Genomic DNA, 56946 nt, shown 5'->3' with positions numbered 1-56946 from the left:
CTGCAACACTGGACTCGCCATCGTGCGGCTGGCAGTCTGTGCGGACACCTGGAGCCGAAGCATGTCCGATCCCCGTCTTGCCGACCTGTCATGTCGTCTGCCCGAGCTGCGCCTGCTCATGGCCGCGGGCGACCTCGAACACTACGGACGCGACTGGACCCGCCGCTGGACTCCCGCCCCCCTGGCGATTGCCCTGCCGGCCACGGTGGACGAGGTGCAGGCGATCGTGCGCTGGGCGAACGAGCATGCCGTGGCGGTGGTGCCTTCGGGCGGGCGCACCGGTCTTTCCGGTGGCGCGGTGGCGGCGAACGGGGAGCTGGTACTGAGCCTGGAACGGATGAACCGGGTGCTGGATTTCAACGCGGTCGATCGCACGCTGACCGTGCAGGGGGGCATGATCCTGCAGCAGGTGCAGGAGGCGGCGCGGGGGCACGGCCTGTTGTATCCGGTCGATTTCGCCGCCCGCGGGTCGTGTTCGATCGGCGGCAACATCGCCACCAACGCCGGTGGCATCCGGGTGATCCGGCATGGCAACACCCGCGAGTGGATCGCCGGGTTGAAGGTGGTGACCGGCGGCGGCGACCTGCTCGAACTCAACCGCGGCCTGGTCAAGAATTCCAGCGGCTACGATTTTCGCCAGCTGTTGATCGGTTCGGAAGGCACCCTGGGCATCGTGGTGGAGGCGACGCTGAAGCTGACCGATCCGCCGCCGCCGTCACAGGTGATGCTGCTGGCGCTGCCAGACATGGATGCACTGATGGAAGTGTTCGCGCTGTTCCGCGCGCAGCTGTCCCTGCAGGCGTTCGAGTTCTTCACCGACCAGGCGCTGCAGCACGTGCTGGCGCATGGCGCGCAGCGGGCGATCGATGGCGACCACCCGTATTACGTGGTCACCGAGTTTGATGCCGCCGACGAAACGCAGCGCGAAACGGCGCTGGCCGTGTTCGGGCAGGCGCTGGAGCAGGGCTGGGTCAGCGATGGCGTGATCGCCCAGAGCGAGGCCCAGGCGGCGGCGCTGTGGTGCCTGCGCGAGGGCATTACCGAAAGCCTGGCGCCGCGACGGCCGTACAAGAACGACGTGTCGGTGCGGATCAGCGCGGTACCGGGTTTCCTGTGCGAGATGCAGGCCCTGCTGGCGAACGAATACCCGGGCATCGAGGTGATCTGGTTCGGCCACATCGGCGACGGCAACCTGCACATCAACGTGCTGCGGCCACACGACGTGGACGAGCCGGCCTTTCTTGCCCGCTGCGAGAAAGTCACCCGGCTGCTGGCGAACACCCTGCATTGCCACGGCGGCAGCATCTCGGCCGAACACGGCATCGGCCTGGTCAAGCGGGCCTATCTGGAAAGCACCCGGAGTGCGGCGGAAATCGCCCTGATGCGTGGCGTGCGCAAGGTGTTCGACCCGCGGGGCATCCTCAATCCCGGCAAGCTGTTCACCGAGAGTGGGTGAGTTTTCAAGCTCTCACGGGCACCGGTTCAAAGGCCAAAACCGCGCCCATGCTAATCTCGACGGCTGTTCGTTGATCACGAGGAGCCCTCATGCCGTCGCCGCTGTTGCGTTCGCTGTATCCCGAAATCGAGCCGTTCGACAGCGGCATGCTGCGGGTGTCGTCGCTGCACACCTTGTACTACGAGCAGAGCGGCAACCCGAACGGCAAGCCGGTGGTGTTCCTGCATGGCGGCCCGGGCGGCGGCACGAATCCGAAATGCCGGCGCTTCTTCGATCCGGCGATCTACCGCATCGTGCTGTTCGACCAGCGCGGCTGCGGCAAGTCCGCGCCGCATGCCGAGCTCACCGACAACACCACCTGGGACCTGGTCGCCGACATCGAACGCGTGCGCGAGCACCTGGGCATCGATCGCTGGCAGGTGTTCGGCGGATCGTGGGGTTCGACTCTGGCGCTGGCCTACGCGCAGACGCATCCGGACAAGGTCACCGAACTGGTGCTGCGCGGCATCTTCATGCTGCGCCGTGCCGAGCTGGAATGGTTCTACCAGAAGGGCTGTGACGCGCTGTACCCGGACGCGTGGGAAACCTATCTCGCCGCGATACCCGAAGTCGAACGCGGCGACCTGATGAGCGCCTACCATCGCCGCCTGACCAGCGAGGACGCGAAAATCCGTACGGACGCGGCGCGTGCGTGGTCGGTATGGGAGGGCGCCACCAGCTTCCTGTGGCAGGACAAGTCGCACATCGAATCCAGTGCCGAGGACGAATTCGCACTGGCGTTCGCCCGCATCGAATGCCACTACTTCGTCAATGGCGGCTTCTTCGAGCACGACGACCAGCTGCTGCGCAATGTCGATCGCATCCGCAACATCCCGGCGGTGATCGTGCAGGGGCGCTACGACGTGGTCTGTCCGCTGCGCAGCGCCTGGGACCTGCACCGCGCCTGGCCGGAGGCCGAGCTGCACATCGTGCAGGACGCCGGCCACTCCGCCTTCGAGCCGGGCATCCTGCACGAACTGGTGGAGGCGACCGACCGCTTCGGCAGTCGGGCGGCATAGGCGCTCATCATGCCCTCTCTCCGTCGGGGAGAGGCAGGGTGAGGGGTTGGGTTGGCGAAAAGTTGATCGAAGTTCTCTTGGCAACCCAAAGCCGGCGGGCGGTGCCCGCCCCACCGGGCGGCCGGGTCAGTCGTTCGCTGGCAGCTGCTTGGTGCCGAAGATCTTGTCCCCGGCGTCGCCGAGGCCGGGCAGGATGTAGCCGTTCTCGTTGAGGCGCTGGTCGATCGAGGCGGTGTAGATCTCGATGTCGGGGTGGGCCGCGGTGATGCGGTTCAGGCCTTCCGGCGCGGCGACCAGGAACAGCCCCTTGATGCGCTTGCAGCCGGCGGCTTTCAGCATGTCGACTGTGGCGACCAGGGTGCCGGCGGTGGCCAGCATCGGGTCGACGATCAGCGCGATGCGCTCGTCCATGCGGCCGGTGAGTTTCTCGTAATAGGTGACCGGCTTCAGTGTCTGTTCGTCGCGTTGCAGGCCGACCACGCTGACTTTGGCCGCGGGGATCAGGTCGAGCACGCCCGGCAGCATGCCCAGGCCGGCGCGCAGGATCGGCACGATGGTGATCTTCCGGCCCTTGATCCGGTGAACCTTGATCGGCCCGGCCCAGCCCTCGATCTCTTCCTCGACGGTTTCCAGGTCCTTGGTGGCCTCATAGGTCAGCAAGGCGGCGACTTCGGAGGCCAGCTCGCGGAATTCCTTGGTGCTGATGCCGGCGCGGCGCATCAGGCCCAGCTTGTGCTGGATCAGCGGGTGGCGGACTTCGACGATCTTCATGGGCAAAGGCTTCAATGGCAGGCGCGTGGCGCAACAACCAGTGAGCTTAACGAAGCGCCGCTGCCCACGCACGCATGCTGCGTGGACAGCGGCGGGGCAGGCGTCAATGCGTGGAAGGGGCGGCGTCGCTCTTCAGGCAGCTGCTCATGAAGGTCTTGCGCTCGGCACCCTTGAGCGCCTTGGTCTTGGCGTCGGCGTTGCAGGTCTTCATCTTTTCCTGCTGGGCGGCCCTGGCCGACGGTGCTGCCGCCGCGCTGTGACCTTTCAGGCAGGAGCTCATGAATGCCTTGCGGTCGTCGCCCTTCTTGCCGGTGGCCTGCTTGTTGCAGTCCGCCATGCGCTGCTGTTGCGCGGTGCGCGGCTTGGCCGGCGCGGCGGTGGCCGCTTGCGGCGTGGCGGCGAAGGTCGCGCCGGCGAAGGCGAAGGCAGCACTGATTGCGAGCAGACGTAGTGACATCGACATCGTTGAGTCCTCCCTGGGTAACCGGCGGCTGCCGGCTCGGGCAGTCTAGGCAGGGAATCTCCTTCGCGTCTGCAGGCAAGATCTTGCGTGCATGAAGTATTCAGCTGAAGCGCCTTGTCGTGCCTGGCCGGCACCGGCGTGGGCGGATGGCTGCACCAGTCCGCAAAAAGACGAGGCCGCGCCGGACAAGCCGGCGCGGCCTCGAAGTCCACGGAAAGTACGCTCAGGCGGCTTCGGCCTTGGCCTTGCGCGGTCCTTCCAGCAGTGCCTTGCGCACGTGGGACACGATCAGGTCGATCTCCGCGCTGGTCACCTTGAAGTGCGGGGTGAAGCGCAGCGAGTTGGTGCCGCCGTGGATCACGCCGACGCCGTGCTCGCGCATGTATTCCTCGGTCGAGTCGGCGCCGTAGCACTTGTACTCGGGCGCCAGCTCGCAGGAGAACAGCAGGCCGGTGCCCTGCACCTTGGTGATCAGGCCGCCCAGCTCGTTCTTCAGCGCGTTGAGCTTGTCGACGAATTCCTTGCCGCGCTCGCGGATGTTGCTGCGCACCTCGTCGCTGAGCTCGCCCAGGGTAGCCAGCGCCACGTCCAGCGCGCGCGGGTTGGCGGTCATGGTGTTGCCGTAGATGCCCTTGCGGTACAGCGCGGCGGTGTGTTCGGTGACGGCCAGCACCGACAGCGGATACTGCCCGGCGTTGAGCGCCTTGGAGAAGGTTTCCATGTCCGGCGGCGGCAGGTCCTCGAAGCCGGGGTAGTCGACGAAGGACAGCACGCCATGGGCGCGCAGGCCGGCCTGGATCGAGTCGATCAGCAGCAGGCTGCCGTGGGCGGAGGTGAGCTCACGCGCTGCCTTGTAGAACTCGGCGGTCACCGCGCGGCCGGGATCGCCTTCGCCCATCACCGGCTCCAGGAACATCGCCTCGATGAACCAGCCGTGCTTGTCCGCGTCGGCGAAGGCAGCTTCAAGCTGGGCCACGTCGTACGGCGCCACCGTGATCACGCTGTCCTCGTGGCGGTAGCTGGCCAGGTTCTGCTGGTAGGCCTTGCGGCTGGAATCGGAGTACAGCGCCGGCTTTTCGGTGCGGCCGTGGAAGGCGCCCTTCACCGCCAGGCGCTTGATCGTGCGACCGGCATAACGACCGCCTTCGTCGGTCATCGCCTTGGCGTTGACGTCCGCGATGCGGCAGGCCAGGGTGACCGACTCGGAACCGGAGTTGAGGCACATGTAGCTGGTGTACGGGCTGCCGCCGCGGCTGCGGCCGAGTTCCTTGTCCAGCGCCCTGGTGAACTGCAACTGCGCCACGCTGGGCGACATCACGTTGGCCATTACCTGCGGGCGGCCCAGCGCGGCGAGGATCGCCGCGTCGTTGTGGCCGAAACCGAGCATGCCGTAACCGCCGTTGTCGTGCACCACGGCACCCTTCAGGGTGACGATCCACGGGCCACGCGCCGCGGCAGGCAGGTACGGGTTGATCGCGTCATCGGGATAGAAGTTGACGAAGCCCGCCTGCGCCTGGGCCAGCTGTTCGGCTTCGTCGAGCTTGAGGAAATCCGCCAGGTCGGCACGCAATTCATGATGGCGGGCGACCGCTTCGGCAATCGCCTGAACCAGCAGCGGATCGTTCGCCGCCATGCGTTCGATGCTGGCGTCGTCCAGGCCGGTGGTACGCGGCTTGCCGCCGAAATCGCGCAGTTCGCGCAGCTGGTTGATCACACCCATGATGAATCCTCCGTAGCTCCGCCAGGCGGCGCGCATGGCCGGATGGCAGATTGGTGAATGCGTGGCGAAAAACGCGAGCGTCTGCGTTTTTCCAATGACTTCAGTCGTTTGAGATCGCCGCACGGGGGCTTTCAGGGCGGCCTTATCCCTCACAGGATACCTTGGCCGCACAGCCGCCGTAACCCCCGGCGCCGGGTGACGGCTGTCATCCCGGATGGCTGACGAGGGCGACTGCCGCCAGCCGGCGGCGGCGCGCAGCATGCATGGCACTGGAGGATTTCCCATGCCGCATGCCGAAAAACCGATCGCCTGCCTCGCCGGCGCCGTCAAACGTTATGGCTCGCTCACCGCGCTGGACGGCGCCGAGCTGCAGGTGCACCCGGGCGAGCTGCTGGCCCTGCTTGGCCCCAATGGCGCCGGCAAGACCACCGCCATCGCCTTGCTGCTGGGCCTGATCCGCGCCGACGCCGGCAGCGTGCAACTGTTCGGCGGGGACCCGCAGGCGATCGAGCCGCGCCGACGCATCGGTGTGATGCTGCAGCACGCCGAGCTGCCGCCGACGCTGCGCGTGGGCGAGCTGCTGCGACTCACCGCCAGCTATTATCCGAACCCCCGCTCGCTGCAGGAATCGGCTGCACTGGCAGGCATCGGCGACCTGCTCAGGCGTCCTTACGCGAAACTTTCCGGCGGCCAGCAGCGGCGCGTGCAATTCGCGCTGGCGTTGTGCGGTCGGCCCGAGCTGCTGTTCCTGGACGAACCCACCGTGGGCATGGACATCGATGCGCGGCAGAAGCTGTGGGCGGCGATCCGGCAGCTGATCGATGAAGGCTGCGCGGTGCTGCTGACCACGCATTACCTGGAGGAAGCCGAGGCGCTGGCCGACCGGGTCTGCGTGATGTCACACGGCAAGGTCATCCACGAGGGCACGGTGGAAACGCTGCGGGCCCGGGTGGCGCAGAAGCGCATCCGTTGCCGCACCACGCTGCCGGCCGAGCTGATCCGCGACTGGCCCGGGATCGGTGAGGTCCGCCAGGAAAACGGACGCACCTGCATCGTCACCGTCGAAGCGGAGCCGCTGGTGCGGCGCCTGCTGGAAGCCGATCCGCAGCTGGGCGAACTGGAAGTGCAGCGCGCCGGCCTGGCCGAGGCGTTCACCGAACTGACCCGCGATGCCGACGAGGCATCGACCAATCCGCAGCGCGAGGCCGCCTGAGATGGACATCGTGATGACTGACGCACCTGTTTCGTTCCCCCCGACCATGTCGCGCCGCCGCGTGTTCGGCGCCTATCTGGAGGAGGCGCGCAGCGAATGCCTGCGCTACATGCGCAACCCGAGCTTCATGCTGCCGATCATGCTGTTCCCGGCGATGTTCTACCTGCTGTTCGGCGTGCTGATGGCGAGGTCCAATGGTGCCGATGCGGCTCGCTATCTGCTGGCCAGCTATGGCGTGTTCGGCGTGATGAGCCCTGGCCTGTTCGGCTTCGGCGTGTCGCTGGCACTGGAACGCGACAGCGGCCTGCTGACCTTCAAGCGTGCGCTGCCGATGCCGCCCGGTGCCTACCTGATCGGCAAGATGATCATGGCGATGGCGGCCGCCGCCGGGGTGATCATGTTGTTGCTGACGATGGCCCTCACCCTGGGTCACGTGACGCTGGCCGCGCCGCAGGCCGCCGCCCTGCTGCTGGTCGGCGTGCTCGGCGTGCTGCCGTTCTGCGCGCTGGGCATGTTCGTGGGCACGTTGTTCAAGGGGCAGGGCGCGCCGGGCGTGCTGCAGCTGATCTACCTGCCGATGTCGTTCATGTCCGGCCTGTGGTTCCCGTTGCCGATGCTGCCGAAGTTCCTGCAGCAGATCGCACCGATCTGGCCGAGCTATCACCTGGACATGCTGGCCCTGGCCGCCGTGGGCATGAACACGCAGCCGCTGCTGGGCCACGTGCTGGTTTTGCTGGTGTTCGCCGCGGGTTTCCTGCTGCTGGCGGCGCGGCGCCTGCGCCGGCACGGTTGAAGTAGCATGCAACGCAGCCCGTCATTACCAGCGAAACGACACGCCATGATCCCCGCCTTCATCGCCCGATGGTTCGCCCCGGCCCCGGATTCCGTCGTGGCCGAGGAGTTGCGGCGCGGCAAGTCGCCATGGGCTGACAGCGTGCACCTGTTGTGGTCGCTGTGGATCTTCATCACGCCGATGTTCGATCACGGCCTGCGCGGCTACACGCTGACCTGGCTGCTGTTCACGCTGACCTCGTATCCCGTGTTCCTGTTGTTGTTCGCCAAGGTGCAGCTGGCTCCGCGGCGCAGCGCCCATTTCTACGCCTGGGCCATGGCGGTCCTGTGCTTCGCCCTGATGCGCTGGTATCCCAGCGGCCTGAGCTACTTCGTCTACGCCTGCGTGATGCTCAGCCACTGCGACCGGCGCCGGTTCCGCAACTACGTGCTGCAGGTGGTGGCGGTCAACATCATCTATGTCGCGCTGGCATGGTGGATCGGCTTCCCGACCGTTCTGCTGGTGATCATGCCGGTCACCGTGTTCGTGATCTGCATCATCGTCACCGTCGAGCAGCTCCACCAGGAAAAGGATGCCGCGCTCAGTCTTTCCCATGACGAGGTGCGCCGGCTTGCGGCCACCGCGGAGCGCGAGCGGATCGGTCGCGACCTGCACGACCTGCTGGGCCACACGCTCTCGTTGATCACGCTGAAGCTGGAGTTGTCGCGCAAGCTGTTCGACCGCGACGTCGAGGCAGCGAAGCGTGAAGTGGAAGAGGCCGAAAAAGTTGCTCGGCATGCATTGGCCGAAGTGCGCAGCGCCGTCACCGGCATCCGCGCCACCGACCTGGCGGCGGAACTCGCCTCGGCGCGACTGCTGCTGGAATCGTCGCGCGTGCACCTGGAATACAACGCCCCGTCGATCGACATGCCGGCCGAGATCGAGCGCGGCCTTTCGCTGGTGCTGCGCGAGGCGGTGACCAATATTGCCCGGCATGCGGCAGCCAGCTGCGTGCAGATCGAGCTGCGCCGCGAACACGCGGCCGTCTGCCTGCAGGTCAGCGACAACGGTCGCGGTGGCATCGCCGCCGATGGCAACGGCATCAGCGGCATGCGCGAGCGCGTGCGCGCCCTGGGTGGAACCCTGGAGGTGCAATCGCCGCTCGGCGGCGGCACGCAGTTGCGGGTGGTCGTGCCGGTGCCCGTGCTGCGCCTGGTCGAGCCGGCGCGCGCGACACCGGCAGCCACGCCGGCGCAGACCAGCTCCGGTTATCCTGCGGCCTGATCGGCCACCGCGCCGGTTTTCCCTTTCGTACAGACAGGCAAACCCATGATTCGTGTGTTGCTGGCCGAAGACCAGGCGATGGTGCGCGGCGCGCTTTCGGCCCTGCTCAACCTGGAATCGGATATCGACGTGCTCGGTTCGGCGGCGGACGGCGAGGCGGCGTGGCGCGACATCCAGAAGCACAAGCCCGACGTGCTGGTCACCGACATCGAGATGCCCGGGCTGACCGGGCTGGAGCTGGCCCAGCGCATCCAGCGGCAGGAGTTGCCGATCAAGGTGGTCATCGTCACCACCTTCGCCCGTCCCGGTTTCCTGCGCCGCGCGCTGGACGCCGGCGTGTCCGGTTATCTGCTGAAGGATGCGCCGGCCGAGAACCTGGCTGAAGCACTGCGCACCGTGCATCGCGGCGGTCGCGCGATCGACCCGCAACTGGCATTGGAGGCGTGGTCGGAAGCCGATCCGCTGAACGATCGCGAGCGCCAGGTATTGCGCCTGGCCGGTGAAGGGCAATCGGCCGGCGACATCGCCGCGCAATTGAATCTGTCGCATGGCACCGTGCGCAATTATCTTTCCGAGGCGATCGGCAAACTCGGCGTGGCCAATCGCATCGAGGCTTATCGACTGGCACGGCAGAAAGGCTGGTTATAGGAATATTCGGGTATTCGACAAAATCGCTTGCACTCCAAAAATAATCCGCGTATTGTTCGCGTCCTTCGCCATCCGGCGATAATCCGATGAAGAAACTTTCCATGTCATTCCGTCTCGTTCCCACAAACAAGCCATGCATGTCGCGCGACTACCGCGACGCGGGTCTGTTTGCGCGCGATGAAAGGCACGACCTGGCAACCGCTTTCCAATAATCGACTGATCCCTTTGCGGAGATCGGTCACCCCGATCTCCCGAGGCCACGCGAACGCCCTCGGGTCGCCATACCCGGGGGCGTTTTGTTTTTGGCGTTCGCCCGGGGATGCGCATGCATCGAACCACCTTGCAGGAATTCGCTACGCCCTGAAGCATCCGGCTCGTGCAGCCGAGGCAGGGGCACGGCTGCAGACCGGCGCATGTGCGCTGCGTCCCGATGCTTCGGCGCGGGCTGTGTGCGGATCGGATTCCACACGAACAGGGTTTTCACGACCCGCACGAATGCCCGGTTGGCGACAGCCGGGCATACGGAACATCAGCCACAAGGGCTTTCAGCGGCGCGGGTTCCCAAGACCCGCCCGGTGCGCGCGGCTCTGCCGGCAGCGTATGCCGGGGCCTGCGGGGAGATGTTCCGCGATGACGTTGGCTCAGTGGTAGAGCGGCAGCGAAAGCTGCAGGTCGCCGGTTCGAATCCGGCACGTCAGCCACTGGATAGCTCAGATGGGTAGAGCATCGGTCTCATAAACCGAGTGTCGCGGGTTCGACTCCCGCTCCAAAACCATGACCTGTCACGTCATGACACCAGGAACGAAAGTTCCGACCAGGAAACGCCTCGTGTGGAACGCGGCACGCCCGTCAGGGATGAGGGCGGATCGAATGACGCAGCGAGGATCGAGCCGGGCCGGCCCCCTGAAGGCGGGACGGTCGGTCGTCGAACGACATCGCGGCAAGGCATCGCCGTGATCAGCCGATGACCGACTCTCTTCCGAAGCGTGCGGGCTTCGCTGGATCAGTCGTCAAGAGGCGTTTCCGCCTTTTTCAATAAAGCTTGCGGTTATTGAAGATAATCGCGTGTTTATCCCGGAAGGGAGGGGTGATTGCACCCCGAAGTAAATCACGGCCCGTATCGATCCGGCGGCCGGTGATTCATTCAATACGGATCGAAACAAGGAATATCGACAAGGAGTATCGCCATGTTCTGGCTCAAGCAAATCGTGATCGGCGACGGCGAGCGCGGTCTGCTGTATCGCAACCGTCGTTTCGAGCGTGTGCTGTCGCCGGGCGTCCATCGCCTGTTCGACCCGCGCAAGCGCATCGCCGTGACGGTGCACAGCCTCACCCGCCCGGAATACGCCGGCAGCGATGCCGAGGTGTTGATGGCGCAGATGGACGGCCCGCTGGCCGAGTGCTTCCTGGTGGCCGACATCGGCACCGACCAGGTCGGTCTGGTGCTGAAGAACGGCAAGCTGGAAGACGTGCTGGCGCCGGGTACGCGCAAGCTGTACTGGAAGGGCATCGTGCCGGTCGAGGTGCAGGCGGTCTCGCTGGTGGAAACGCTGGAGATCGATGCGCACGTGGCCAGCCGTCTGCGTCAGCTGGGCGTACTCGGCAAGGTGGCGGTGACGGTGGATGTGCCGGTGGAATCGACGGGCCTGCTGTTAGTCGACAACAAGCTGGTGCGCACGCTGGCGCCGGGTGCCTGGGCGTTCTGGAATTTCCGGAAGAACGTGGCGGCGGAGGTGATCGAGCTGCGCGTGCAGTCGCTGGAAGTGTCGGGCCAGGAACTGCTGACCCGCGACAAGGTGAGCCTGCGGGTGAACCTGGCCGCCAGCCTGCGCGTGACCGATCCGGTCGCCGCGCGTACGAAGGTGGCCAAGTACGGCGACTACCTCTATCGCGAGCTGCAATACGGCTTGCGCAAGGCGGTGTCCGGCAAGACGCTGGACGAGCTGCTGGGCGACAAGGCTTCGCTGGATGCGGACATCTTCGCCTACGTGCGCGGCCGTGTCGTCGAGCTGGGCATCGAGGTGCTCGGCGTGGGCGTCAAGGACGTGATCCTGCCGGGCGAGATGAAGGACATCCTCAACAGCGTGGTGCAGGCGGAAAAGGCGGCCCAGGCCAACGTGATCCGCCGGCGCGAGGAGGCGAACGCCACGCGTTCGCTGCTCAACACCGCGCGGCTGATCGAGGAAAGTCCGGTGCTGATGCGTCTGAAGGAGCTGGAGGCCTTGGAAAAGGTCACCGAGAAGATCGACAAGCTGACCGTGTTCGGCGGCCTGGACGGCGTGCTGAACCAGCTGGTCAGCCTCAGGCAGTAACCTCGTGGCGCGCGCACGGATGCGCTCGCCACGATCCATTCAAGGAAAGATGTGATGAGCAACCAACAATACGAACTGCTGCATGCCGAAGGCAGCGCCACGCCGATCAAGGGCTGGGTGCACGGCGTGCCGCTGGAAGATTCGGCGAAGCAGCAACTGCGCGACATCGCCACGCTGCCGTTCGTCGGTCCGTGGGTCGCGGTGATGCCGGACGTGCATCTGGGCAAGGGCGCCACGGTGGGTTCGGTGGTGCCGACCCGGGGCGCGATCATCCCGGCCGCAGTCGGCGTGGACATCGGCTGCGGCATGGCCGCGGTGCGGACCACGCTGCGCGCCAGCGACCTGCCGGACAACCTGGCCCAGCTGCGTTCCAGCATCGAGCGCGGCGTGCCGGTCGGCAACGGCCGTGGCGGCGAGCATGGCAAGCCGTCGGACGGCATCCACACGATGCTGGTCGAATCCCGGCTGGCCGAGCGGCTGGAGGCGATCAAGGCGAAGCACCGCAAGATCCGCACCGACAAGGTCGACCGGCAACTCGGCACGCTTGGCGGCGGCAACCACTTCATCGAGGTCTGCCTGGACGAATCGGGCGCGGTGTGGGTGATGCTGCACTCCGGTTCGCGCGGCACCGGCAACCTGATCGGCAGCTACTTCATCCAGCGGGCGCGCGAGGAGCTGGCGCAGCGCGTGCTGGGCTTCGACCTGCCGGACAAGGACCTCGCGTTCTTCATGGAAGGTGAGCCGCTGTTCGACGACTACGTCGAAGCAGTGTCCTGGGCGCAGGATTACGCCCGGGCCAACCGCGAGGCGATGATGGCGCGGGTGCTGGCCGAGATGCGCCACCGGCTGCCGAAGTTCCAGCTGGAACAGATGGCGGTGAACTGCCACCACAACTACGTGCAGAAGGAGACGCACGGTGGCGAGGAACTGCTGGTGACCCGCAAGGGCGCGGTGAGCGCCCGCGCCGGCGAGCTCGGCATCATCCCGGGCAGCATGGGCACGTGCAGCTACATCGTGCGCGGCAAGGGCGACCCGGACAGCTTCCACAGCTGCAGCCACGGCGCGGGCCGGGTGATGAGCCGTACCGCGGCGCGCCAGCAGATCACCCTGGCCCAGCATCGGGAAGCCACCGCCCACGTCGAATGCCGCAAGGACGCGGCAGTGATCGACGAGTCGCCGGCGGCGTACAAGTCGATCGACGCGGTGATGGCCGCGCAGACCGACCTGGTCGAGGTGGTGCACACGCTGCGCCAGGTGCTGTGCGTGAAGGGATGAGCCTGGGCGCCGCTCCGCGAGGAGCGGCGCTTTTTTTGCAGGCGTGCCCCGGCGCGTCCGCTGCGGGATAATGCTCCGTTTCCCGATGCCGGCCACACCTGCCTTGAAGAAGTCCGATTTCGATTTTGAGCTGCCGCCCGAGCTGATCGCCCAAGCCCCGCTGCCCGAGCGCTCGGCCAGCCGGATGCTGCTGCTCGACGTGGCGGCGCAGTCGCGGCAAGACCGCATGTTCCGCGAACTGCCGGACTTCCTGCGGCCCGGCGACCTGCTGGTGTTCAACGACACCCGCGTGATTCCGGCGCGGCTGTACGGGCGCAAGGACACCGGCGGCGCGGTGGAGATCATGCTGGAACGCGTCACCGGCGCGCACGAGGCCATCGCCCAGCTCGGCGTCAGCAAGAAGCCGAAGGAGGGCGGCCGGATCGAGCTGGCCGACGGCAGTCACGCGGTGGTGCTGGGTCGCGAGGAGGGCTTCTTCCGGCTGCGTTTCGAGGCACCGGAACCGCTGGAAAAATTGCTGCTGAAACTGGGCGAGATGCCGCTGCCCCCGTACATCGAGCGCCACGCGGACGCCAGCGACATGGAGCGCTACCAGACCGTGTTCGCCCGCGAACCCGGCGCGGTGGCGGCGCCGACCGCGGGCCTGCACTTCGACGAGGCGACCCTGGCCCGGCTGCGCGAGCGGGGCGTCGAGTTCGGTTACGTCACCCTGCACGTGGGCGCGGGCACGTTCCAGCCGGTGCGTGCGGATGATCTGAAAGACCATCACATGCATACCGAGTGGCTCAACGTCGGGGCGCACCTGATCGGCCAGATCCGCCGCACCCGCGCGAACGGCGGGCGGGTGATCGCGGTGGGCACCACCGTGGTGCGCGCGCTGGAAAGCGCCAGCAAGGACGGCGAACTGCATCCGTTCGCCGGCGAGACGCAGATCTTCATCTTCCCCGGCTACCGCTTCAGCAGCATCGACGGCCTGCTCACCAACTTCCACCTGCCGCAGTCGACCCTGCTGATGCTGGTCTCGGCGCTGGCCGGGCGCGAGTACATGCTCGACGCGTATCGCCACGCGGTGGAGCAGCGGTACCGGTTCTTCTCGTATGGCGATTCGATGCTGATCCTGCCGCGCGGCGTCTAGGCGGGGTCGGAGTCATTTTTTCGCTCGCGAAAAAATGACTCCGACCCCTTCAAGGCCGATAATGGCTGGATGACCTCCCTTCAGTTCAACGTTCACGCCACTGACGGCGCCGCCCGCCGCGGCCGCCTGACTTTCGCCCGTGGCACCATCGAGACACCGGCCTTCATGCCGGTGGGCACCTACGGTTCGGTCAAGGCGATGACCCCGCGCGACGTCACCGAGACCGGCGCCGAGATCATCCTGGGCAACACGTTCCACCTGTTCCTGCGGCCCGGGCTGGAGATCGTCGAGAAGTTCGGCGGGCTGCACCGCTTCATCGGCTGGGACAAGCCGATCCTCACCGACTCCGGCGGCTTCCAGGTGTTCTCGCTGGCGCACAAGCGCAAGATCACCGAGGAGGGCGTGACATTCGCCTCGCCGGTCGACGGTTCGAAGGTGTTCCTGTCGCCGGAAGTGTCGATGCAGATCCAGAAGACCCTGGATTCGGACATCGCGATGATCTTCGACGAGTGCACGCCGTATCCGGCCACCGAGAAGGTGGCGTCCGACTCGATGGAGCTGTCGCTGCGCTGGGCCGCGCGTTCGCGCCGCGCCTTCGACGATTTGAAGAACCCCAACTCGCTGTTCGGCATCGTGCAGGGCAGCGTCTACGAGAACCTGCGCCGGCGTTCGGCCGCGGGCCTGATCGACATCGGCTTCGACGGCTACGCGGTCGGCGGCCTGGCGGTGGGCGAGCCGGAGGCCGAACGCAACCACGCGCTGGACTTCACCGTGCCGCTGCTGCCGGTGGACAAGCCGCGATACCTGATGGGCGTGGGCCGGCCCGAGGACATCGTCGAGGCGGTGCGCCGCGGCATCGACATGTTCGATTGCGTGATGCCCACCCGCAACGCCCGCAACGGCTTCCTGTTCACCGCCGAGGGCACGCTGCGCATCCGCAACGCCAAGTACGCCACCGACACGGAGGTGATCGAGGAAGGCTGCGACTGCTACAGCTGCAGCAACGGTTTCAGCCGTGCCTACCTGCGCCATCTTGACCGCTGCAACGAGATCCTCGGCAGCCAGCTGGCCACCATGCACAACCTGCGCTATTACCAGCGGCTGATGGCCGGGCTGCGCGAGGCGATCGCCGGACAGGCCCTGGAAGCGTTCGTGGCGGAGTTCTACGCCCGTCGCCGGGTAGCCGGGGCGGGGTCAGGGTCGCTTTTCGCAGGCGAAAAGTGACCCTGACCCCTTGAAGGACCCCTCGCGGCCGCTGCCGTGCACGCTCCGGGGGTGCATGGCATAATCGGGAATCTTTTCCCAGGCGTTCTGTCGAAAACCTCGACAACGCCCAGACTTGCGAGACAAACCCATGAGTTTTCCGATCTCCCCCGTGCTGGCCCAGGCCGCGGCTCCGCAGCCCGCCGGCGGCGGCATGTCCATGATCATCATGATGGTGGTGCTGTTCGGCCTGATGTATTTCATGATGATCCGTCCGCAGGCGAAGCGGCAGAAGGAGCATCGTGCACTGATCGCGGGCCTGGCCAAGGGCGACGAAGTGGTCACCAACGGCGGCATCGCCGGACGGGTGGACGAAGTGGGCGAGACCTTCATCACCGTCGAGATCGCCAGCAACGTCAAGGTGAAGGTGCAGAAGGGCGCGGTGCAGCAGGTGTTGCCCAAGGGCTCGCTGAAATCCGTCTGAAGAAGTACCGGACGCCGCCAGGGGGCCTGGGCGGCGACTTGCAACGTGGCCATTCCCGATTGTTGCTACCGCCGCGGCCTGGTGCCGCGGCTTTGATGGATGCAAGGCATGAGTGATTTTCCTCGCTGGAAGTACGCGCTGGTCGCGCTGGTGATGTTGTGCGGCGTGATCTACGCGCTGCCGAACGCCTTCCCGCCGGTGCCGGCGGTACAGGTCACCGCGAACCGCGATGCGCCGCCGATCAACACCGCCTTCCAGCAGAAGGTGGAAGCCGGGCTGAGGGCGAAGAAGATCGCCGTGAACGAGGTCTTCGTGGAAGGCGACCACCTGCTGGTGACGTTCGCCAACTCCGACGTGCAGAAGACCGGCTCCGACGAGATCAAGGCGCTGGTGGGCGACGGCTACACGGTCGCGTTCAAGCTGCAGTCCAACGTGCCGCACTGGCTGGGCGTGATCGGCGCCCGCTCGATGCCGCTGGGCCTGGACTTGCAGGGTGGCGTGCACTTCCTGATGCAGGTCGACCAGAAGGATGTCATCGAGAAGCAGGAAAACAGCTACGCCGATGACGTGCGCAGCCTGTTGCGCCAGAAGAACATCCGCTACGAGTCGGTCACCCGCAGCGCGGTCAATGGCCAGGGCATCTCGGTGATTCTGCGCTCGGCCGACGACCGCAAGACCGCGTCCGACGCGATCGCCAACGAATACACCGACCTCAACGTGTCCGACGGCGCCAGCACCGGCGACCGCTTCATGCTGAAGGTGACGGTCAAGCCGGAAAAGTTGCGCGAACTGGCCCGCGGTGCGATCACCCAGAACCTGGGCACGCTGCGCAACCGCATCAACGCGCTGGGCGTGTCCGAGCCGCTGATCCAGCAGCAGGGCGAAAGCCGCATCGTGGTCGAACTGGCCGGCGTGCAGGACCCGACCGAAGCGAAGAAACTGATCGGCGCGGTGGCCACCCTGCAGTACCGCCCCGGCATCGGCCAGCCCGGCGATGCGCGTGCGGTGGAAGCAGCGCGCACCGGCAACATCCCGCCGGATGCCAACCTGTATTACATGCGCGGCGACAACCGGCCGGTGCTGGTCAGCAAGCAGATCATCGTGACCGGCAACCAGCTGATCGACGCCTCTTCCGGCATCGACCAGAACAGCGGCACGCCGAAGGTCGACGTGACCCTGAACGCCGCCGGCGCCCGCAAGATGGGCGACTTCACCAACGCCAACGTCGGCAAGCCGATGGCGGTGGTGTACGTGGAGCAGGTCTACGAGACCAAGGTCGTCGACGGCAAGGAAGTGCGCGTGCCCAAGATCACCGAGACGGTGATCAACGATGCGACCATCCAGGGCGCCTTCAGCAAGCAGTTCCAGACCAGCGGCCTGGGCAGCCCGAAAGAGGCATCCGACCTGGCCCTGCTGCTCAAGGGCGGCGCGCTGGCCGCACCGATGGACATCGTCGAGGAGGGCGTCATCGGCGCCAGCCTCGGCCAGGACAACATCGACAAGGGCTTCAAGGCGGTGCTGCTGGGCCTGGCGCTGGTGCTGCTGGCCGCGGCGATCTACTACAAGCTGTTCGGCCTGGTCGCAGACATCGCGTTGTTCTTCAACCTGGTGATCCTGGTGGCTGTGATGTCGCTGATCGGCGTCACCCTGACCATGCCCGGCGTGGCCGGCATCGTGCTGACCCTGGGCATGGCGATCGATGCGAACGTGCTGATCTGCGAACGCGTGCGTGAGGAGCTGCGCAACGGCTCCAGCCCGCACGCCTCGATCCGCGCCGGTTACGAGAAGGCCTGGTCGACCATTCTGGATGCGAACGTCACCCACCTGATCGCGGCGCTGGCACTGACCACGATGGGTACCGGTGCGATCAAGGGCTTCGGCGTGACCCTGCTGATCGGCATCCTGACTTCGCTGTTCACCTCGGTGACGTTGACGCACGCGTTCACCGCGGCGATCCACGGCCATCGCAAGCTCAAGACGCTGTCGGTCTAAGGAATCCCCATGGAAATTTTCAATCACGACAGCAATATCCACTTCCTGGGGATGCGCAAGTACACCGTGGCCATCGCCATCTTCCTGATGGTGGCCTCGATTGGCCTGATCGCGTTCAAGGGTCTCAACTACGGCCTGGACTTCACCGGTGGCGTGTCGATGGTCGTCGACTACGAAAAGTCGGTGGAAATCGCCGATGTGCGTGGCGCGCTGGAGAAGGGCGGCATCCACAATGCGATGGTGCAGAGCCTGGGCGGTACCCGTGAGGTGTCGATCCGCCTGCAGCCCAAGGACGATCCCGGCGCCGTCGATGCCGCCGGCAAGTTCAACCTCGACAAGATCGCCGCCGACGTGGTCAAGGTGCTGCACGTGGCCCGCCCGGACGCGAAGCTGAAGAGCCGCGACTACGTCAGCGCCCAGGTCGGCCAGGAATTGCGCAGCGACGGTACGGTGGCCGCCGTGTTCGTGATCCTCGGCATCATGGCCTACCTGTGGATCCGCTTCGAGCGTCGCTTCGCGATTGCGGCGGTGGCCACCGAAGTCCATGACACCCTGGTCACCCTGGGCATCCTGGCGCTGGTCCAGCGCGAGTTCGACATGACCGTGCTGGCCTCGGTGCTGGCGGTGATCGGCTACTCGATCAACGACAAGGTGGTGGTGTTCGACCGCATCCGCGAGTTGTTCCGCCTGGCGCGCAAGGCCGAGCCGGAGGAAATCCTCAACCGCTCGATCAACAACACGCTGTCGCGCACCATCATCACCTCGCTGTTCACCGGCATCACCATGGGTGCGCTGTACTTCTTCGGTGGCACCGCGGTGCATGGCTTCGCCGTCACCATGCTGATCGGCATCGTGGTCGGCACGCTGTCCTCGATCTTCGTCGCCAGCCCGATCCTGCTGTGGCTGGGCGTGTCGAAGAAGGACCTGATGCCGGTGACCAAGGAAAACCCCGAGCTGGCGCGGCGCCCCTGAAGCAACCATCGCTCGCGTTGCGAGCGATTCCAAGTGGTCTTCCCCTGCATGCAGGGGAAGATGCCCGCAGGGCAGATGGGGTAGCTCCCAGTCGAAGCGAGATCCGCTTTCTTCACGTGCCCGCAGGGCAGCCGAACGAAAACGGCCCGGTGCAATCCGGGCCGTTTTTTTTGCATGAGACGCGCCTCACCTTACCCCCGTAACCCGTCCTCCAGCTCCGCCAGCCGCTGCGGCGTACCCACATCGGTCCACGCGCCCCGATGGTGCGTACCGCCGATCTGCCCCCGCGCCATCGCCGCCTCCAGCAGCGGCCGCAGCTTGAACCGTGGCGGCTTCGCGTCGGCGCCCGCTGCGGCACCGACCGCCCCGGCCCAGTCGTCCAGCAACTCGCGGCGGAACACGCCGATGCCGCTGTAGGTCAGCCGGGGTTCGCCGTCGCCGTGGACCTGTCCCATCGCGTCCAGCCGGAAATCGCCGCCGGGATGATGGGCGGGGTTGTCGGTCAACAGCAGATGCACAAGGCCGCGAGGCTCGGCGGGCAGCCGGCCGAAGTCGGCGTCGCACCACACGTCGCCGCTCACCACCAGGAACGGCTCGCTGCCCAGCAGCGGCAGCGCGTTCAGCATGCCGCCACCGGTTTCCAGCGGTATCGGCCCTTCGTAGGCGTAACGGATGCGCAGGCCCCAGCGCGAGCCGTCGCCCAATGCTTCGGGAAACTGTTCGGCGAGATGCGAGGTGTTGATCACCACGTAGTTCACGCCGGCGGCGGCGAGCTTCTCCAGATGCCGCACGATCAGCGGCTTGCCGCCGACGCGGAGCAGCGGCTTGGGCGTGTGATCGGTCAACGGGCGCATGCGCTCGCCGAGGCCGGCGGCAAAGATCAGCGCGTGCCTCATGCCGCTGCCGCCTGGCGCAGGTCGCGTGTGCCCACCTGGCGTTGCAGGAAGGCCACGAAGTCGGCCAGCTCGGGGTAACGCGCCGCCACCTCGATCACGTAGTCGTACACGCGGGGCAGGTCGTCGAGATAGCCGGACTTGCCGTCGCGGTAGTACAACCGGCAGAAGATGCCCAGCACCTTGATGTGCCGCTGCAGGCCGATCAGGTCGAACCAGCGCAAAAAGCGTTCGCGACTGACCGCCGGTTCGATCAGGCCGGCGCCGAGCAGACGCAGGCGATGGCCTTCGGCCCAGGCCTCGACCCGGGCGCGATCCCACACGATGTAGCAGTCGCGCAGCAGCGAGGCGAGGTCGTAGGTGATCGGCCCGTGCAGCGCGCCCTGGAAGTCGATGATGCCCGGGTTGTCGTGCGCGGTGATCAGTAGGTTGCGGCTGTGGTAGTCGCGATGCACGAAGCAGCGCGGCTGTTCCAGGGCGCTTTTCAGCAGCACGGTGAAGGCCGATTCCAGCACGTCCCATTCCTCGCATTCGGGCGTGCAGCCGAGGTGCCGGCGCAGGAACCACTCCGGCATGATCTCCAGTTCGCGTTGCAGGAAGGCATGGTCGTACGCAGGCAGGCCGTTCGTGTCCGCCTCGCGCTGCATGCGCAGCAAAGCTTCCAGCGCGTCGCCGTACAGCGCGTCCACCGTGCCCTCGTTCAACGCGGGCAGGTAGAGCCGCGAGCCGAGATCCTCGATCAACAGCAGGCCCTGTTCGAGATCGTGCGCCCGCACCTGTGGCACGTGCAGCCCGGCGGCGGACAGGCGCGCGCCGATTTCCAGCCACGGGCGCGGGTCCTCCTGCGCCGGCGGCGAGTCCATCACGATCCAGCTCTGGCCGGCATGCCGGGTGCGCCAGTAGCTGCGGAAGCTGGCGTCGGCCGAGGCGGATTCGAGGGTCAGCGAGGCATCGTCGAGGATGCTTCGGGTCCAGGCAAGGCGGATGGTGGCGCGGTCGGCGATCGGGGTCATGGCAACGCTGGGCTACGGGAGAATTCCAGCTTAGCGATCCGCTGCCGTCGTGACGAGGCGGCGGGGCTTTATTGACCGCGAGGGCTCTAATCAGTACCATTTCAGTCCTGATTCAAGCCCGTTCCGAGCGCCCCATGCTCCGCGTCAGCCGACTGACCGATTACGCCACCGTGGTGATGACCTGCATCGCTGCGCACCCGACCGAGGTGCTGAGCGCGGTGCAGATCGCCGACGAGACGCGGCTGGAGCTGCCCACCGTGAGCAAGTTGCTGAAGGCGCTGGGCCACGCCGCGCTGGTCGAATCGTTCCGCGGCGTCAATGGCGGCTACCGGCTGGCGCGCGCGGCTGCCGACATTTCGCTGGTCGAGATCGTCGAGGCGATCGAAGGCCCGATCGGCATGACCGAATGCAGCATGGCCGAAGGCCAGTGCGATCGCGAGGCGCAGTGCGGCGTGCGCGGCAGCTGGCAACTGGTCAACAACGTGCTGGACAACGCGCTGCGCGCGGTCAGCCTGGCCGACATGCTGAAGCCGCAACCGCCGCGGCCGTCGCGACGGATCGCCTCCGTGGCCATCAGCGACATCGCGATGCCGGCCAAATCCCGCCGGGTCACCACCGAATGAACGAGATCATGAACGAGCAGAGCAGCACCGCCACCGCGTTGCGCGACAACGCCGCCGTTGCCGAGGCACTAGGCCGCAGCTACAGCGCCGGCTTCGTCACCCAGATCGAGATGACCGGCCTGCCGCCTGGCCTGGACGAAGACACCGTGCGCGCGATCTCGGCGGTCAAGGGCGAACCGGAGTGGATGACGAACTGGCGGCTGGACGCCTTTCGCCATTGGCTGACCATGCCCAAGCCCGACTGGGCCAAGCTCAACATCGATCCGATCGACTACCAGGCGATCAGCTACTACGCCGCGCCCAAGAAGCAGCCCAAGTCGCTGGACGAAGTCGACCCGGCCCTGCTGGAAACCTACGAGAAGCTGGGCATTCCGCTGCACGAGCGCGCCGCGCTGGCCGGCGTGGCGGTGGATGCGGTGTTCGACTCGGTCTCGGTCGGCACCACCTTCCGCAAGCAGCTGGCCGACGCCGGCGTGCTGTTCTGCTCGATGAGCGAGGCGATCCGCGAGTATCCCGGGATCGTGCAGAAATACCTGGGCAGCGTGGTGCCCACCGGCGACAACTTCTTCGCGGCGCTGAACTCGGCGGTGTTCTCCGACGGCAGCTTCGTGTTCATTCCGAAAGGCGTGCGCTGCCCGATGGAACTGAGCACGTATTTCCGCATCAACGCGCAGAACACCGGCCAGTTCGAGCGCACCCTGATCGTGGCCGAGGAGGGCGCCCACGTGTCCTACCTCGAAGGCTGCACCGCACCGAAGCGCGACGAGAACCAGCTGCACGCGGCGGTGGTCGAGCTGGTGGCGCTGGAGAAGGCGCAGATCAAGTATTCCACCGTGCAGAACTGGTACCCCGGCGACGAGAACGGCGTGGGCGGCATCTACAACTTCGTGACCAAGCGCGGCGACTGCCGCGGCGACGATTCGAAGATCAGCTGGACCCAGGTCGAAACCGGTTCGGCGATCACCTGGAAATACCCGTCCGTGGTGCTGCGCGGCGATCGTTCGGTGGGCGAGTTCTACTCCGTCGCGCTGACCCATCACTTCCAGCAGGCCGACACCGGCACCAAGATGATCCACCTCGGCAAGCACACCAAGTCCAAGATCGTCTCCAAGGGCATCAGCGCCGGCAGGAGTTCCAACAGCTACCGCGGCCTGGTGAAGATGGAGAAGGGCGCCGAGGGCGCGCGCAACTACACCCAGTGCGACAGCCTGCTGATCGGCAAGCAGTGCGGTGCGCACACCTTCCCGTACATGGAAGTGAAGAATCCCAGCGCCATCGTCGAGCACGAGGCGACCACCTCGAAGATCTCCGACGAGCAGATGTTCTACTGCCGCAGTCGCGGCATCGCCGAGGAAGACGCCGTGTCGATGATCGTCGACGGCTTCTGCAAGCAGGTCTTCCGTGAACTGCCGATGGAGTTCGCGGTGGAGGCGAAGAAGCTGCTTGAGGTGTCGCTGGAAGGTGCGGTGGGTTAGAGCAGGGAATCGGGAGTAGGGAATGGGGAATAGTAAAAGCCCCGTTCCCGCTCCCTTCCAGACTGCCGCGTCGCCTGCTTTTTTCTATTCCCCATTCCCCATTCCCCATTCCCGGCTCAAAACCATGCTGAAAATCGAAAACCTGCACGCCCGCGTCGAGGGCAAGGAAATCCTCAAGGGGCTCAGCCTCACCGTGAACGCGGGCGAGGTGCACGCGATCATGGGGCCGAACGGCGCAGGCAAGTCCACCCTGGGCAATGTGCTGTCCGGCCGCGACGGCTACGAGGTGACGGCGGGCACGGTGAGCTACAACGGCATCGACCTGCTGGCGCTGGAACCGGAAGCGCGGGCGGCGGCCGGCGTGTTCCTGGCGTTCCAGTACCCGGTGGAGATTCCCGGCGTCAACAACACCTATTTCCTGCGCGCGGCACTCAATGCGCAGCGCAAGCAGCGCGGCGAGAAGGAACTCGATTCGATGGCCTTCCTCAAGCTGGTGCGCGAGAAGCTGAAGGTGATGCAGATCTCCGACGAGCTGCTGCACCGTGCCGTCAACGAAGGTTTCTCCGGCGGCGAGAAGAAGCGCAACGAGATCTTCCAGATGGCGGTGCTGGAGCCGCAGCTGGCGATTCTCGACGAGACCGACTCGGGCCTGGACATCGACGCGCTGAAGCAGGTGGCGCAAGGCGTCAACACGCTGCGCTCGCCCGGGCGCGCGTTCCTGATGATCACGCACTACCAGCGCCTGCTCGACTACGTGGTGCCGGATTTCGTGCACGTGCTGGCTGACGGCCGCATCGTCGAGAGCGGCGACAAGTCGCTGGCCCTGCGGCTGGAAGAACAGGGCTATGCCGGCGTGAGGCACGGAGCGGTGGCATGACCCAGCCGGCCACCTTGCCCCTGGTCGAGTCGCTGCTCGACGCGCCGCTGCCGGCCAGCGGCATTGCCTGGCTGGATGCCGCGCGGCAGGAAAGTCGCGACGCGTTCGCCAGCACCGGCCTGCCCGATACCCGGATCGAGGCGTGGAAGTACACCGCCTTGCGCGGCCTGGCCCAGCGCCGCTTCGCCCACGGCGACGCGGCCGCGTCCGGCCGCGCCGTCGATCCTTCGCTGCTTACCCTGCCCGGCGTCGAGGGCGCGCGACTGGTCTTCGTCAACGGCGTGTTCCGGGCCGACCTGTCGACGCTGGACGCGCTGCCCGACGGGCTCACCCTGCAGCCGCTGTCGCGCGTGTTGAAGGACGACGCCGAGCCGTTGCGCTTCGGCTGGTCGCGATCCGCTACCCGTGCCGAGGCGCACGGTGCCGCCGATGCCTTCGCGCGGATCAACGCCGCCAGCGCCGCCGACGGCATGGTGCTGAGCGTGGCCGCCCGCGCCACGATCGCGGCGCCGGTGCAACTGGTCTTCGTCGGTGCGGACGGCGAGGCGGAGCTGGCCTGGCATGCGCGCAACCTGATCGAGCTGGGCGAGGGCGCGTCGCTCACCCTGGTCGAGCAGCACCTTGGCGACGGCGGTCAGGCGCAACTGGCCACCTTCGTCAGCGACATCCACGTGGGCGCGGGCGCAAAGCTGCATCACGTCATGCTGCAGAACGCGGCGTCGGCGGCGAACCTGATCCGGCACAGCCACCTGCGCCTGCAGGCGCGCAGCGAAGCGACCCTGCACGTGGTCGAACTGGGCGGCGCCCTGGTGCGCCACGACCTGCAGGTCGAACTGCTGGGTGACGAGGCGAAGCTGCACACGCGCGGCGTGTTCATGCCGCACGGGCGCCAGCACATCGACACCCAGCTGGCGATCCGCCACCAGGCGCTGAACACCGCTTCCAGCTCGAACTGGCGCGGCGTGGCCAACGATCGTGCCCGTGGCGTGTTCCGCGGCGCCATCGTGGTGGCGCCCGGTGCCGACGGCAGCGACGCCAGCCTCAGCAACAAGAACCTGCTGCTGTCGGCGGGTGCCGAGATCGACACCAAGCCCGAACTGGAGATCTACGCCGACGAGGTGCAGGCTGCTCACGGCGCCACGGTCGGCCAGCTCGACGAGCGTTCGCTGTTCTATTTGCGCTCGCGCGGCATCCCGCTGGCCGAGGCGCGCGCGCTGCTGACCGCCGCGTTCTGCCGTGCCATGCTGGATGACCTGCCGAACCCCGGGTTGCGCGAACACCTGGCCAGCCTGCTGATCGCACAATTGCCGGAATGATGTTTATCTCCTCCCCCTGCCTGCAGGGGGAGGCTGGGAGGGGGTAGTGCTCTCGCGGCAAAGAGCGTCCCCACCCCAACCCTCCCCTGCAGGCAGGGGAGGGAGCCAACCGGATTCCTTGAATGAACACCACAGCCAGCCCCGCCACCGTCTTTGACATCCAGCGCATCCGCGCGGACTTCCCGCTGCTGTCGCGCACGGTGCATGGCAAGCCGCTGGTGTATTTCGACAACGCGAACACCAGCCAGAAACCGTTGCCGGTGATCGAGGCGATGAACGAGCACTACCGCGAGCACAACGCCAACGTGTCGCGCGCGGTGCACCAGTTGGGCGAGGAAGCCACCGCGGCGTACGAAGGCGCGCGCGACAAGCTGGCGCGCTTCATCAACGCGCCGTCGCGCAACGAGCTGGTTCTTACCTCCGGCACCACCCAGGCCACCAACCTGGTGGCCTACAGTTATGCCCTGCCGCGGCTGCAGCCGGGCGACGCGATCCTCACCACGGTGATGGAGCACCACGCCAATATCGTGCCGTGGCAGCTGGTCGCCCAGCGCAGCGGCGCCACGGTGAAGGCTGCGCCGATCGACCAGCGCGGCGAGCTGATCCTCGAGCAGTACATCGCCATGCTGACGCCGGAAGTGAAGCTGGCCTGCGTCACCCAGGTTTCCAACGTGCTGGGCACGGTCAACCCGGTGCGCGAGATCGCCCGCGAGTGCAGGAAGCGAGGCATCGCGCTGCTGGTGGACGGTTCGCAGGCGGTACCGCACCGGCCGGTCGACGTGCAGGCGCTGGGTTGCGACTTCTATGCGCTGACCGGGCACAAGATGCTCGGCCCCACCGGCACCGGCGCGCTGTGGGCCAGGCGCGAGCATCTCGATGCGATGCCGCCGTTCTTCGGTGGCGGCGAGATGATCCGCGAGGTGCGTTTCGACGGCACCACCTTCGCCGAGGCGCCGCACAAGTTCGAGGCGGGCACGCCGAACATCGCCGGCTTCGTGGGCCTGTTCGCCGCGATCGACTACTACCAGTCGGTGGGCTTCGAAGCGATCCATGCGTGGGAACAGCAGTTGCTGGCCTACGCCACCGAACGCCTGCGCGAGATTCCCGGCCTGCGCATCATCGGCGAGGCGGCCGAGAAGGAACCGGTGATCTCGTTCCTGATCGACGGCACCCAGGCGACCGACCTGGCCACCTTGCTGGACCTGCAGGGCGTGGCGGTGCGTTCCGGGCATCACTGCGCGCATCCGCTGATGCAGTTCTTCGGCGTGCCGTCCACCCTGCGTGCCTCGCTGGCGTTCTACAACACGCGCGAGGAAGTCGATGCCTTCATCGTGGCCCTGCTCAAGGTGCGCAAGCTGCTGATGTGAAACGGCCGGCTTTTCGTGGCCGCAAGCATGGCTCTTCCGGCCCGCGCAAGGCATCATGGTCGGCAGCTTTCCCTGTGTAGTCCACCCATGCTTGCCTTCCTGCCTTCCGTGCTGCGCATCCCGCTGGCGATGCTGCTGCTCCTGCTGAATATCCTGTTGCACGTGCTGCCGCTGTTCACCCTTGCGCTGCTCAAGGTGGTCATTCCGCTTGGCTTCGTGCGCCGCCCGCTTTCGCGCGCGCTGGTGCTGATCGCGGAAAGCTGGATCGGCGTCAACAACGTCCTGTTCGGCGTGTTCACCCGCATCCGCTGGCAGGTCGAGGGGCTGGAAGGGCTGCACCGCGACCGGAGCTACCTGGTGCTGAGCAACCACCAGAGCTGGGTCGACATCCCGGTGTTGCAGAAGGTGTTCAATCGGCGCATTCCGTTCATGCGCTTCTTCCTGAAGCAGGAACTGATCTGGGTGCCGCTGTTGGGCCAGGCGTGGTGGGCGCTGGATTTCCCTTTCATGAAACGCTACTCGCGGCAGACCCTGCTGCGTCATCCCGAATTGCAGGGCAAGGATCGCGAGGCGACCCGCAAGGCCTGCGAGAAATTCCGGCACATGCCGGTGTCGGTGATGAATTTTGCCGAGGGCACGCGCTTCACGCCGGCCAAGCACGACGCGCAGTCGTCGCCGTATCGATACCTGCTGCGGCCCAAGGCCGGCGGCGTGGCCTTCGTGCTCGACGCGATGGGCGAGGCCCTGCAAGCGATCGTCGACGTCACCATCGTCTATCCGGAAGGCCCGTGCACGATGATGGACCTGATCGGCGGGCGCGTGCACGACATTCGCGTGCATGTGCGCGAGCGTGCGATTGATGCCGGCCTGCTCGGCAGCTACGACGAGGACGCGGCCTTCCGTGGCCGGGTCAAGGCGTGGATGAATGGCCTGTGGAGCGACAAGGACGCCCAGGCCGCTCGCATGCAATCGGCCGCCGCCGGCACGACCAAGGGAGACTGACATGCGCATCCTGATCGTGGGTGCCGGCGCCACCGGCGGCTACTTCGGCGGACGCCTGCTGCAGCACGGACGCGACGTGACCTTCCTGATGCGCGAAGCCCGCGCGCGGCAGCTGGCGCAGCACGGCCTGGTGATCCGCAGCGCCACCGGCGACGCCGAGCTGACGGCGCCGCCCACGCTGACCACCGGCGAGCTGCGCGATCCGTTCGACCTGATCGTGCTCGGCTGCAAGGCGTACGGGCTGGAACAGGCGATGGCCGACATCGCCCCGGCGGTCGGGCCGCGGACGGCGATCCTGCCGCTGCTCAACGGCATGCGCCAACTGGACCTGCTGGACGCGAAATTCGGCGCCGAACACGTGCTGGGCGGCCAGTGCGTGATCTCCGCCACACTCGATGCGCACGGCGCGGTGCAGCACCTCAACACGCTGCACGGGCTCACCTTCGGCGAGCGCGACGGCAGCGCCTCGCCGCGGATGCAGGCCATCACTGCGGCCTTCGCCGACGCGGGCTTCGACTCGCGCCCCAGCAGCAACGTGGTGCAGGAGATGTGGGACAAGTGGATCTTTCTCGCCACGCTGGCCGGCATCACCTGCCTGCTGCGCGGCGCGGTCGGCGAGATCGTCGCCGCTCCCGGCGGTCGCGCGGCGACGCTGGCCCTGCTGGAGGAATGCCGCGCGGTGGCGGAGCGGGCAGGGTACGCGCCCGGCGAGCGCGTGCTGGAACGGGCTCGCGGCATCCTCACCGATCCGGCATCGACGCTGGCCGCCTCGATGTTGCGCGACCTGCAGCACGGCCATCCGATCGAGGCCGACCACGTGATCGGCGACATGCTGGCACGTGCCGAGCGCGTCGGCGGCGAGGCTTCGTTGCTGGCCGTCGTCTACGCGCATCTGAAGGTCTACGAAGCGGGGCGCAAGCCGGACGCGTCTGCCTGAGCGGCAGGCTGTTGCAGATCATGGTGGAGGCGCCGGGCCACGCACTATGATTCGCGCATGACCGAACAGACGCTTCCCGTTTTCCGCCAGGCATCGAGTGCCGATGTCGATACCATCGTGGCCCTGGTCGAATCAGCCTATCGCGGCGAGTCCGGCCTGCGCGGCTGGACCACCGAATCGCACCTGCTCGACGGCCGGCGCACCGATGCGGCCGACGTCGGCGCGCTGATCGGACGCCCCGACAGTCGCATCCTGCTCGCCGAATGCGATGGCCGGATCAAGGCCAGCTGCCACATCGAGCGCCAGGGCGACGCCGGCTATTTCGGCATGTTCGCGGTCGACCCCGGCGGGCAGGGCAGCGGCCTGGGCAAGCAGGTACTGGCGGAGGCCGAGCGGATCGCACGCGAGGAGTGGCGCTGCCGTGCGATGCGCATGACGGTGATCGTGCAGCGCGAGGAACTGATCGCCTGGTACGGCCGTCGCGGTTACCGCCGCACCGGCGAATACCAGCCGTTCCCCTATGGCGACGAGCGCTTCGGCATTCCCCGTCGCGACGACTTGCGCTTCGAGGTGCTGCGCAAGGACTTCGACGAGGTGGCGGCATGAACGGCTGGGTGAAAGTCGGCACCCGCAGCGACTTCCTGCCGGGTGAATACAAGGTGGTGTGGGACGGCGACACGCCGATCGCGGTGTACAACATCGACGGCGCGCTGTACGCGGTCGAGGACACCTGCACCCACGACGGCGGTGACCTGGCCGGTGGCGAAGTGTTCGGCTTCGAAGTGGAATGCCCGCGCCACGGCGCCCGCTTCGATCTGCGCACCGGCGCCGTGACCAAGCCGCCGGCCTACGAGCCGATCGCCAGCTTCCCGGTGCGCGAGGAAGACGGCGCCATCTGGACCCGCGACGACCGCTGACAGGCCGCGCCAGCCGGAAAACGCACGCTAGTTATTGAGATTGATTCTTGTTTACTGTCTAATGGCAGCATCCGCGCGGCCGGCTCGCCGCCGCCGCGCATCGCATGAATGGCCCTTGCCTGTCGCCGCACTCCCGCGGCGTGGCAGGGGTGCGAGCCACGGACACCGATGGGACAGTCGCCAGCACAACTCGAATCTGCCACACCGCAACGCCGCGCGTTCTGGATGCGGCAACTGCACCAGTGGCACTGGATCAGTTCGGCGCTGTGCCTGATCGGCCTGCTGCTGTTCGCACTGACCGGGATCACGCTGAACCATGCGCGGCAGATCGAGGCCACGCCGCAGGTGACTCATCGCAACCTCGTGTTGCCCACGGAGCTGCGTGTTGCGGTCGGCGGCGATGACGCGCGCAAGGCCGCGCTGCCGACGGCGGTGGGTGCGTGGCTCGACGATCAGTTGCAGGCGCACGTGGCCGGCCGCGTGGCCGAGTGGTCGGCGGACGAGGTCTACCTGTCGCTGCCGCGCCCCGGCGGCGACGGCTGGCTCAGCATCGACCGCGCCAGCGGCGCCGTCGAATACGAGCTGACCCGGCGCGGCGCGATCGCCTATCTCAACGACCTGCACAAGGGTCGCAACGCGGGCGCGGCGTGGAGCTGGTTCCTCGACGTGTTCGCGCTGGCCTGCCTGGTGTTCGCGATCACCGGCTTGTTCCTGCTGAAACTCCACGCCGCGAGGCGCACCTCTACCTGGCCGCTGGTGACCTTAGGCCTGGTGCTGCCGGTGGTGCTGGCGCTGATCTTCATCCATTGAACGGAATTTCCGCGATGCGTCGACTGCTGCTTTCCTGTTTCGCCCTGGCCTTGGCCACGCCGCTGGCCGCGGCCGAGCTGAACCTCACCGTGCAGATTCCCGAGCAGAAGGTGGCCGAATACCACCGGCCGTACACCGCGATCTGGATCGAGCGCGCCGACCGCAGCGTGGCTGCCCAGCTGGCCGTTTGGTACGCACAGAAGGACAGCAAGGAGGGTGCCGGCAACAAGTGGCTGCCCGACCTGCGCCAGTGGTGGCGTCGCGGAGGTCGCGAGCTGGCGTTGCCGGTGGACGGCGTCTCCGGCGCCACCCGGCTCGCCGGGCAGCACCAGTTGAACTTCGTCGACGGCCAGGCGCCGCTGGGCACGCTGGCTGCCGGCGATTACGTGCTGGTCGTGGAGGCCGCCCGCGAAGTCGGCGGGCGCGAAGTGGTGCGTGTGCCGTTCACCTGGCCTGGTGCCACCACGCAGCACCTGACCGCGCGGGGCAGCAGCGAACTCGGCGCGGTCAGCCTCGACATCAACCCGTGAATCCCGTTACCGAATTGCCCGGAGTGAACATGCACAAGCGCACCCTGAAATGGATCGTCCTGGCCGCGGCGATCGCCGCGCCGCTGGCGGCGCAGGCGCACAAGATGTGGCTGCTGCCGTCGGCCACCAACGTCGCCGGCGCCGATCCGTGGGTCACCGTGGATGCGGCGATCTCGAACGACCTGTTCCATCCCGACCATCACGCGGCGTCGCTGGAGCAGCTGGTGATCACCGCGCCGGACGGCCAGACGGCCAAACCAGCGAATGAGGCCGTCGGCAAATATCGCAGCGTGTTCGACCTGCAACTGAACCAGCAGGGCACGTACAAGCTGGCGCTGGTCAGCAGCGGTCTGTCTGCCAGCTACGAGCTGGACGGCCAGAAAAAGCGCTGGCGGGGCAAGGCCGACGAACTGCGCTCGGCCATCCCCAGCGCGGCGAAGAACGTGCAGGTGACGGCGTCCAGCAATCGGGTGGAAACCTTCATCAGCAACGGCAAGCCGAACGAAACCGCACTGAAACCCACCGGGCAGGGCCTGGAGCTGGTGCCGGTCACCCGCGTCACCGACCTGGTCGCCGGCGAACCGGCCACATTCCAGCTGCTGCTGGACGGCAAGCCGGCCGGCGACCTCCGGGTCAGCGCGATCGCCGGCGCCACCCGCTACCGCAACGCACAGGACGAGATCACCGCGCAGACCGGCAGGGACGGCAAGTTCCAGCTGACTTGGCCGCATGCGGGGATGTACTGGATCAACGCCGCGACGCAGGACGGCAACAGCGGCAGCAAGCTCGCCAGCAAGCGCCGCCTGTCGTATACGGCGACGCTCGAAGTGCTGCCCGAGTAAGCCGGATGTCGTTGCTGCGCCTGGCCGTCTGTTTGATCTTCTTGACCGTCGCCGCGCCGGTGGCAGCGCAGCTGCAGCGTCTGGACGGCCAGACCATGGGCACCACCTGGTCGGTGCAACTGGTGCTGCCGTCCGCGCAATCGGCGGAACAGGTGCGGCGGGGCATCCAGGCCGAACTGGATCGCGTGGACGGCCAGATGAGCACGTACCGGCCGCAGTCGGAGCTGTCACGCTTCAATCGTGCGCCGGCCGGCAGCTGGCAGGCCTTGCCGCCGGAGTTCTTCGAGGTCTTGCAGCATGCGTTGCAGCTGGCCGAGGACAGCGACGGCGCGTACGACCCGACCGTGGGACCGCTGGTGAATCTGTGGGGCTTCGGCCCCGACCAGCGGCCGCGGCGACCGCCGACGGCAGCGGCGATCGAGCAGGCGAAGGCGCGGGTCGGCTGGTGGAAGCTGAAGCTCGATCCGGTCGCTCATCGTGCATGGCAGCCGGGCGGGGTCTGCGTGGACCTGTCCGCGGTGGCCAAGGGTTACGGCGTGGACCAGGTCGGCCGCTACCTGCAGCGGATCGGTGCGGCGGCGTGGCTGGTCGAGGTCGGTGGCGAACTGAAGGCGCACGGCCGCAAGCCGGATGGCATACCGTGGCGGGTCGGCATCGAGCGGCCCGATGCGGCGGCCGGCGCGGTGAACGCCGCCGACGAACTGGTCCGCACGATCGAACTGGACGAGCGCGCGATCGCCACCTCGGGCGACTATCGCCACGTGTTCGAGGACAACGGACGGTTCTATTCGCACCACATCGATCCGCGCAACGGCTGGCCGGTGCCCCACCAAGTAGCCTCGGTCAGCGTGCTGGCCGACGCCGCCATGCAGGCTGACCCGCTGGGCACCACGCTCAGCGTGCTCGGCGCCGAGCGCGGCATGGCCTACGCGCGCCGACACGGTCTGGCCGTGCTGATGATCGTGCGCACTGCGCAGGGTTTCGAGCAGCGGATGTCGCCGGCGTTCGCGGCGGAACTGCGCCGATGAAACCGGTCGACGCGATCACGGCACGGCGCACGCTGCTCGGCAACGCGATCCTGCTGGGCGGTTTTGGCCTGCTCTCGGCGCTGCTGCTGTTGCTGCATGCCGAGGACCTGCACTGGCGCGACCCGGGTGGCGAGCGCTGGCTCGATGTCGCGCTGGTGCTGCTGGCATGGCTGGGCCTGCTCGGCTGGTTGCGTCATCGGCAAGCGGTGACGCCGCGCAAGCCCACGAAGATGCTGGACATGGCGGCCGGCCGACCAACGGCGGTGGCGGATCGCGCCGCCGTCACCCCGCAGGCGGCGGCGGACACCACGGTGCGCGTGATCTACGCCAGCCAGACCGGTTTCGCCGAACAACTGGCGCGGCAGACCCTGCAAAGCCTGCAGGCGGCCGGCATGGCGGTGCGCCTGGACGGCATCGACGGCGTCACCGTCGACGACCTGCGCCGCGCCTGCCGCGTGCTGTTCGTGGCCAGCACCACCGGCGATGGCGAACCGCCCGACATGGCGCTGGCGTTCAATCGGCAGGCCATGTCGCAAGCGCAGGCGCTGGCCGGCCTGCGCTACGGCCTGCTGGCCCTGGGTGACAGTGATTACGAGGATTTCTGCGGCTTCGGTCGCCAGCTGCAGCGTTGGTTGCAGGCCAGCGGCGCACAGGCCTTGTTCGATCCGGTCGAAGTGGACAGCGAGGACGAGGCCAGCCTGCGCCACTGGCAGCATCACTTGTCGATGCTGTCGGGCGTCAACGATCTGCCCGACTGGCAGGCACCGAAGTACCAGCGCTGGCGCCTGGTCGAGCGCCGCCTGCTGAATCCCGGCAGCGTGGGCGATCCCTGTTTCCACCTGGCATTGCAGCCGCTGCAGGGCAGTGCCAGCTGGCAGGCCGGTGACCTGGTCGAGATCGGCCCCTGCCATGCTGCGGAACGGGTGGCGGCATGGTTGTCGGCGCAGTCGCTGGATGGCCGCGTGCCGGTGTCGTACCGGAAGCAGCGGCAGCCACTGGCCGAACTGCTGGCCCGTTGCCGCCTGCCCGAAGCGGACGAAGTCGACGGGCTGGATGAAGAGGCGGTGGCGGCATTGTTGCAGTGGCTGCCGCATCGCGAGTATTCGATCGCCTCGCTGCCGGACGATGGCGCGATCCACCTGCTGGTGCGCCAGATGCGCGGCCGCGGCGGTTACCTCGGGCTCGGTTCGGGCTGGCTGACCGGGCACGCGCCGATCGGTGCCGAGATCGCCTTGCGTGTGCGCGGCAACAGCAACTTCCATGCGCCGCGGGATGGGCGGCCGATGATCCTGATCGGCAACGGCACCGGGCTGGCGGCACTGCGCGCCTTGCTGAAGGCGCGCATCGGCGGCGGGCACCGGCGCAACTGGCTGCTGTTCGGCGAACGGCAGCAGGCGCACGATTTTCTCCATCGCGACGACATCGAATGCTGGCTCGCGGCGGGCTGGATCGAGCGCGCCGATTTCGCCTGGTCGCGCGACCAGGCCGAGCGCATCCACGTGCAGCAGCGACTGCGCGAGGCGGCCGATGACTTGCTGGCATGGGTCGAGGCGGGTGCGGCGATCTACGTCTGCGGCAGCCTCGACGGTCTCGCGCCCGGGGTCGACGCGGTGTTGAACGAGGTGCTGGGAGCGACGCGGGTCGAGCAGTTGCGCCAGCACGGCCGTTACCGGCGCGACGTCTACTGACGCGCCGGCATCCCACCACCGGCAGGAACTTTCGCTCGCCACGCATGACCTATGGCCTATGCCCCGTTTCCCTGACGGGCGCAATCTGTGGGGATTGTCCAGGGGAGTGACAAACATGCGGCGAATTGCACGCAAGTGGGGGTATTTGTGTGCCGTGACCTTGTCGGTCGCGGCATGTCCGGTCATGGCGCAGACGCCTGCGTCCGCCAGCACGACGGCCAGCGCGCCGGCCGGCCAGGTGATGGCTCCGGCCAGTGCCGGTGCGGTCGCCGCCGACATTCCGTTCGTCTCGGCGGATGCGGCGAATTTCCAGGTGCCCAGCGCACCCGACGCGTGGGGTGGCCCGCGCGGCGATCATCCGGCAACGCTGTCCGACCAGGTGGTGAGCTACACCATCCAGGCCACGCTGGACCCGGCCACGCACACGGTCGATGCGAAGCAGACGATGACCTGGCGCAACCGCAGCAACCAGCCGGTCAGCAAGATCTACCTGCACCTGTACCTCAACGCGTTCGAAGGCCCGGGCAGCACGTTCTTCACCGAGCGGCGCCTGTTCTCCGGCAGCGGCCACTCGCGCGGCAACGCCGACCTGAAGAAGGGCGAGTGGGGCTACATCGAGTTGAACAAGGTGCAACAGGGTGGCCAGAACGTGAGCTGGCGTTTCGTGCAGCCCGACGGCGGCCCGAAGACCGACAAGACCGTGGTCGAGCTCGACCTGCCGCAGGCGGTGCCGGCGCAGGGCACGCTGAGCCTGGACATCGACTTCCACGACCAGCTGCCGCGCGTGGTCGAGCGCACCGGCTGGTTCGGTGACTTCCATCTGGTCGGCCAGTGGTTCCCGAAGATCGCGGTGCTGGAATTGCCCGGCGAGCGCGGTGCCACGGCGCCGCGCTGGAACGCGCACGAGTTCCATTTCCACAGCGAGTTCTATGCCGACTACGGCAACTACGACGTCAAGCTGACCGTGCCGAAGGGTTACACCGTGGGCTCGGTAGGCGAGGAGCAGGGCGCGCCGGTCGAGAGCGGCGACAAGGTCACCCACCACTTCGTGCAGACCGATGTGGAGGACTTCGCCTGGGTCGCCGCGCCGGGCTACAAGGTGCAGCGCACCAGCTGGACCGGACCGGGCAGCCCCAAGGTCGACGTGCAGGTGATCTACCCGCCCGAGTACGAGGCGAGCGCGCAGCCGGTGCTGAAGGCCACCACCGATTCGCTGACCTATTTCTCCGACACGCTGGGCCCGTATCCGTACAGGACGATCACCGCCGTGGTGCCGCCGTACAACGCGGGCGAGGCGGGCGGCATGGAATACCCGACCTTCTTCACCGCCGAAGGTTACGACAAGGTCACGCCCGACACGCTGAGCCAGTACGCGATCGATTTCGTCACCATCCACGAGTTCGGTCATGGCTATTTCATGGGCCTGCTCGGTTCGAACGAATTCGAGGAGCCGATGCTCGACGAGGGCATGAACCAGTACTGGGACGATCGCATGCTGGTCGATCGCAAGCAGGACATCTGGGCCACCACGCCGCTGCTGAGCAAGCTGGGTTTTGCACCGCGGCTGACCCCGTTCGAAGCCGAGCGGCTGTCCGGCGTCGTCGGCATCGGCGTGCCGGCCGATTCGCTCGACTCCAACTCGTGGGACCGCATGTCCAGCAGCAGCTACGGGTCGGTGTATTCGCGTACCGCGGCGACCATGCGCACGCTGGAGAACCTGCTCGGTCACGAGGTGATGGGCAAGGCGATGAAGCTGTACTACGAGCGCTGGAAGTTCCGCCATCCCGACGCCGCCGACCTGCGCAATGCGCTGGCCGAGGGTTCGGGCCAGCCGGAGCTGGTGCATGCGATCTTCGCCTCGCAGGTCTACGGCACCGACAAGGTCGACGCCAGCGTGATCTCGATCGACAACGAGGAACAGGTGCCGCGCACCGGTACCGTGATTCGCGACGGCAAGCGCGTCACCCTGACCGCGAAGGACGTCGACAAGCAGATCGACGACGCCCGCGCGGCCTGGGACAAGGCGCACAAGGACGCCAGGCATGGTGGTCCGTATCCGTGGCTGTCGACGATCACGGTGCGCCGCACCGGTGCGCCGGTGCCGCGCACGGTGCTGGTGAAGTTCGCCGACGACAGCAGCGAGACGGTGAAGTGGGATGACGCCAGTCGCTGGAAGCGGATCAGCTTCACCAAGCCGGTCAAGGCGGTGTCGGCCACGGTGGACCCCGACCGGAAGATCGTGCTGGATGCCAATTCGCTCAATGACAGTCGGACGATCAAGGCCGATGGCGCAGCCTCGCGCCGCTGGAGTGCGGATGTCGCCTCCTTCTTTCAGACTTTCTACGCCTTGATGGGGACGCTGTGATGAAGACCGGACGCATTTCACGCCGCGTGGATTCGGCCGCCCTGATGCGCGCGCCGTTCGCCGCCATGCAGTGGCGGTTGCTGCTGCTGTGGGTATTGCTGCTGCTGTTGCCGACGGCGGTGGTCAGCCTGCCGATCTGGCGCGCGCTGAGCAGCGTGCTGGATCATTCGATCCATGCGCAGGAGTGGGCGACACGCTTCAACGGCAGCATGTTCAGTGACGTCATGACGGCACTGAACATGTCCAACTGGTTCGGCGGCATCGCCTTGCTGGGCATGTTGCTGACCGCCCTGCTGTCGCCATTCCTCACCGGCATGGTGGTGGGCACCGGCCGCGCGGGTCGCACGCTGGGCTTCAGTCATCTGCTCCAGTGCGGCATCGTCGAATACGGCCGCATGTTCCGCCTGATGCTGTGGTCGATCCTGCCCTACGTGGTGATGGGCGCCCTGATCGGCGTGGCGATGCACATGGCCGACGACGTCGGCGACAAGGCCGTCCTGCAGTCGCAGGCCGACCGGGCCTCGCACCTGGCGCTGTTCGTCGCCGGCGTGCTGTTCGTGCTGGCCCAGTCGATTGTCGAGTCCAGCCGCGCGGCGTTCATCGCGGACAGCGGGCTTCGTTCGGCTACCCGCGCCCTGGGTCGCGGCTTCATGCAGTTGCTGCGTCGTCCGCTCAGCACCTTGCTCAGCTATCTGCTGATCAGCGTGATCGGCTACGCGATCGCCATGGCGATCGGCATCGGGCGGGTGAACACGCCTGCGGTGGGCGTGGCCGGACTGGTCATGGCCGTGCTGCTGGCCCAACTGGTGGTGCTGGTGATCGGCTGGATGCGGGTGGCGCGCCTGTTCGCGCTGGCCGAGGTGGCCCGCTCGCTGGTCTCGTCGCGCTCGGCCAGCGGGTTGCCGCCGGCGCTTTGATGAGGGGGCGGAGGGCGGTCACGCCCTCCGCCATCCGATGACGCTGGTTTTCCAGACGCGCCCGCGGAGCCGGATCGCGGAGCTCAGCCGTAAGCCCGGCGATGCTCGCGATGCGGCGGGTAGTAGGCAAACACGTGGCTGTGGCTGCCGTAGAAGTCCATGTCTTCGATGTGCTCGCCGCCCAGCCGCTCGGCGACCCGGTCTGAAGCTTCGTTGCCGATGCGCACCAGGCTGATCACCCGCTGCGCGTGCAGCTGGTTCCAGGCGAACTCCAGCACCGCCGTGCCCGCCTCGGTGGCGTAGCCGTGGTGGCGGTGTTCGGGCTTGAGCATCCAGCCCATTTCCAGGCCGGGCCAGCCATCGGGATACATCAGGCCGGCGCGACCGATGAACTCGCCGGTGGCCTTCAATTCCAGCGCCCACATGCCGCAGCCGCGCAGTTGCCAGTGGCCCAGCAGCATGGCCAGCGAGCGCCAGGCATTGGTGCGGTCCAGTGGCTGGCCGTCGCCGATCCAGCGGGTGCTGGCAGGGTCGGCCAGCATCGAGGCGTAGTCGTCGAAATGACGTTCGGTCAGCGCAGTCAGGCGCAAACGCGCCGTTTCAATGGTTGGGATATCAAACATCACGATCAGCGGTGGGCGGCAACCAGCAGTTCGGCCAGTGCATGAGTGCTGCTGGCGAGGCTTTCTTGCCAGGACAATCCAGTGATTGTCTCACCTGTGACCGAATCGACAAAATCCTCGGCCTGACCCGGCGGCAGCAGGTGCCGGTAGTCCACTGTGATCTCGGTTCCCGGCGGGAGCTCGGCCAGGGCAAACACGAAGCCCAGGTGCCACAGCCCGTTGGGTGCGAAGCTGTGGTTGATGTAGCACTCGTCGGGCCAGTCCGGCGACAGCGTGTAGCGATCCTCGAACCAGCGGGCGCTGGCGTGGAACTGTGCGCGCAGCTCCGCCGAGGCCATGATGTCGGCGTAGCGGAAGGTCTGCGTGATGGCGTCCGGTGCGGTGATGATGCTGCCCGCGGCCACCGTTTCGTCGAGGAACAGCCCGTTGCCGGCGCCGTGGATGGCCGAAGCGGCAATGTGATAGCGCGGCAGGATCATGACCGGGATGGCGGTGAGCTGGGCGCGCGAGTGTAACGCAAGCGGCGCGGCCCGCCATGGACCGCGCCGCCACTGCCGGCCTGCCGAGGTCGCTTATTTCTCGCTCGCGGCCTTCCTGCTCTTGTGCGCGGGTTTGGCGGGTGCGTCGACCTGGGCGACCGCCTCGGGCGTGTCCCCCGCCTCCAGCTGGATTGCGCTGCGATTGCGCTCGATCGTGGCCTTGCCGATGCCCTTGACGTGCTTGAGGTCGTCGGCCTTCTTGAACGGGCCGTGCGCCTCGCGCCAGGCCACGATGGCCTCGGCCTTGGCCTGGCCGATGCCGTCCAGCGACTTGGCGATGGTGGCCGCATCCGCCTGGTTGATGTTGACCGGGGTGGCCGCCAGCAGCAGGCCGGGCAGGGCGAGCGTCAGCGCGAGCGCAACAGCGACGAGTTTGTTGAACATGGGCTTTCTCCTTGAGCGGTGGTCACGGCATCCGTGTGCCGTCGGCGAACTATCCCGCCGCCGCCCTGCCCCGCACAGTCGGAAGCGCGGCAGGCCGTGCGTGCGTGATCGTCGTGCGCCCGTGTGGGGCGCAGCCCGCCGGTTGTCGGTGCGACGGAAGCGCGCTGGTACAATGGCGCACTTGTCTGCCTGCTGGAGTAATACCGATGGATACTGCCCGCCTCTCGCGTTTTGTCAGTGGCCTCTGGGACGACGAGATCGTGCCGCAGCTGGTGGAATACATCCGCATTCCCAACAAGTCGCCGATGTTCGACAAGGACTGGGTGGCGCACGGCTACATGGATGCGGCAGTGAAGCTGATGGAAACCTGGGCGCGCTCCAAGCTGAGCCAGCTGCCGGGTGCCACGCTGGAAGTGGTGCGGCTGGAAGGGCGCACGCCGCTGATCTACATCGAAGTGCCGGGCACCGGCGACGACACCGTGATGCTGTACGGCCACCTGGACAAGCAGCCGGAGATGACCGGCTGGGCCGAGGGCCTCGGCCCGTGGACGCCGGTGATCAAGGGCGACAAGCTGTATGGCCGCGGTGGCGCCGACGACGGCTACGCGATCTTCGGCTCGCTGGCCGCCTTGCTGGCGCTGCACGAGCAGGGCATCCCCCACGCGCGCTGCGTGGTGATGATCGAGGCCTGCGAGGAATCGGGCAGTTACGACCTGCCGTTCTACGTCGACCACCTGGCCGAGCGGATCGGCAGCCCGTCGCTGGTGGTCTGCCTGGATTCGGGCTGCGGCAATTACGACCAGCTGTGGCTGACCACCTCGCTGCGCGGCATGACCGGCGGCAACCTCAGCGTGCAGGTGCTGGAAGAGGGCGTGCACTCGGGTGACGCCTCCGGCGTGGTGCCGTCCAGCTTCCGCATCCTGCGCGAACTGCTGTCGCGGCTGGAGGATCCGGCCACCGGCACGATCAAGCCGAAGGAGCTGTACGTCGACATCCCGCAGCAGCGCATCGACCAGGCCAAGCTGTCGGCCGAGGTGCTGGGCGACGACATCTACGACAAGTTCCCCTGGGTCGATGGCATGCAGCCGGTCACCAAGGACCTGGCCGAGCTGGTGCTCAACCGCACCTGGCGTCCGCAGCTGGCGGTCACCGGCATCGGCGGCATCCCGCCGCTGGAAAGCGCCGGCAACGTGCTGCGTCCGTTCACCTCGGTGAAACTGAGCCTGCGCGTGCCGCCCACGCTGAGCGGCGCCAAGGCCGGCGAGTTCGTCAAGCAACTGCTGGAGAAGGACCCGCCGTACGGCGCCAAGGTCACGTTCACCCTGGAAAAGGATGGCTCGGGCTGGAACGCGCCGGCGCTGTCGCCGTGGCTGGAACAGGCGGTCAGCGACGCCTCGCAGAACCACTTCGGCGCACCGGCCACCTACATGGGCGAGGGTGGCAGTATCCCGTTCATGGGTATGCTGGGCGAAAAATTCCCCCAGGCGCAGTTCCTGATCACCGGCGTGCTGGGGCCGCATTCCAACGCCCACGGTCCGAACGAGTTCCTGCACATCCCCACCGGCAAGAAGGTCAGCATGGTGGTGGCCGAGGTGGTGGCGAAGCACTTCGCGCAGGGCGCCAGGGGCTGAGCGCCGTTCTCCTTCTCCCCTCCAAGGGGGGAGGAGACGACCGTCACGGGCTTGCCCATGGATCATCCCCACCTCGCCGCCAACTGGTCCGACATCCGCAGCCGGGTGGATGAGGCCTGCCGTGCCGCCGGGCGCGACCCGGCCGAGGTCGACGTCCTCCCGGTCAGCAAGACCTTTGGGCCGGAGCTGATCCGGGCCGGCGTGGCGCTGGGCATGCACCGCTTCGGCGAGAACAAGGTGCAGGAGATCCGCGACAAGTCGCCGCTGCTGGCCGACTGCGGCATCGACTGGGTGATGATCGGCCACCTGCAGACCAACAAGGCGAAAGACGTGGCGCGGCTGGCCAGCGAAGTGCAGTCGCTGGACCGGCTGGAACTGGCCGAGGCACTGGATCGGCGGCTGCAGCACGAGGGTCGCGGCATCGACGTGCTGGTGCAGGTGAAGACCTCCGTCGAACCCAGCAAATACGGTCTCCCGCCTGAACAGCTGGCCGACTTCCTGAACGCCTTGCGCGGCTACGACAGCTTGCGCGTTCGTGGCCTGATGACCCTGGCCATCCACTCCGTCGAAGCTGACGAGGTACGGACCTGCTTCCGGCTGCTGCGCGAGCTGCGCGACCGCTCCATGCTGCAAGGTCATGATATTCCACGGTTATCCATGGGGATGAGCGGTGATTTCGGACTGGCCATCGCCGAAGGGGCGACTGAGGTGCGGATCGGCACGGCGATCTTCGGCCAGCGCTCCTACCCGGACTCGCACTACTGGCCCGAAGCCGGCGCCTGAGCCATTATTTCAATAGAAATCATTGGCTTGCATAAAGTGTGCGCGCTATCCCGATTTTTCGGAACGGCAGAGTTCAGTTAACCTCAATCCAACATCTGCACGCCATCTTCTTGTTAAGTTCACTCCATCGTCACGTCGTCGGCACCTGCTGCGCGGCCAATCCTGTGAACAACAAGGGATTTTTCCCAGCATGTCCTTCAAGCACCTGACTGCCGCCACCGCGCTCTTTTCCGTGCTGCTGGTTTCCGCTCCGCTTCAAGCGAAGTCCCTTGCTCCCCTCGCCGTCGTTGCCGGCCAGACCGCCACGGCGGCTTCCTCCGTGCTCGATGATGCCGCGATCGCGCGCGTCAGCGCACCGCTGCTGGGGCAGTTGCCGGTCTTCAATCCGACAGCCGGGCTGGCTCAGGCCGTGGTTCCCGACGCCGGCGCCATGATTGTCGAGAAGGCCGCCGTTGCCGCCGACACCAGCGGGCAGAGCGACGCCGCTGCCAAGGTCAGCGCCAACATCACCGACCTGCGCAAGTCGTTGCTGGTCGTGGCGATGGGCCTGCGCGACACCCGTTACGTCCGCGGCGGTCGCGACCCGTCCACCGGCTTCGACTGCAGCGGTTTCGTGCGTTACGTGTTCGCGCATGCGGTGGGCATGCAGCTGCCGCGCAACTCGGCCTCGCAGTTCCTGGCCGGCCTCAAGGTCAAGCGGGACGACATGCAGCCGGGCGACCTGGTGTTTTTCCGTACGCATGGCAAGCGCGCCATTTCGCACGTGGGCATCTACATCTCGAACGGCCGCTTCATCCACTCGCCGGCCACCGGCAAGTCGGTGGAGATCTCCAGCCTGAAGGAAGGCTACTGGGCCAAGCGCTTCGCCGGCGCCAAGCGCCCGGAAGCGATGGCGCAGGTCGCCGACAAGGGCTGAGCGCGGCCGCACACGTTTTCCGTGGAGCCGCCGCGAGGCGGCTTTTTTCTGCCTGCCGTGGCTGAACGAAAGCGGCGCGGCGCGGTCATCAAGCGAAGCCACCCACGCCTTGCCAAGGCACTCTCCGGAACCTGTTGATGCCTTTTGACCTGCCGCCCGTGACCCGCAACCTGCTGATCGCCAACGTCGCGGTGTTCCTGCTGCAGAAAGTGATGGGGCAGGTGCTGCTGATGAACTTCGCGCTGTGGCCGCTGGGCTCGGGCCTGTTCGGGGTGTGGCAGATCGTCACCAGCGCGTTCATGCATGGCAGCCTCGCCCACATCGCGTTCAACATGATCGCGCTGTACATGTTCGGCGGCACCATCGAGCGCACGTTCGGCGCACGCAATTTCACCATCTACTACTTCGTCTGCGCGATCTCCGCCTCGCTGTTGCAGCTGGCCGTGCTGTGGTTCTTTCCGGGCCAGGTCGGCCCCACGCTGGGCGCGTCGGGCGCGATCTTCGGCCTGCTGCTGGCGTTCGGCATGCTGTATCCGCAGGAGAAGGTGATGCTGATCTTCCTGCCGATCCCGATGCCGGCGTGGCTGTTCGTGAGCCTGTACGCGGCCGCGGAGCTGACCATGGGCGTGACCGGCATCGAACCGGGCGTCGCCCACTTCGCCCACCTCGGCGGCATGCTTGGCGGCATCGTGCTGATCCAGTACTGGCGCGGGCGGCTGCCGTGGAAGCCGCGGCGACGCCTGCTGCGCTGAGCGGTAAAGCAGCCCTGCGAAGTTCGGGGCCGGCGTCAGCGCAGGGCGAGGAAGTCCGCGCTGACCACGAAGCGTACGGCGTCCAGGCGCAGCCGTGACTGCGGCAGGGCGCCCAGCAGTTCGGAGCGTTCGGCGACGACCGCGGCGATTTCCGCCTCGCTGACCGACGGATTGACCGCACGCAGCGCCAGCAGCCGCGACAGCTCGGCGTCCAGCGTCGTTGTGGCCAGGTCGGTGGCTTCCTCGATCCGCGTCTTCGCCTGTACGCCGGCCAAGGCCTCGGCGCGCTCCAGCATCGGCGGCACCAGCTTGCCCAGGAACTTGCGGTAGCGCACCACCTCGATGTTGCGGTCGCCCGCCTTGCGCAGCGCGATGTCGCTGGGCTCGAAATCGGCGCGTTCGGCGAGTCGGGTGTCCACCGTGATCACGATCGGCAGGATCGGCAGGAAGCGCTCGGCGTCGAGCCGGCGATCGGCGACGCACTCGAGCAGGAACACCGCCTGCAGCAGCGCGCTGCGCGGCGGCAGCGCGTCGTCGACCATGAACGCGGCGTTGCCCTGCTCGCCGGACAGCGCCAGGTCCATCGCGCCGGCCACCAGCGGGTGGTCGAGCCGCAACAGCGGCAGTTCCTCGCGGGCCAGCGCCACGTCGCGCACGAAGGTGACCGATTGCGGACCGTCGGCGAAACCGGGCAGGGCATCGGTGGACAGGTATTGCGGATCGAGCAGCAGGACCTGACCGCCCAGCTCTTCCGGATGAATGCCGAACGCTTCCAGCAGGCGCTGCACGAAGGCGTCGCGGGCGGGGTCGTGGTCTTCGCGGGCGAACGCCTGCTGCAGTTCGTCGGCGTGCAGGTCGCGGGTGGCGGCCAGTTCCAGCAGGTGGTCGCGGCCACCGCGGATCAGCTCGGCCATCTGTTCATGGCTGGCATGGGTTTCGGCCAGCAAGGCGTCCAGTTCCTGGTCGCGGTTGTCGTCGCCGAGGGCGTGCTCGTCGGCCAGCCGGGTCAGCAGCTCGCCGTAGCGGCGCAGCAGTTCGCGGCCGTCGGCCGGGCTCATGCGGAACGCGTCGACGCCTTCGTCGTACCAGCGGGCCAGCACGTGCTGGGCGCTGTCGGCCACGGCCAGGATGTGGATGTTGATGTCGTGCTTCTGGCCGATGCGGTCGAGTCGACCGATGCGCTGTTCGAGCAGGTCGGGGTCCAGCGGCAGATCCCACAGGATCAGCCGGTGCGCGAACTGGAAGTTGCGCCCCTCCGAGCCGATCTCCGAACACAGCAGCAATCGCGCGCCGTCAGGCTGGGCGAAGTAGGCGGCGTTGCGGTCGCGCTGGATGATGCCGAGGCCTTCGTGGAAGCGCGCCACGCCGACGCCGCTGCGGGTGCGCAGCACTTCTTCCAGCGCCAGCACCTTGGCCTGGCTGCGGCAGATCAGCAGGAACTTGTCCTGCGGGTGTTGCTCCAGCAGGCCGATCAGCGCATCCACCCGCGGGTCGGCGCTGTAGTCGACCTCGATCAGCGCCGGCGGCTGCAGGATGTCGGCATGGAACTCGGCCAGCAGCGACTGGCGCGTGCTTTCGTCCACCGTGTCCGCGTCCAGCAGGTGCCATTCGGGCAAGCGCTTCGGGAAGCCGCCCACGCCGGCGCGGTTGTTGCGGAACATCGCGCGGCCGGTGCCGTGGCGATCGATCAGCGCGGCCAGCAGTTCGCGGGCATTGGCCGGGCTGGTCGAGTCGGCCAGTCGCTCGGTGAGCGCCGCGTCGCCGTGGAAGGCGTCGGCGAGGGTGGCGCGCTGCAGGTCGTCCAGCGGCTCGCCGTCGAGCAGCCGGTCGGCGATCTTCGACAGCGCCTGGTAGGTATCGGCCTCGGCCAGATAGCCGTCCAGATCGTGGTAACGCTGGGGGTCGAGTAGGCGCAGGCGGGCGAAGTGGCCGCTGCGGCCGAGCTGTTCGGGGGTGGCGGTGAGCAGGATCACGCCGGGAATCGCTGCGGCCAGTTGCTCCACCATCGTGTAGCGCGGGCTGGCCGCTTCCGGCGACCACGCCAGGTGATGGGCTTCGTCCACCACCAGCAGGTCCCACGGCGCTTCCAGCAATTGCTTCGCATATTTCGGCGAGCTTTCCAGGAAGCCGAAGTCGGCGATCACCAGTTGCTCGTCCTCGAACGGATTGCCGGCGTCGCCGGTCTGTTCGAGTGCCTCGCAGCGCTCCTCGTCGTAGATCGCGAAGCTGAGGTTGAAGCGGCGCAGCATCTCCACGAACCACTGGTAGACCAGGGTGTCGGGCAACAGCAGCAGCACCCGCGAGGCGCGGCCGGTGGCAAGCTGGCGCGCGATGATCATGCCCGCCTCGATGGTCTTGCCCAGGCCGACCTCGTCGGCCAGCAGCACGCGGGGCGGCCGACGGGCGGAGGCAATCCCGGCCACGCGCAGCTGGTGCGGCACCAGTCCGATCCGCGCGGCGCCCAGGCCCCACATCGGCGAACGGCGCGCCTCGGCGCGCCGCTTCAGGCCTTCCAGGCGCAGCTCGAAGTGCGCCACGGTGTCGGTGCGGCCGCCGATCAGGCGGTCGTCGGCCTGGCTCACGCTCTGCTCGTCGTCGAGCTGGCCTTCCTCCAGTTCGCGCCCTTCGCCCCGATAGATCAGCAGTTCATCGCGGATCTCCACCCGCTCGACCAGGAACGCGATGCCCTTGCCGGCCACGCGCTGGCCGGCGCGGAACTCGGCGCGCAGCAGCGGCGCCGAATCCATCGCGTAGGGGCGCAGCACCCCGGCCTTGGCGAACAGCACCTGCACGCCGCGTCCCTCGACGCGCAGTACGGTGCCGAGGCCGAGCTCGGGTTCGGCGGAGGAGATCCAGCGTTGACCAGGAACAAACATGTTTCAGCCGCGTTTTGCAGGGGGTCGACAATTATCCGCTCCGCGGCGCGCGGTGGGAACCGTTGTCTGCAGTCGTCCCGGCTCAGCGCCTGTGAAGAAAACCACTTCCTGTGGTTTTCTTCCATCGCATGTCCGATACATGCCCGGACGTGCTTACGCGAATCAGTCACTTGCGTGACTGCTCCACGACCGGCCGTCCGTGGCCGGCCTGAGAGGTTGAAAAACTCACAACCTCTCAGGTCTCTGACCACTGCCGCAGCAGGTTGTGGTAGACGCCGGTCAGTTGCAGCACCGCCGCCGGGTCGGCAGCCGTCTGCGTCAGGCGCTGGATCGAGCTGTCCAGTTCGAACAGCAGGCGACGGCGGCTGTCGTCGCGGACCAGGCTTTGCACCCAGAAGAACGAGGCCACCCGCGCGCCGCGGGTCACCGGGGTGACCCGGTGCAGGCTGCTGGACGGGTAGACGATCAGGTCGCCAGCCGGCAGCTTTACCTCGTGCTCGCCGTAGGTGTCGTTGACGATCAGCTCGCCGCCGTCGTATTCGTCCGGTTCGCTGAGGAACAGCGTGCAGGACACGTCGCTGCGCAACTGCGCGTCGGCGGACAGCGCCATCACCGCGCCATCGACGTGGAAACCGTATTCGCCGCCGCCTTCGTAGCGGTTGAAGCGGGGCGGCAACGCGCGCAATGGCAAGGTCGCCGCGTGATACAGCGGGTTGCCGGCCAGAACGCGCAGGATCAGCTGGCCCAGTTGCAGGCGCAGCGGCGACGCATCCGGCAGTTGCCGGTTGCGCTTGACCTTCGCCCCCTGCGCGCCGACGGTCTCGCGGCCGTCGGTCCAGTCCGCTGCATCCAGTTCCGCGCGGATCCGGGCCACCTGTTCGTCAGTGAGTACGTCGGGGATGTGCAGCAGCATGGCGGTTTCCTGAAACCCTGCTCCGGCTGGAGCAGGGGCGTGCGACGCGGGATCAGAACATGCAGATCAGAAGCGGATGTTGGCAGTGAGCATCGCCGCGCGCGGCGTGCCCGGGGTGTAACGGTAGCCGCTCTTGTTGATCGCCGCGACGTAGTCCCTGTCGAACAGGTTGTACAGGTTCAACTGCAGGTCGAAATGCTTATTGACCGGATAGCTGGCCATCGCGTCGAACACCCAGTACGCCTCGGTGAACGCCGGCGTGCCGATCGCGCCGTCGGTGCCGCGCTTCATTTCGCCGGCATAACGGGCACCGCCGCCGATGGTGAGGTTGAACGGCAGGTGGTAGGTGGTCCAGGCGGTGAACGCGCTCTTCGGCGTATAGGCCAGGTCGCTGGAACCGTCGTTGGCGACGGCCTTGCCGTTGGTCACCCTGGCGTCCATCGTGGTGTAACCGGCGCTGACCGCCCAGTTGTCGGTGAGCTTGCCGACCATGCTCAGCTCGATGCCCTGCACGCGCTTCTCGCCGACCTGGTAATACTGCAGGTCGACCGGGTCCTGCACCAGGTCATTGGTGACGGTGGTGCGGTACAACGCGCCGGTCAGCAGCAGTCTCTCGCCGAGCAGGTCCCACTTGCTGCCCAGCTCGACGGTGCGGGCCTTCTGCGGATCGAAGTTGGGGTTGTCGGCGCTGTTGGCCGAACCGCTCAGGGTCAACGTGTTGCCGCCCGGCGGCTCCTGCGACACGGCAAAGTTCGCATAGATGCTGCCATTGGCGGCCGGCTTGTACAGCACGCCGAGCTTGTAGCTGGGCAGGTTGCCGGACTTGTCGGCGTCCACGCCCGGCAGCACGCTGCCGGCGGGCAGGGTGCCGCAGGCCGGGGCGTTGCGGGAGCCGCAGACGACCATGCTGTCAAAGTCGGTCTGGTAGTGGTCCAGGCGCAGGCCGGCATTGACCTGCCACTGCTCGTTGAACTTCAGCGTGTCGAACAGGTAGGCCGCTTCGGTATCGGTCTGGCCATGCGTGTCGGCGCCGTTGCTGCCGTAAAGCAGCCCGCTGACGTCGGCCTCGGGGTGGTAGAGATTCGCGGCGGGCCAGGCGCTGCCGGCGAGGGTGGCCATGCCGATGGTGTCGGCCTTTTCGCGGGTCAGCTCGATGCCGGCGCTGAGGTTGTGCGTGACGCTGCCGGTGTCGAAGCTGGCGGTGAGGTTGGTCTGGTTGGTGACGATGCGGTTGGTCTGGTTCTTGTACGTCGGCAGGCTGCGCGCGATGGTCCAGGTCGAGGAATCGGCGGCGTCCGGGGTGAGCAGGTTGGCGGCGTCGCCGCGGAACGAGGTCAGCAGGTAGTCCTGGTGGGTGCGGCCCCAGCGCGTGGTGTTGTGCAACGCCACGTCGGTCGTGAAGTCGTGCTCGACGATGACGGTGAACATGTCCGCCTTGACGTCGTCATGGTCGGAGGTGGTGCCGTAGAAGTTCGACGGATCGACCCTCGGCGCGTCGGCGAGAAACGGCCGGGTGGCATCCGGGCTGCTGTATCCGGGCAGGCCCAAGGTTGGCACGCCGCCGTCGGGCAGGTTGTTCTGCTGCACGTGCAGGAAGTCGATGTAGACCCGGGTCGGCGTCTTCAGGCCGAACGCCAGCGACGGCGCGACGCCCCAGCGGTTGGCTTCGACCTTGTCGCGCCCCGGCGAGCCGCTGTCCTGGCCCATCAGGTTGAGGCGGAATGCGGAGGTGGCGCCCAGGGTCTGGTTCCAGTCGGCGGTGGCGCGGCGGTGCTGGCCGCTGCCGTAGCCGATCGATCCGGAGATGCCGTCGCCCAGTTGCGGCTGCTTGCTGGCCAGGTTCACCGAGCCGGTGGGCGCGGTGCGGCCGTAGTCGGTGCCGGCCGGACCCTTGGCCACTTCCACCTGTTCGATGTTGAACACGTCGCGCGAGATCGAGCCGAGGTCGCGCACGCCGTCCACGAAGATGCTGCCCGAGGTGTCGAAGCCGCGCATGTAGATGCTGTCGCCGGTGTTGGTGCTGCCGTTCTCGCCGACGTAGAAGGTGCCCACGCCCGGGCTGTTGCGCAGCGCTTCGGTCAGCGTGGTGGCGCCCTGCTGCTGGATCAGTTCCTTGGTGATCACGCTGATGGTCTGCGTGGTGTCCAGCAGCGGCTGGGTGTATTTCGGCGAGGACAGCTTGTCGACGCGGTAGTCGTTGCCGGTGACCGCTTCCACCTGCACGCCGGGCAGGCTCTTGGCCTGCGCCACTTGCGCGCCGGTGAAATCAGCGGGCGTGGTATCCGTGGCGGCCGCAGGAAATGCCAGCGCCAGGCCGGTGAACAGGGTTGCCGCCTTCAGCGCGCACGTCGTCGGGACCTGCCGCCGCGAGGCGACGGGATGCTTGCGCGATTTGATCGGGGTCATGAGAGCTCCATGGGTGAACGGGGTTTGCATGCGGACAGGGCCTGGCGGGTCTGGCGCATGCAAAGGTCTTGCATTGGCTGGATGCAGGTTTCGGGGCCAGCCGAACGCGCACCGAAGCAAATCAGCGTGCGTCGTGTCGTCCGACGGGAAACAACCTGGAAATGGCGAACATTCCGGCTTGCTGCGCGAATGCGCTGGCGGCCGGAGAAGGTGCCTAAGATACTTTAATGAGAATGATTTGCAATACCCGACAAGCCCGCATTTGCCATCTCGCGCTGCAACGGCGGGGCGCACACCATGAAAAAGGCCCCGCATTCGCATGCGGGGCCTTCGTTTCAAGCCGCGATGGATTGCGGTCGGTGTCGATATGGAATTACCAGATCTTCACCTGTTTGTCGGCCGGGGCCACCATCGCGTCGCCGCTCTTGCACTGGAACGCGCTGGCGAAGGTCGGCATGTTGGACGGCGCGCCCATCGCGCGGAACTTCATCGGCGAGTGCGGATCGGCATTCAGATAGACCATCTGCGCCTTTTCGCGGATGTCGCCACGCCACACACGGGCCCAGTTCAGGAAGAAGCGCTGGTCCTGGGTGTAGCCCTCGATCTTCGAGGCCGCTTCGGTCGGGTTCTTCTTCAGCGCGGTCTGCAGCGCGTCATAGGCGATGTTGAGGCCGCCCAGGTCGGCGATGTTCTCGCCCAGGGTCAGCTTGCCGTTGACGTGCAGCTCGGGGTGGTCGGCCAGCGGCGCGTAGCCGTTGAACTGATCGACCAGCTTGCCGGTGCGGGCTTCGAACTGCTTCTTGTCCGCGTCGCTCCACCAGTTGAGGTTGTTGCCGTCGCCGTCGAACTGGCTGCCCTGGTCGTCGAAGCCGTGGCTGGCCTCGTGGCCGATCACCGCGCCGATGCCGCCGTAGTTGATCGCGTCATCCGCCTTCGCATCGAAGAACGGCGGCTGCAGGATCGCGGCCGGGAAGTTGATCGTGTTGTCGGTGGGGTTGTAGTACGCGTTGACCGTCTGCGGGGTCATGCCCCAGTCCTGGCGGTCGGTCGGCTTGCCGATCTTGGCGATGTCGTACTCGTAGTTGAACTTCGACGCCGCCTGCATGTTGGCGTAGTAGCTGTCCTTGGTGATGGTCAGGCCATCCCAGTTGCGCCAGGTTTTCGGATAACCGATTTTCGGCAGGAACTTGGACCATTTGTCCAGCGCCTTGGTCTTGGTCTCCGCGCTCATCCAGTCGAGGTTCTCGATGCGCGTCTTCAACGCATCACGCACGTTGGTGACCAGCTCTTCGGCACGAGCCTTGGCTTCCGGGGTGAAGTACTTGGCCACGTACAGTTCGCCCAGCGCCATGCCCATCGCGCCGTTGACCGAACCCAGCGAACGCTTCCACTGCGGCTGCTGCTGCGGCTGGCCGCGCAGGGTCTTGCCGTAGAAATCGAACTGCGCATCGACGAACGGTTCGGACAGGGCAGCGGCCGAGTTGGAGATCGTGCGGGCCTTCAGGTAGGCCTTCCATTCGTCCATCGGCGCGCTGGCGAGCAGCTTGTCGAACTCGGCGAAGAACTTCGGCTGCGACAGCGAGAAGCCCTTGTCGATGGTGACGCCCTGCGCCTTGAAGAACGCGTTCCAGTCGAAGTGCGGGGTGACCTTGTTCGCTTCAGCCACGGTCGCGAAGTGGTACTGGTTCTCCGGCTTGCGCATTTCCACCCGCGGGATGGAGTGCTGCGCCAGGTCGGTCTCGAACTTCATCGCCAGCGCGGCCTGCTTGCCGGCGTCGGCAGCGCTGCTGCCGGTCATCTCGAACAGCTTGGCGAGGTACTTGACGTAGGCGTCGCGTACTTCCTTGTTCTTCGCATCGGTGTAGTAGTCCGGCGTGGGCAGGCCGAGGCCGCTCTGCTCGGTGTAGGCGATCTGGATCTTGGCGTCCTTGAAGTCGGCGCCCGAACCGAAGTTGAACACCGCGCCGTCGCCCTTGGCGAAGGACTGGTTCAGCCAGGTCGAAAGCTCCTTGTTGGACTTCAGCGCGTCGATGCCGGCCAGGTCGGCCTTGATCGGCTCGAAGCCGGCCTTGTTGCGCGCGTCCATGTCCATGCTGGAGTGGTACAGCCAGCCGATCTTCTGCTCGATCGAACCGGCCTTGGCGCTGTCGGCGTTCTTTTCCGCGTCGTCCACCAGCTGGTGCTGGTCGGCCAGGCTCTTCTCGTGCAGCACGCTGAAGGCGCCCCACACGGTCTGGTCGGCCGGGATCGGGTTGGCCTTGACCCATTTCGCGTTGACGAAGCCGTTGAAGTCCTGGCAGGCCAGCGCGCTGTCGCCCAGTTCGCTGACGTCGAAGATGCTCTTGCCGAGGTCGGCCGCGGCGGTGGTGCCGGCCGCTGCCGGCGCGGTGCTGGCCGGCGCCGGCGCGTTGTCGGCGGCGTCGTGCTTGCCGCAGGCGGCCAGCGCCAGGCTGACGGCGAGCGCCAGTGCCACGGGCTTCAGATACTGCTTGGTCATGGATGTCCCTTGTAAGTGGTGGTGAGTGTGCTTGTTCGGCCGCGTCACAAGTCCCCCCGGACGCGGACGCATGCCCATCCACGCTAGGCCAAACGTCATGGGCCAGACAGTGTCAAAGGTCAGGGGCGCCGACCGGGAAAAAAAGGCCCCGCATCTGCATGCGGGGCCCTGGGGTCGCATCAGGTCGCGATGCATCGCGACCTGGATGACCGCCGGATTACCAGATCTTCACCTGCTTGTCGTCGCCGCGCACCATCGCGTCGCCAGGCTTGCACTGGAACGCGGTGGCGAACGCCGGCATGTTCGACGGCGCGCCGATCGCGCGCAGCGAGGCCGGTGCATGCGGATCGGTGTTCAGGCGCAGCAGCGCCTGCTTCTCGCGGATGTTGCCGCGCCACACGCGGGCCCAGTTGAGGAAGAAGCGCTGGTCCTCGGTGTAGCCGTCGATCTTCTTGCCCGCTTCCTCCGGGTGCTGCTTCAGGGCTGCCTGCAGCGCGTCGTAGGCCACGTTCAGGCCGCCCAGGTCGGCGATGTTCTCGCCCAGGGTCAGCTTGCCGTTGACGTGCGCGTCCGGCTGGTCCTTGATCGGCGTGTAGTCGTTGAACTGCTGCACCAGCTTGGCGGTGCGGGCGTCGAACTTGGCACGGTCGGCCTCGCTCCACCAGTTGACGTTGTTGCCGGCACCGTCGAACTGGCTGCCTTCGTCGTCGAAGCCGTGGCTGGCCTCGTGGCCGATCACCGCGCCGATGCCGCCGTAGTTGATCGCGTCGTCCGCCTTGGCGTCGAAGAACGGCGGCTGCAGGATCGCGGCCGGGAAGTTGATCGTGTTGTCGGTCGGGTTGTAGTACGCGTTGACCGTCTGCGGGGTCATGCCCCATTCCTTGCGGTCGGTCGGCTTGCCGATCTTGGCGATGTCGTACTCGTAGTTGAACTTGCCGGCCGCTTCGAGGTTGGCGTAGTAGTTGTCCGGCACGATCGCGAGGCCGGTCCAGTCGCGCCACTTGTCCGGGTAGCCGATCTTGGGCAGGAAGGTGTCCCACTTGGCGATCGCCTTGGCCTTGGTCTCGTCGCTCATCCAGTCGAGGTTCTGGATGCGTGCCTTCAGCGCGTTGCGCACGTTGGTCACCAGCTCCTCGGCGCGGCTCTTCGCTTCGGGGGTGAACTCGGTCTTGACGTACAGCTCGCCCAGCGCCATGCCCATCGAGCCGTTGACCGCGCCCAGCACCTGCTTCCAGCGCGGCTTCTGCTCCGGCTGGCCCGACAGCGTCTTGCCGTAGAAGGCGAACTTGTTGTCGCGGAAATTCTTGCTCAGCGCGTCGGAGGCGTCATCGATGGTGTGGAAGCGCAGGTAGGCCTGCCACTGGCTGACCGGTGCGCTGGCCAGCAGCTTGTCGAACTCGGCGAAGAACTTCGGCTGCGACAGCGAGAAGCCCTTGTCGATGGTCACGCCCTGGGCCTTGAAGAAGTTCTCCCAGTTGAAGTGCGGGGTGACCTTGTTCGCTTCGGCGACGCTGACGAAGTGGTACTGGTTTTCCGGTGTGCGCAGTTCCACCGGTGCCAGCGACGCGGCAGCCAGCTTCGTCTCGAACGCCATCACTTCATCGGCCTGCTTCTTCGCGTCGGCGGCGGACACGCCGGTCAGCTGCAGCGTCTTGGCGATGTAGTCGAGGTAGGCCTTGCGCAGGTCAGCCTGCTTCGGGTCGGTGTAGTAATCCTTGGTCGGCAGGCCCAGGCCCGCCTGGAAGGTGTAGCCGATCTGGGTTTCGGCGTGCTTGAAGTCGGCGCCGGAGCCGAACTGGAACACCTGCATGTCGCCTTCGGCGAAGCTCTTGTCGAGGTATCCGGCCACGTCCTTGCCGTTCTTCAGCTGGTCGATCGCGGCCAGCTTCGGTTTGATCGGATCGAAGCCGGCCTTGTCGATGGCAGCTTCGTCCATGCCGGACTTGTACAGGTTGCCGATCTTCTGCTCGATCGAGCCGGCGGCGGCCTGGTCGGCGCCCTTGGCGGCGTCCTCGACGATGGTGTGCTGGGTGTTCAGGCTGTCCTCGGCCAGCTTGTCGAACGCGCCCCAGCGGGTGCGGTCGGCCGGGATCGGGTTGGCGGCCACCCACTGGCTGTTGACGAAGCCGTTGAAGTCGGCGCAGGCGTTGATCTTCGGGTCCAGTTCGCTGACGTCGAAGATGCTCTTGCCGAGGTCGGCTGCCGCGGTGGTGGCGGCTGCGGCGGGCGCGCTAGTGCTGGCGGCCGGCGCCGACTCCTGCTTGCCGCAGGCGGTCAGGGCAAGCGCCACGCTGATCGCCAGCGCGATGGGCTTCAGATACTGCTTGGTCATGGATATCCCTCTGTATGGATGGATGCCGGCGGTGGCCGGGGAGCTTTCATGATCGTGCCTCCGCGTTCCCCCCGGCGGCCGTCAAGACCGCCGACGCTAGGCCAAACGTCATGGGCGATACAGTGTCATAGGTCAGGGGTGGGCAGGGGAAGCCTGGCCCGGCAGTGCCTTGAGCTGCGCCGGGTCCAGCCGCAGCACCGGGTAGGCGCCCACGTGCTGGTCGGCGTACCAGGGCGAGCGCTGGAAAAACCAGTGCAGCCTGGCGTAACCGTTGGCGGCGAAGGCGGGGTCGTCGTGCAGCTTCTGTTCGAACGAGGCCTTCAGTGCGGGGTCCTTCGCCATCATCTCGCGCGCCAGTTTTTCCAGCACGCGCGGTTCGCCGTATTCCTTGGCCTCGAAGACCGCATCGAGGTCACCCCACTGCAGCAGCGAATCGGGCGCCTGCGGTTCGAGCAGGTTGATCGCCACGTTGGCCGCCCGCTGGTTCATCGGCACGATCACCGAACCGGCCGGCAGGGTGGCTTCGCGCGGCACGGGATGCAGCTTGAAGTCGCGCAGCATCACGTGCCCTTCGAACGACTTGTTCGCCCACTGCGGGTCATCCAGCTGATAGCTCGTCGCGTGGATCGTCATCGGCGCGCGGGTGCGCCGGTACACGATGCCGTGCGCGTCGAGCTTGTCGATGATCTGCGTCCACTGCACGGGCACCACGTAGGCCGCCGGCGGCGTCACGGAAATGGCCGGCAGCAGGCCATTCCAGTTCGGGATGGTGTACGTCTTCGGCTGGCTCGGGTCGTAGCGGATCCACGGGTTGTTGGAGATGTCGCTCGCGGTCAGCGTGAACGCAAAACCCTTCAGCGTGTACGGCGTGGATTGCGGATCGGGCCTGAACGTGAGCGGCACCGTGGCGTCCGCGTCGGCGGCGCGAGCGACGGTATCGGCATCGGCCTTCGCGGTGGCGGCGAGCAGGGCGGCGGGATGGCGGTTGACCTGCTCCAGCATCAGCTCGACCAGGTCGTACACGGCGTGCACGCGGTTCGCATAGGACTTCAACATGTGCGTTTCGATCAGCAGCGCCGGCCGGTTCTGCAGCGCCGCGTAGCCGGTGGAAAAGCGCGGTCCCGAACCGAAGTTCACGATGCCCTTGCGTGGATCGGCGCCGTCCTTGAACTCCAGGTAGATCGAGGCGAGGTGGCCGCGCTTCTCGTACGCCGGCAGCGCGTGCCTGACGATCGTGTCCTGCTGCCACTGGCTCACCGCCGGATCGAGCTTGTGCGGGTCCTCGGTGTACCAGGTGAGGTCGTACTGGTAGTCCGCGCCGTCGGTGGTGTGCACGTCGATCAGGAAATCCGGCAGCCACTGCTGCCACAGCTTCAGCCACGCGCGCATTTCTGGCGCATCGGCCTTGACGTAGTCGCGGTTGAGGTTGAGGTACTGCGACTGGCCGCGGAAGCCCATGCTGGCCGGGCCGTTCTGGTTGATGCGGTGGTACGGGCTGGAATTCTCGTGGCCATCCACGCTGAACACAGGGATGTAGACCAGCACCACGTGATCGAGCACGTGCGGATACTTCTTCGTGATCGCGATATCGCGCAGCAGCATCAGCCCCGCGTCCTTGCCCTCGATCTCGCCCGGATGGATGCCGGCCTGCACCAGCACCACCGGCTTGTGCGCCGCGCGCGCGGCGGCCGGGTCGAACGTGCCGTCGGCGCTGGCGATCACCACCGTCATCGGGCGGCCTTCAGGCGTGCTGCCGAAGGTTTCTAGATGGATCATTCCCGGCGCCGCCTGCTGCAGCCGCTGCAGGTAGGTCAGCGTGTCGGCGTAGCTCGGGGTGGTGCGGAACTGCGCGGCTTCCGCCGGCGTGGTCCAGTCAGTGTCGGCGGCATGAGCGCCGCACGCCGCTGCGCCGAGCAGGGCGAAACACAGGAAGTGGCGGAGATTCATGCGTGCGGCTCCGGGGTGTCCTGGCGCAACTGGGGTGGCGAGGCCGGCAAGGTGTCGGGCGCCACCGCGCCGCCGGAAATGATGAAGGCCATCGCCTGGTCCATGGTCCAGTCGGTCGGCGTCAGCTCGTCCACCGGCACCAGTTCCAGATAGCCGCCGGTGGGGTTGGGCGTGGTCGGAATATAGACGGCCGCCATCTCCCGACCGCTGCCCTCCTCGATCATCACTCGGGTGACGAAACCCACCACCTTCATGCCGCGACGGGGAAAGTCGATTAGCACCACCCGCTGCATGCCGCTGGGCTTGTTCTGCAGCACCGCCATCAGCTTCTTGGTGCCGCCGTAGATCGTCTGCACCAGCGGGATGCGTGCCAGCAACCCGTCGAACGCCGTGATGAAGCGCTGGCCGATCACCCGGTTCGCAATGAAGCCGAGCAGGTACAGCGCCACCAGGGTGATCACCAGCGCAAGAATGAAATTCAGCCACTCCATGTTCAGCGACTCGGCGGTGCGCGGTGCCACCAGCGCCAGCGTGCCGAGCAAACCCGCCACCAGCGGTGCGCCGATGCCGGCCAGCATCCCGAGAATGAACTTGAACACCAGCCAGGTCACCCACAGCGGGATGAAGGTGAGCAGGCCGGTGAGCAGGTAGCGCTTGACGCGAAACGGTCGCATGGGATGATGGTCCGGGATGCGGGGGGATGCCTGCATTGTAGGTGGGGGCGAGTCGCCGCGTCGCCGGTCGGTAACGGGCGCGCCCTGTGCGCGATGCCTTTGCTTTGCTTGCCTGCGGCGCTAAGAGCAAAAGCTTTCGTCTGCCTACGGCAGCCGAGCCACCTTTCTCTGTGTGGCCAGAGAAACGTTGCCCAAAGAGAGGCCACCCCGCTTCCGCGCCTTGCGGACGTCCTGTCCGCAAGGTTCGCGAGTCGGGGCCGGGCTTTTCGACAGGGCATCCTGCCCTGGCGAAAAGGAGCCGACATCCCTGTCGGC

The 56946-nt window shown here is 66.8% G+C and carries 48 protein-coding genes and 2 tRNA genes; 35 read left to right on the top strand and 15 right to left on the bottom strand.

The window, feature by feature from the left end; all coding sequences use genetic code 11:
- Nucleotides 1–61 precede the first annotated feature (61 nt).
- Nucleotides 62–1456 (top strand): FAD-binding oxidoreductase, encoded by a 1395-nt coding sequence (locus tag ASD82_RS11295; RefSeq protein ID WP_056717937.1) that lies wholly within the window; start codon nt 62–64, stop codon nt 1454–1456.
- 89 nt (nt 1457–1545) lie between these two features.
- Nucleotides 1546–2514 carry a prolyl aminopeptidase gene (pip, locus tag ASD82_RS11290; protein ID WP_056717936.1) on the top strand — a complete coding sequence of 323 codons (969 nt, stop codon included), beginning with the start codon at nt 1546–1548 and terminating at the stop codon, nt 2512–2514.
- A 126-nt stretch (nt 2515–2640) separates the two neighbouring features.
- Here pip and upp read toward each other — a convergent pair whose 3' ends face one another.
- The 3 genes from upp to ASD82_RS11275 all read right to left on the bottom strand — a co-directional run bounded on the left by upp (nt 2641) and on the right by ASD82_RS11275 (nt 5468).
- Nucleotides 2641–3285 (bottom strand): uracil phosphoribosyltransferase, encoded by a 645-nt coding sequence (gene upp, locus ASD82_RS11285; protein ID WP_056717935.1) that lies wholly within the window; start codon nt 3283–3285, stop codon nt 2641–2643.
- Between the two features lie 103 nt (nt 3286–3388).
- Nucleotides 3389–3748, bottom strand: a complete 360-nt coding sequence (locus tag ASD82_RS11280; protein ID WP_056717934.1) for a PsiF family protein — start codon at nt 3746–3748, stop codon at nt 3389–3391.
- A 223-nt stretch (nt 3749–3971) separates the two neighbouring features.
- Entirely contained in the window at nt 3972–5468 is a 1497-nt protein-coding gene (locus tag ASD82_RS11275) for an aminotransferase class III-fold pyridoxal phosphate-dependent enzyme (RefSeq protein WP_056717973.1), read from the bottom strand.
- Nucleotides 5469–5751: 283 nt separating this feature from the next.
- Between ASD82_RS11275 and ASD82_RS11270 the strand changes: the two genes are divergently transcribed.
- The 13 genes from ASD82_RS11270 to secF all read left to right on the top strand — a co-directional run bounded on the left by ASD82_RS11270 (nt 5752) and on the right by secF (nt 18758).
- Nucleotides 5752–6681 carry an ABC transporter ATP-binding protein gene (locus ASD82_RS11270; RefSeq protein WP_056717933.1) on the top strand — a complete coding sequence of 310 codons (930 nt, stop codon included), beginning with the start codon at nt 5752–5754 and terminating at the stop codon, nt 6679–6681.
- 13 nt (nt 6682–6694) lie between these two features.
- Complete coding sequence (locus ASD82_RS11265; protein WP_056717972.1) at nt 6695–7474, top strand: ABC transporter permease; 780 nt, start codon at nt 6695–6697, stop codon at nt 7472–7474.
- A gap of 45 nt (nt 7475–7519) precedes the next feature.
- Nucleotides 7520–8737, top strand: coding sequence for a sensor histidine kinase (locus tag ASD82_RS11260; RefSeq protein ID WP_056717932.1), 1218 nt, complete (start codon nt 7520–7522; stop codon nt 8735–8737).
- A 45-nt stretch (nt 8738–8782) separates the two neighbouring features.
- Entirely contained in the window at nt 8783–9385 is a 603-nt protein-coding gene (locus tag ASD82_RS11255; RefSeq protein WP_056717931.1) for a response regulator transcription factor, read from the top strand.
- Between the two features lie 631 nt (nt 9386–10016).
- Nucleotides 10017–10086: transfer RNA gene (locus tag ASD82_RS11250), tRNA-OTHER, on the top strand.
- Nucleotides 10087–10156, top strand: a tRNA-Met gene (locus tag ASD82_RS11245).
- A 416-nt stretch (nt 10157–10572) separates the two neighbouring features.
- The gene (locus tag ASD82_RS11240; RefSeq protein ID WP_056717930.1) at nt 10573–11697 is read left to right on the top strand and encodes a slipin family protein; all 1125 of its coding nucleotides are present in this window, start codon (nt 10573–10575) and stop codon (nt 11695–11697) included.
- A gap of 51 nt (nt 11698–11748) precedes the next feature.
- Nucleotides 11749–12972 (top strand): RtcB family protein, encoded by a 1224-nt coding sequence (locus tag ASD82_RS11235; RefSeq protein ID WP_200950288.1) that lies wholly within the window; start codon nt 11749–11751, stop codon nt 12970–12972.
- Between the two features lie 85 nt (nt 12973–13057).
- Nucleotides 13058–14107, top strand: a complete 1050-nt coding sequence (gene queA / locus ASD82_RS11230; RefSeq protein ID WP_235580693.1) for a tRNA preQ1(34) S-adenosylmethionine ribosyltransferase-isomerase QueA — start codon at nt 13058–13060, stop codon at nt 14105–14107.
- Between the two features lie 69 nt (nt 14108–14176).
- Nucleotides 14177–15331 (top strand): tRNA guanosine(34) transglycosylase Tgt, encoded by a 1155-nt coding sequence (gene tgt / locus ASD82_RS11225; protein ID WP_056717927.1) that lies wholly within the window; start codon nt 14177–14179, stop codon nt 15329–15331.
- Between the two features lie 130 nt (nt 15332–15461).
- Entirely contained in the window at nt 15462–15794 is a 333-nt protein-coding gene (yajC, locus tag ASD82_RS11220; protein ID WP_007804525.1) for a preprotein translocase subunit YajC, read from the top strand.
- Nucleotides 15795–15902: 108 nt separating this feature from the next.
- On the top strand, nt 15903–17786 hold the full coding sequence (gene secD / locus ASD82_RS11215) for a protein translocase subunit SecD (RefSeq protein WP_056717926.1): 1884 nt from the start codon (nt 15903–15905) through the stop codon (nt 17784–17786).
- Nucleotides 17787–17795: 9 nt separating this feature from the next.
- Entirely contained in the window at nt 17796–18758 is a 963-nt protein-coding gene (gene secF, locus ASD82_RS11210; protein WP_056717925.1) for a protein translocase subunit SecF, read from the top strand.
- A gap of 191 nt (nt 18759–18949) precedes the next feature.
- On the opposite strand, the gene murU is transcribed toward secF, so the two are convergent.
- Together murU and ASD82_RS11200 are read right to left on the bottom strand one after the other, a co-directional pair.
- Entirely contained in the window at nt 18950–19654 is a 705-nt protein-coding gene (gene murU / locus ASD82_RS11205; RefSeq protein ID WP_056717924.1) for an N-acetylmuramate alpha-1-phosphate uridylyltransferase MurU, read from the bottom strand.
- Entirely contained in the window at nt 19651–20664 is a 1014-nt protein-coding gene (locus tag ASD82_RS11200; protein WP_056717923.1) for a phosphotransferase, read from the bottom strand. Before ASD82_RS11200 ends, murU begins: the two co-directional genes overlap by 4 nt.
- A gap of 134 nt (nt 20665–20798) precedes the next feature.
- Here ASD82_RS11200 and ASD82_RS11195 point away from each other — a divergent pair, with 134 nt between their 5' ends.
- The 16 genes from ASD82_RS11195 to ASD82_RS11120 all read left to right on the top strand — a co-directional run bounded on the left by ASD82_RS11195 (nt 20799) and on the right by ASD82_RS11120 (nt 37358).
- Entirely contained in the window at nt 20799–21287 is a 489-nt protein-coding gene (locus ASD82_RS11195) for an SUF system Fe-S cluster assembly regulator (protein ID WP_056717922.1), read from the top strand.
- Nucleotides 21288–21295: 8 nt separating this feature from the next.
- Nucleotides 21296–22762, top strand: coding sequence for a Fe-S cluster assembly protein SufB (sufB, locus tag ASD82_RS11190; protein WP_200946058.1), 1467 nt, complete (start codon nt 21296–21298; stop codon nt 22760–22762).
- 124 nt (nt 22763–22886) lie between these two features.
- The gene (gene sufC, locus ASD82_RS11185; protein WP_007804539.1) at nt 22887–23639 is read left to right on the top strand and encodes a Fe-S cluster assembly ATPase SufC; all 753 of its coding nucleotides are present in this window, start codon (nt 22887–22889) and stop codon (nt 23637–23639) included.
- Nucleotides 23636–24955, top strand: coding sequence for a Fe-S cluster assembly protein SufD (sufD, locus tag ASD82_RS11180; protein WP_056717920.1), 1320 nt, complete (start codon nt 23636–23638; stop codon nt 24953–24955). Before sufC ends, sufD begins: the two co-directional genes overlap by 4 nt.
- A gap of 122 nt (nt 24956–25077) precedes the next feature.
- Nucleotides 25078–26322: a cysteine desulfurase gene (locus ASD82_RS11175; RefSeq protein WP_056717919.1), complete on the top strand. Its 1245-nt coding sequence runs from the start codon at nt 25078–25080 to the stop codon at nt 26320–26322.
- Between the two features lie 87 nt (nt 26323–26409).
- Entirely contained in the window at nt 26410–27324 is a 915-nt protein-coding gene (locus tag ASD82_RS11170) for an acyltransferase (protein ID WP_056717918.1), read from the top strand.
- Between the two features lies 1 nt (nt 27325).
- Complete coding sequence (gene panE / locus ASD82_RS11165; protein WP_056717917.1) at nt 27326–28261, top strand: 2-dehydropantoate 2-reductase; 936 nt, start codon at nt 27326–27328, stop codon at nt 28259–28261.
- A gap of 57 nt (nt 28262–28318) precedes the next feature.
- Nucleotides 28319–28867, top strand: coding sequence for a GNAT family N-acetyltransferase (locus ASD82_RS11160; RefSeq protein WP_056717916.1), 549 nt, complete (start codon nt 28319–28321; stop codon nt 28865–28867).
- Nucleotides 28864–29178 carry a non-heme iron oxygenase ferredoxin subunit gene (locus ASD82_RS11155; RefSeq protein WP_007804550.1) on the top strand — a complete coding sequence of 105 codons (315 nt, stop codon included), beginning with the start codon at nt 28864–28866 and terminating at the stop codon, nt 29176–29178. Before ASD82_RS11160 ends, ASD82_RS11155 begins: the two co-directional genes overlap by 4 nt.
- 168 nt (nt 29179–29346) lie before the next feature.
- On the top strand, nt 29347–29988 hold the full coding sequence (locus ASD82_RS11150; RefSeq protein ID WP_056717915.1) for a PepSY-associated TM helix domain-containing protein: 642 nt from the start codon (nt 29347–29349) through the stop codon (nt 29986–29988).
- Between the two features lie 14 nt (nt 29989–30002).
- Nucleotides 30003–30518, top strand: coding sequence for a DUF2271 domain-containing protein (locus tag ASD82_RS11145; RefSeq protein WP_056717914.1), 516 nt, complete (start codon nt 30003–30005; stop codon nt 30516–30518).
- 29 nt (nt 30519–30547) lie between these two features.
- Entirely contained in the window at nt 30548–31360 is an 813-nt protein-coding gene (locus tag ASD82_RS11140; protein ID WP_056717971.1) for a DUF4198 domain-containing protein, read from the top strand.
- Between the two features lie 5 nt (nt 31361–31365).
- Nucleotides 31366–32388, top strand: coding sequence for an FAD:protein FMN transferase (locus ASD82_RS11135; RefSeq protein WP_056717913.1), 1023 nt, complete (start codon nt 31366–31368; stop codon nt 32386–32388).
- Nucleotides 32385–34076, top strand: coding sequence for a sulfite reductase flavoprotein subunit alpha (locus ASD82_RS11130; protein WP_056717912.1), 1692 nt, complete (start codon nt 32385–32387; stop codon nt 34074–34076). The genes ASD82_RS11135 and ASD82_RS11130 overlap by 4 nt, the downstream gene beginning before the upstream one ends.
- A 184-nt stretch (nt 34077–34260) precedes the next feature.
- Nucleotides 34261–36441, top strand: coding sequence for a M1 family metallopeptidase (locus tag ASD82_RS11125; protein ID WP_082585317.1), 2181 nt, complete (start codon nt 34261–34263; stop codon nt 36439–36441).
- On the top strand, nt 36441–37358 hold the full coding sequence (locus tag ASD82_RS11120; RefSeq protein ID WP_056717910.1) for a hypothetical protein: 918 nt from the start codon (nt 36441–36443) through the stop codon (nt 37356–37358). Before ASD82_RS11125 ends, ASD82_RS11120 begins: the two co-directional genes overlap by 1 nt.
- Before the next feature lie 83 nt (nt 37359–37441).
- On the opposite strand, the gene ASD82_RS11115 is transcribed toward ASD82_RS11120, so the two are convergent.
- From ASD82_RS11115 to ASD82_RS11105, 3 genes are all read right to left on the bottom strand, one after another.
- Entirely contained in the window at nt 37442–37981 is a 540-nt protein-coding gene (locus ASD82_RS11115; RefSeq protein WP_056717909.1) for a GNAT family N-acetyltransferase, read from the bottom strand.
- Between the two features lie 5 nt (nt 37982–37986).
- Nucleotides 37987–38460 carry an SET domain-containing protein gene (locus ASD82_RS11110; protein WP_056717908.1) on the bottom strand — a complete coding sequence of 158 codons (474 nt, stop codon included), beginning with the start codon at nt 38458–38460 and terminating at the stop codon, nt 37987–37989.
- Nucleotides 38461–38553: 93 nt separating this feature from the next.
- The gene (locus tag ASD82_RS11105; protein WP_056717907.1) at nt 38554–38904 is read right to left on the bottom strand and encodes a helix-hairpin-helix domain-containing protein; all 351 of its coding nucleotides are present in this window, start codon (nt 38902–38904) and stop codon (nt 38554–38556) included.
- Nucleotides 38905–39110: 206 nt separating this feature from the next.
- Here ASD82_RS11105 and ASD82_RS11100 point away from each other — a divergent pair, with 206 nt between their 5' ends.
- The 4 genes from ASD82_RS11100 to ASD82_RS11085 all read left to right on the top strand — a co-directional run bounded on the left by ASD82_RS11100 (nt 39111) and on the right by ASD82_RS11085 (nt 42986).
- Entirely contained in the window at nt 39111–40535 is a 1425-nt protein-coding gene (locus ASD82_RS11100; protein WP_056717906.1) for a M20 family metallopeptidase, read from the top strand.
- A 57-nt stretch (nt 40536–40592) separates the two neighbouring features.
- Nucleotides 40593–41318 carry a YggS family pyridoxal phosphate-dependent enzyme gene (locus ASD82_RS11095; protein ID WP_056717905.1) on the top strand — a complete coding sequence of 242 codons (726 nt, stop codon included), beginning with the start codon at nt 40593–40595 and terminating at the stop codon, nt 41316–41318.
- A 190-nt stretch (nt 41319–41508) separates the two neighbouring features.
- Nucleotides 41509–42234, top strand: coding sequence for a C40 family peptidase (locus ASD82_RS11090; protein WP_056717904.1), 726 nt, complete (start codon nt 41509–41511; stop codon nt 42232–42234).
- A gap of 137 nt (nt 42235–42371) precedes the next feature.
- Entirely contained in the window at nt 42372–42986 is a 615-nt protein-coding gene (locus ASD82_RS11085; protein ID WP_056717903.1) for a rhomboid family intramembrane serine protease, read from the top strand.
- Between the two features lie 35 nt (nt 42987–43021).
- On the opposite strand, the gene rapA is transcribed toward ASD82_RS11085, so the two are convergent.
- The 7 genes from rapA to ASD82_RS11050 form a co-directional block, all read right to left on the bottom strand.
- Entirely contained in the window at nt 43022–45862 is a 2841-nt protein-coding gene (gene rapA, locus ASD82_RS11080; protein ID WP_056717902.1) for an RNA polymerase-associated protein RapA, read from the bottom strand.
- Between the two features lie 235 nt (nt 45863–46097).
- Nucleotides 46098–46775 (bottom strand): Fe2+-dependent dioxygenase, encoded by a 678-nt coding sequence (locus tag ASD82_RS11075; RefSeq protein ID WP_056717901.1) that lies wholly within the window; start codon nt 46773–46775, stop codon nt 46098–46100.
- A gap of 66 nt (nt 46776–46841) precedes the next feature.
- Nucleotides 46842–49181 (bottom strand): catecholate siderophore receptor Fiu, encoded by a 2340-nt coding sequence (locus ASD82_RS11070; protein WP_056717900.1) that lies wholly within the window; start codon nt 49179–49181, stop codon nt 46842–46844.
- 373 nt (nt 49182–49554) lie between these two features.
- Entirely contained in the window at nt 49555–51678 is a 2124-nt protein-coding gene (locus ASD82_RS11065) for a M13 family metallopeptidase (protein WP_056717899.1), read from the bottom strand.
- Between the two features lie 217 nt (nt 51679–51895).
- On the bottom strand, nt 51896–54010 hold the full coding sequence (locus ASD82_RS11060; protein WP_056717898.1) for a M13 family metallopeptidase: 2115 nt from the start codon (nt 54008–54010) through the stop codon (nt 51896–51898).
- Between the two features lie 132 nt (nt 54011–54142).
- Nucleotides 54143–55957: a M14 family metallopeptidase gene (locus ASD82_RS11055; protein ID WP_056717897.1), complete on the bottom strand. Its 1815-nt coding sequence runs from the start codon at nt 55955–55957 to the stop codon at nt 54143–54145.
- A complete protein-coding gene (locus ASD82_RS11050; protein ID WP_056717896.1) occupies nt 55954–56631 on the bottom strand; it encodes a DUF502 domain-containing protein in 678 nt (225 codons plus the stop codon). The genes ASD82_RS11055 and ASD82_RS11050 overlap by 4 nt, the downstream gene beginning before the upstream one ends.
- Nucleotides 56632–56946: the final 315 nt, after the last annotated feature.

This window comes from Rhodanobacter sp. Root179 (assembly GCF_001428465.1).
Classification (GTDB): domain Bacteria; phylum Pseudomonadota; class Gammaproteobacteria; order Xanthomonadales; family Rhodanobacteraceae; genus Rhodanobacter.
This window is presented reverse-complemented; position numbering and strand designations above follow the sequence as displayed.

Coding starts and splice junctions, on each gene's coding strand:
- ASD82_RS11295 (WP_056717937.1), top strand. CDS start 62: ATGTCCGATCCCCGTCTTGCCGACCTGTCATGTCGTCTGCCCGAGCTG.
- pip (WP_056717936.1), top strand. CDS start 1,546: ATGCCGTCGCCGCTGTTGCGTTCGCTGTATCCCGAAATCGAGCCGTTC.
- upp (WP_056717935.1), bottom strand. CDS start 3,285: ATGAAGATCGTCGAAGTCCGCCACCCGCTGATCCAGCACAAGCTGGGC.
- ASD82_RS11280 (WP_056717934.1), bottom strand. CDS start 3,748: ATGTCGATGTCACTACGTCTGCTCGCAATCAGTGCTGCCTTCGCCTTC.
- ASD82_RS11275 (WP_056717973.1), bottom strand. CDS start 5,468: ATGGGTGTGATCAACCAGCTGCGCGAACTGCGCGATTTCGGCGGCAAG.
- ASD82_RS11270 (WP_056717933.1), top strand. CDS start 5,752: ATGCCGCATGCCGAAAAACCGATCGCCTGCCTCGCCGGCGCCGTCAAA.
- ASD82_RS11265 (WP_056717972.1), top strand. CDS start 6,695: ATGACTGACGCACCTGTTTCGTTCCCCCCGACCATGTCGCGCCGCCGC.
- ASD82_RS11260 (WP_056717932.1), top strand. CDS start 7,520: ATGATCCCCGCCTTCATCGCCCGATGGTTCGCCCCGGCCCCGGATTCC.
- ASD82_RS11255 (WP_056717931.1), top strand. CDS start 8,783: ATGATTCGTGTGTTGCTGGCCGAAGACCAGGCGATGGTGCGCGGCGCG.
- ASD82_RS11240 (WP_056717930.1), top strand. CDS start 10,573: ATGTTCTGGCTCAAGCAAATCGTGATCGGCGACGGCGAGCGCGGTCTG.
- queA (WP_235580693.1), top strand. CDS start 13,058: ATGCCGGCCACACCTGCCTTGAAGAAGTCCGATTTCGATTTTGAGCTG.
- tgt (WP_056717927.1), top strand. CDS start 14,177: ATGACCTCCCTTCAGTTCAACGTTCACGCCACTGACGGCGCCGCCCGC.
- yajC (WP_007804525.1), top strand. CDS start 15,462: ATGAGTTTTCCGATCTCCCCCGTGCTGGCCCAGGCCGCGGCTCCGCAG.
- secD (WP_056717926.1), top strand. CDS start 15,903: ATGAGTGATTTTCCTCGCTGGAAGTACGCGCTGGTCGCGCTGGTGATG.
- secF (WP_056717925.1), top strand. CDS start 17,796: ATGGAAATTTTCAATCACGACAGCAATATCCACTTCCTGGGGATGCGC.
- murU (WP_056717924.1), bottom strand. CDS start 19,654: ATGAGGCACGCGCTGATCTTTGCCGCCGGCCTCGGCGAGCGCATGCGC.
- ASD82_RS11200 (WP_056717923.1), bottom strand. CDS start 20,664: ATGACCCCGATCGCCGACCGCGCCACCATCCGCCTTGCCTGGACCCGA.
- ASD82_RS11195 (WP_056717922.1), top strand. CDS start 20,799: ATGCTCCGCGTCAGCCGACTGACCGATTACGCCACCGTGGTGATGACC.
- sufB (WP_200946058.1), top strand. CDS start 21,296: ATGAACGAGCAGAGCAGCACCGCCACCGCGTTGCGCGACAACGCCGCC.
- sufC (WP_007804539.1), top strand. CDS start 22,887: ATGCTGAAAATCGAAAACCTGCACGCCCGCGTCGAGGGCAAGGAAATC.
- sufD (WP_056717920.1), top strand. CDS start 23,636: ATGACCCAGCCGGCCACCTTGCCCCTGGTCGAGTCGCTGCTCGACGCG.
- ASD82_RS11175 (WP_056717919.1), top strand. CDS start 25,078: ATGAACACCACAGCCAGCCCCGCCACCGTCTTTGACATCCAGCGCATC.
- ASD82_RS11170 (WP_056717918.1), top strand. CDS start 26,410: ATGCTTGCCTTCCTGCCTTCCGTGCTGCGCATCCCGCTGGCGATGCTG.
- panE (WP_056717917.1), top strand. CDS start 27,326: ATGCGCATCCTGATCGTGGGTGCCGGCGCCACCGGCGGCTACTTCGGC.
- ASD82_RS11160 (WP_056717916.1), top strand. CDS start 28,319: ATGACCGAACAGACGCTTCCCGTTTTCCGCCAGGCATCGAGTGCCGAT.
- ASD82_RS11155 (WP_007804550.1), top strand. CDS start 28,864: ATGAACGGCTGGGTGAAAGTCGGCACCCGCAGCGACTTCCTGCCGGGT.
- ASD82_RS11150 (WP_056717915.1), top strand. CDS start 29,347: ATGGGACAGTCGCCAGCACAACTCGAATCTGCCACACCGCAACGCCGC.
- ASD82_RS11145 (WP_056717914.1), top strand. CDS start 30,003: ATGCGTCGACTGCTGCTTTCCTGTTTCGCCCTGGCCTTGGCCACGCCG.
- ASD82_RS11140 (WP_056717971.1), top strand. CDS start 30,548: ATGCACAAGCGCACCCTGAAATGGATCGTCCTGGCCGCGGCGATCGCC.
- ASD82_RS11135 (WP_056717913.1), top strand. CDS start 31,366: ATGTCGTTGCTGCGCCTGGCCGTCTGTTTGATCTTCTTGACCGTCGCC.
- ASD82_RS11130 (WP_056717912.1), top strand. CDS start 32,385: ATGAAACCGGTCGACGCGATCACGGCACGGCGCACGCTGCTCGGCAAC.
- ASD82_RS11125 (WP_082585317.1), top strand. CDS start 34,261: ATGGCGCAGACGCCTGCGTCCGCCAGCACGACGGCCAGCGCGCCGGCC.
- ASD82_RS11120 (WP_056717910.1), top strand. CDS start 36,441: ATGAAGACCGGACGCATTTCACGCCGCGTGGATTCGGCCGCCCTGATG.
- ASD82_RS11115 (WP_056717909.1), bottom strand. CDS start 37,981: ATGTTTGATATCCCAACCATTGAAACGGCGCGTTTGCGCCTGACTGCG.
- ASD82_RS11110 (WP_056717908.1), bottom strand. CDS start 38,460: ATGATCCTGCCGCGCTATCACATTGCCGCTTCGGCCATCCACGGCGCC.
- ASD82_RS11105 (WP_056717907.1), bottom strand. CDS start 38,904: ATGTTCAACAAACTCGTCGCTGTTGCGCTCGCGCTGACGCTCGCCCTG.
- ASD82_RS11100 (WP_056717906.1), top strand. CDS start 39,111: ATGGATACTGCCCGCCTCTCGCGTTTTGTCAGTGGCCTCTGGGACGAC.
- ASD82_RS11095 (WP_056717905.1), top strand. CDS start 40,593: ATGGATCATCCCCACCTCGCCGCCAACTGGTCCGACATCCGCAGCCGG.
- ASD82_RS11090 (WP_056717904.1), top strand. CDS start 41,509: ATGTCCTTCAAGCACCTGACTGCCGCCACCGCGCTCTTTTCCGTGCTG.
- ASD82_RS11085 (WP_056717903.1), top strand. CDS start 42,372: ATGCCTTTTGACCTGCCGCCCGTGACCCGCAACCTGCTGATCGCCAAC.
- rapA (WP_056717902.1), bottom strand. CDS start 45,862: ATGTTTGTTCCTGGTCAACGCTGGATCTCCTCCGCCGAACCCGAGCTC.
- ASD82_RS11075 (WP_056717901.1), bottom strand. CDS start 46,775: ATGCTGCTGCACATCCCCGACGTACTCACTGACGAACAGGTGGCCCGG.
- ASD82_RS11070 (WP_056717900.1), bottom strand. CDS start 49,181: ATGACCCCGATCAAATCGCGCAAGCATCCCGTCGCCTCGCGGCGGCAG.
- ASD82_RS11065 (WP_056717899.1), bottom strand. CDS start 51,678: ATGACCAAGCAGTATCTGAAGCCCGTGGCACTGGCGCTCGCCGTCAGC.
- ASD82_RS11060 (WP_056717898.1), bottom strand. CDS start 54,010: ATGACCAAGCAGTATCTGAAGCCCATCGCGCTGGCGATCAGCGTGGCG.
- ASD82_RS11055 (WP_056717897.1), bottom strand. CDS start 55,957: ATGAATCTCCGCCACTTCCTGTGTTTCGCCCTGCTCGGCGCAGCGGCG.
- ASD82_RS11050 (WP_056717896.1), bottom strand. CDS start 56,631: ATGCGACCGTTTCGCGTCAAGCGCTACCTGCTCACCGGCCTGCTCACC.